This is a genomic window from Clostridium sp. DL-VIII (genome assembly GCF_000230835.1).
In the GTDB taxonomy this organism is placed as follows: domain Bacteria; phylum Bacillota; class Clostridia; order Clostridiales; family Clostridiaceae; genus Clostridium.
This window is the reverse complement of sequence record NZ_CM001240.1, coordinates 2308719-2366389: the sequence shown is the minus strand read 5'-3', so window position 1 is coordinate 2366389 and position 57671 is coordinate 2308719. Positions and strand designations below refer to the sequence as shown.

Sequence of the window (57671 nt, the reverse complement as noted above, 5' to 3'; positions counted from 1 at the left end):
CTTCTTCCTTCAGCTTATGAGATAAGTCTCCACTAGCTATCACCACAATTTTTCTATTTAATTTCTCTGCCACATTCTTTATTTCCATACCAAATTTATATAAATTTATATCTCCTATCATAGAATAAGTAATATGGACTAACTTATAATCCGTATAATACTTATTTACAAAATATAAAGGAATCATAGTTCCATGGTCTAATTCATAATTAACATTATATCTATTTAATAATTTTGTATCTACAAGTACTGACGGAATTCCTTCTAGATGGCATGCTGTCCCAAGCTGCATATTAAATTCCTTATCTATTGCAATATCCATTTTTATATTAGTACACCTAAATTGACTTAAATCTCCAGAGATTCTTTCTTCATCAGATACAGCTATAGCATCACTGAACATTGTAGCATGGGGAGTTATAACTATTATAGTCTCCGGTTTAATATCCGCTATTTCTCTTCCTATTTCATTACATGCTAAAGTTGTTTTCTCAATTTTTTTCTCTTCGCCTCTCCCTATATCAGGTATTATTATTGGTGGATGCGGCATTAAATAAAATCCTGCTATATTTTCCATTCTCTCACCTCTAAAAAACTTAATTCATTAAGGCACAATCAAAAAAATAACAGATCAGTATGCTTGCATATTTGGTCTATCATTTTCTTTCATGTGCCTAAATACATGATAAAACCAATATAATACTATAGTATTATGCTGATGCATATCATTCTAAATCTTTAGCTTTTTCATTGCTTTTAACTTTCTCTAAATAATCTTTTTGATTCACTATATTTTCTTCAAAATTTTCCACAGCATGTTTAGTGAAATTTCCTACACTCATTATATGCTTAAACTTATCTCCTTCATTATTTTGGTTCATAATTAATTCCTCCTCATAAAATACATATTCGTAAAACAAAATCCATTAATCATATTGAATGACTACATATGAATATGCCTAACTATAATTATCGCTTTCAATAATAGTATTACAATATTAAATAATTTTATAATTTATTATTGTTTTCTATTTCTATCTGCTTAAGAATTTTTTCTACAATTCTTAAAGCTTCGAATTTTATTTTTAAATAAACCACAAACATATTTGAATCCTTAAACGGAAATACTAAATTGATTCCACAAATAATAATTTAAACTATTATTAAAATTTTATTAATATTGAAGAAGTGTTTTTCTATAATTAAACATTTTTATCATGCCTAATGTGGGAGCAAACTATAACTATAAAGGAAGGCTTAATATGAAGAAAACTTTAAAACAGAATGATATTAACAAACTCACCCTAAGTGGTATCATCATCGCTCTTGGTGTAGTTTATGGTGATATAGGTACTTCACCTCTTTATGTAATGAGCTCAATTCTCCAGGGTAATGGCGGTCTAAAAAACATATCTGAAAGCTTTATTCTTGGAGTCTTATCTCTTATATTCTGGACTATTACTGCATTAACCACAATAAAATATGTTGCTATAACTTTAAATGCAGATAATAAAGGCGAAGGAGGTATTTTTTCTCTCTTTACCTTAGTTCGTCATCGCGCAAAATGGCTTATTATCCCCGCTATGATCGGCGGTTCTACACTTCTAGCTGATGGAATGTTAACCCCAGCCGTAACTGTAACTTCTGCTATTGAAGGGTTGGATTTGATCCCCAGCTTTAAAACTACTTTAGGTTCTAATGAAAATAGCATCATTATAATTGTAATAGTAATTATAAGTATTCTTTTTTTCATTCAACACTTTGGAACTGATATAATTGGAAAACTGTTTGGTCCTGTTATGCTTATTTGGTTCTTGTGCTTAGCATTATTTGGAATTATAGGACTTTTTCATGATTGGACTTTATTACGTGCCCTTTCCCCATATTACGGATTCAAAATTCTCTTTAGCAAGGAAAATAGACAAGGATTTTTTATTCTCGGGAGTATATTTTTATCAACAACAGGTGCAGAGGCTCTTTACTCTGATCTTGGGCATGTTGGAAAAAATAATATCTATGGTTCTTGGCCTTTTGTTAAAGTATGCTTATTATTAAATTATTTTGGTCAAGGTTCCTGGATACTATCAGCTAGGAAAAGAACTGAATTTCTTAACGCAGATAATTTGAATCCTTTTTTTCAATTAATTCCACATTATTTTTTGCTCTTCGGCATAATAATTTCTACCCTTGCAGCAATTATTGCTTCACAGGCCTTAATTTCGGGTTCTTTTACTCTTGTTTCTGAAGCAATTAAATTAAATTTATTTCCTAGATTGCATACTATGTATCCATCTAAGTCTAAGGGACAGCTTTATATGCCTTCTGTTAACAAGATATTATGGATTGTCTGCATTGGAATAGTTCTTTATTTTAAAAGCTCTACACGAATGGAAGCAGCTTATGGACTTTCAATTACTGTTACAATGATCATGACAACCATTCTTTTATTTAATTATTTATTAAAGAAAAAGGTTCCTTTTCTCTTTGCATTATCTATACTTATCATATTTGGTATAATTGAAACCTCGTTCTTCTTAGCCAACATTGTCAAATTCATGCATGGTGGATTTATAGCAGCCTTAATAGCTTTAGCCATTCTATCTATTATGTATATTTGGATTAAAGGTTATTATATTAAAATTAGTTTATTAGAATATGTGCCAATTGAAGATTATAAAGAACAGTTACATATGTTACGTCAGGATAACGATCGTCCCAAATATACAACAAACCTTGTATGTTTAACTAGTAGCAGCAAACCTAAAGAAATTGAAAGAAAAATATTGTATTCCATCTTAGATAGAAAGCCTAAAAAAGCTGATGTTTACTGGTTTGTTAATATTATCGTTACTGATGAACCCTACATTGCGGAATATTCCGTAGATACTTTTGGAACATCATATATCGTCAAAGTCCAAATAAAACTTGGTTTTCGGGTAGAACAAAAACTAAATGTTTTTTTACGTCAAATTTCAGTGGAGTTAGTTGAAAGTGGAGAAGTACAAATTCAATCCAGAAACTATACTACAATCCCTGAACGAAAGCTTGGAGATTTTCGTTTCCTTCTAATTCAAGAACGGCTTTCATACGGATCAAAATTAAACTTTTGGGATGAATATATACTTAAAGCTAAATTATTTATAAAGAGATATACAGTTACCCCTGAAAGATGGTTTGGACTTGAAACTAGTGAAGTTGATGTTGAAAATGTTCCTTTTTTTGTAGGAATAGATGATAGCATAAAATTAAAAAGGACCTCAAAATAATAAATGTTTTTGACTGGTTATTTACATATAAATATTTAGATAATAGGAGCCATACATAGTAAAATGAAGAATCCTTCTGTGTATGGTTCCTATTCTCAGAAATTCTATAATAATTCCTCTTATCTTCATGATAAAGACAATTTGACTTGTTTTTCTAAAAGTTATATCATAGATATTATTTTAGAAGTAACTTATGATATAACTTTTAAGTCGCTCCCATCGATTTTATAACTATAGAAATTATTACTAAATAAAGTTTTAAAAATCACAAAAATTCGTAAAATAATCAAAATTCATAATACTATGTATATAGAAAAGGAAGATTTTAAAATGAGATTAAATATAAAACAAAATACTGTTCAAAAACTTTCCTTAGCAGGTATTACTGTTGCACTCGGCGTAGTTTATGGCGATATTGGAACTTCACCACTATATGTAATGAAATCAGTTATTGATAGTAATGGTGGCTTACCAAATATATCTGAAAACTTTATATTAGGAGTCTTATCTCTAGTTTTTTGGACAATCACTATTTTAACTTCAATAAAATATGTTTCAATCACATTAAATGCAGATAATAAAGGTGAAGGAGGAATCTTTTCTCTTTTTACCTTAGTACGAAATCAAGGAAAATGGCTTCTTATTCCAGCGATGCTTGGTGGATCAGCATTGCTTGCTGATGGTATGTTAACTCCAGCTGTAACTGTTACATCAGCAATTGAAGGATTAAATCTTATTCCAAGTTTTAATCACATTTTTGGAAATAACCAAAATGATGTTGTCGTAATTGTAATAGCAATCATAAGTGCTTTATTCTTTATTCAACATTTTGGAACTGATTTTATTGGTAAATTGTTTGGTCCAGTTATGCTTATTTGGTTTACCTCATTAGCCATATTCGGAATACTAGGGCTTTCTCATGATTGGACATTGCTACGTGCACTTTCTCCATATTATGGAATCAAAATACTTTTAAGTCCTGAGAATAAAGCAGGCTTCTTTATTCTCGGTAGTGTATTCTTAGCAACAACAGGTGCTGAAGCTCTTTATTCAGATCTTGGACATGTTGGTAAGAAAAATATTTATGGTTCCTGGCCTTTTGTTAAAATATGCTTATTGTTAAATTATTTTGGACAAGGTGCTTGGCTTTTATGGGCTAAAAAGAACCCTGAGATTATGAGAATTGAAGACTTAAATCCATTTTTTCAAATGATTCCAAGAAGCTTTTTGATTTATGGTATAATAATTTCTACACTTGCAGCAATTATAGCATCTCAGGCATTAATTTCAGGATCATTTACACTTGTGTCTGAAGCAATTAAATTGAATTTATTTCCTAGATTACATACTATGTATCCATCAAAATCTAAAGGACAACTCTATTTACCTGCAGTTAATAAATTTTTATGGATTGTTTGTATTGGTATAGTTCTTTATTTTAAAAGCTCTGCACATATGGAAGCTGCTTATGGCTTAGCAATTACAGTAACAATGCTTATGACAACTATTCTCTTATTCAATTATTTACTAAAGAAGAAAACTCCACTTATTATCGCACTTTTTGTACTTATCTTCTTCGGTATGCTTGAATTTTCATTCTTCATAGCAAATGTAGTTAAATTTATGCATGGTGGATTTATAACCGTTTTAATTGCTTTCGTTATTTTATCTATAATGTATATCTGGATTAAAGGATATCACATAAAAATGCGTTTAATTGAAAATGTTCCAATTAAAAATTATAAAAAAACATTAAATCAACTACGTCAAGATACTGACCGCCCTAAATATACAACAAATCTTGTATATTTAACCAGCTGTCATAAAGAAAGTCAGATTGAAAGAAAAACAATGTATTCTATCTTAGATAAGAGGCCTAAAAGAGCTGATGTTTACTGGTTTGTTAACATTGTAGTTACTGATGAACCTTATGGAGCAGAATATACTGTAGACACATTTGGAACTTCTTATTTAGTCAAGGTCCAAATAAAACTCGGCTTCAGAGTTGAACAAAAATTAAATGTTTTTTTACGTCAAATTTCAACCGAATTAGTTGAGAGTGGAGAAATACAAATTCAGTCTAGAAATTATACTACTATGCCTGATAGAAAAGTTGGTGATTTCCGTTTTACCATAATTCAAGAGCATCTTTCTTATGAGTCAAGCTTAAATCTCTGGGATGAGTTAATACTTAAAGCTAAACTTTTTATAAAAAGATATACAGTTTCTCCAGCAAAATGGTTTGGACTCGAGACTAGCGATGTAGATATTGAAAATGTACCTTTATTTGTAGGTAAACATAATTATGTAATTTTAAAAAGAATAGAAAAATAATTTCTAACTATAAAAATGACTGGCCACAATCATGTGACCAGTCATTTTTATATTTTACTAATTTTCATTGGAATTAATTCTATTCTTAATAGTCATATAATCTATTCCATTTTTATAGGCATTTACAAAGTAATTATTAATTTTCCTATATGCCTTGATATTAGATAAACTATATCATTCAGATATTAATCATTGTTGATTATTCATAATATTAAAGTATTCTACGCGCTGCGTAAAAACTGAATACTGGACCTACTTTAACTACATCACCTGTTTGAGGCGCATGAATCATTTGTCCATTTCCAACATAGATACCAACATGGCCTGTATGTGGAAATACTAAGTCTCCCGGTTGTAACTGATCCTCACTTACAGGTTGTCCAACATTTATTTGTGTATATGTTGTTCTTGTTATATCTATTCCTGCAGCATGCTCATAAACATATTGTGTGAATCCTGAGCAATCAAATGTACTTGGTCCTGTTGCACCCCATACATAAGACGCGCCTAAATGTTTATATGCTTCATTTAAAATTGCCTGAGCCTTTCCTGCTGATGGTGCTGCCACCGATGAACTAGACTTTTGAGCCGTTGATTTTTGGCTATTTGATTTTGCGCTATTTAATTTTGCAGCAGCAGCTGCTTGTGCGGCTGCCTGTGCTTCTTCACTCTTCTTCTTAGCAGCTGCTGTTTTTCCTTTTTGTATTTCATCATTGATTTCTTTAGTAACAATTGGACTCTTAATTTGACTATTCCTCATACTAGTCAATTGGTCAACTGCTGCCTGAATATCTGCTGATGAACTATTAGAATTATCTATTACATCAAATTGATACTTTACCGCATCTCTTTCTAATTGCGATAAATATTGAGAATCAAATTTATCCTTTTCTTCTTTAGCCTGAGTTGCTAATTCCTGTTCAGATTTCTTCTTTTCTGTTAATTGATTTAAATTATCCTGCACTTCATCATTAAGTTTATTTATCTGAGCTTTCTTATCGTCTAAAGATTTTACCTTTTCATTTAGTTCATTTCTCTTATTATCTATATTTTCTATGTATGACTTGTCCTTTCCAACTAGAGTTGTAATAGCTTGCACTCTTGTAAAAAGGTCACTTGTTGAATCAGAGTTAAGTACAAAATTCAAATAGTTAAATTCTAAATTACCTGAATTATACATTCCTTTAAGTCTTTGCCCTAAAGCTAAATCCAAATCATTAATATCTTTCTTACACTGTTCAATATCCTTTTTAGTGTTTTCAGTAGATATATTGATATTCTGTATTTCTGTTTTATTTTTATCAACAGTTGCTTGAAGCGTTTCCATTTGCGCGTCTAAGTCATAAATTTGATTTTCAATATCCTTAATCTTATTTTCGATTTCAGCATATTTTTGCCTTGATGCATCTAACTGTTCATTGCTCGGTGCTGCAAATACTGGTACAGAACTAACCATTACAGCTACTAACATAAGTGCTAAAATTCTACTTTTCATATTTTTTCGGTTTTTGCAAACCTTTCCCCCTTTATCTTCCCCTAATATAACATAATTATAGCACTTTTACTAAATACCAACAATCCTCATATATGTTAAGCTCCTATATTTTTACACCTATATTTATAAAATTCATCCATTCTTTTCAATTTCCCTGCAAATGATAAAAGAGACATATTTAAATAAATAAATAAGCACCTGTAAACTTACAGATGCTATTTTTAAATAAATTACTTATGTACTAATACTCTATCATTTTCCTTATTAGGAGATTCAAAGCTTGCTGGAGTTGGGCTTGGTGACTTATGTGAAGGTCCAGGTGTAGACAAATCAAAATAAAGCTTAGAATCGTTTGTAACACCAAAATCTTTATTTGAACCGGTATTTTGCACTTTATTTAACGCTTCTCTAAATAATGCATTATGTGCTTCTTCTCTATTAAGTAGAAAATCGATTGTTGCTCTTACTTCTTTATCTTGAATTTGGCGGTATAAATATTCATATACAACCTTAGCTCTCTGCTCCGAAGCTATATTTGATAACAAATCTGCAACTAAATCACCAGTAACAGTCACATAATTAGCTGTCCATGGTTCTCCTGATGAATTAATTAATACAGGTGATAATCCTGCTAATACATGAGTTTCAATTTCACCATTTTCGACTTTTCTGTTATCAACTTCATGTCCATTTAACAAATTAATTGTTTGCGCTACCATTTCCATATGGCTAAGTTCTTCTGCACCAATATCTAGAAATAAGTCCTTTATTTCGGGATCCTTTACTCTAAAACTTTGAGAAATATATTGCATTGCTGCCTTAAGCTCTCCATTGCCTCCACCTAATTGCTCCTGCATTAATACAGCATACTGTGGATTTATTCTTTCTACTTTTACATCTCTTAATAATTGTTTTTTATGTTCAAACATAAATAGCACCTCCCTAAATAATATAATTTCTACTTTTGTAGTATTTGATTCTTTATGATTAATATTCATATAAAATAAAAATCCTCAACAATGATAATTAACATTGTGAGGATATATTCTTGTAGTACATTTTTAATATTTAATTTTTTAAACTTAAATAAGATCACTAAACCAGAAATTACTGATAAGTTTAATCTTGCTCTATGAAATTGCAGAAAAACGCATATTGTTTATATAATTCTTTTTTATACCATTCTGTTTTTATTATACTTAAATATGCATCTATAACTTTTTTAACTTGATTTTCTTTTGTGACCTGCAATATTAACGCCAAAATAAAAAACAATATAATCCCTAATATTGACATATACCTAGCTGTTTCAGACAGTTTAAAGACACATAATATTATTGCACCAATAACCCCTACAAATATTGATGCATAAGTAGTATTATCTATATGCCTCTTAGTTCTCACTATATTTTCCTTTAATTTATCAACTGAATTTACATCTTTTAAAAACAAATCAAGCTTGTCCTTATAAAATTCCATAAACCTTGATAATATTAAATTATATACTTCAACATTTTTCACTTCTTGAATCCTCATGCACATCACTAATGGATATGGATATTCAGTTATGCTGTCATACACATATTCATCTCTCTTTTCTAAACTAGGAATCTTCACATTTAATTCTTTCTTCTCATTAACCACTAATTCATAATTATCATTTATTAAGCTTATAAAATCATCTTTAATTATTTCTAGTGCCTTTTCCATTGAATTATTTCCTGTGTTCATCCTACTTAGCAAATCTAAAATGGTCATAAATTCCTTCCCCCTAAAATTATGAATATATTAACTAAATTTATATTAAGTATACTCACATTATAGCACATCTTTTCTTATTCAGTCATATTCTGACTAAAAATCCATTACGTAATTATAGAGCCTTCTAATACCCCTATAGCTAAGGTCATTCCATTATGCTTTATCTTACTTATAATAACCTTAGCTCCTGCAAGCTCCACACATGGCTCACAAACTCCTGTCACTCCAAGAGTCTTAAATACAAATTCACTTTTATCGTAATTATCCTCTACAGTTTTTATCTTTTCTCTATTGAAAGTTTTAAAAGGGCAGTTTAATTTTTGTGCTAATTTAACAATTCCTTCTTCATTTGCTTTTATATCTATTGAAGCTATCGCTGCAACCGCCTTTACATCTAAATTAAAGTCAATTAAACTACTACAAATAAATTTATTTAATTCGTTATACGGTGTACCTTTTTTACAGCCAATTCCAAGTACCAAATCTCTTTTTATAAGTCTTAATACCTTAGAATAATTCACCTCTTTAGCTGAAATGTCTTGTAAATTATGAGTTATCCAGATACAATCCTCTCTTAACTTTTCTACTTTTTCATACCCATCATTAAACTTAACACAGTTATAATCATCTTTTACTCCAATTACATTTTTATCAACAAGTAATGATGATATATATTTCGCTTTTTTCAAATCTTCTATTATCAAATTATTTTCTTTTGCTATTATATCTGGTGCAGTTAAACCAATATTATCACTTGCTGTAGTTATAATTGGCATAGAATTTAGAATTTCACTTACTTTAAGAGTAAGTTCATTCCCTCCACCAATATGACCGCTTAAAATATTTATCGCATACTTCCCAGATAAATCTACTACAACAACCCCTGGGTCCTCAGCCTTCCCCTTCAAAAAAGGTGCAATTGCTCTTACTGCAATTCCTGTTGAGGATATGAAAATAATTCCTTCTGAATTACTCATAGCTTCCTTTGTAACATTACTTAACTTAAAATCCTCGCCATATATATACGTGTTCTTCCTATTATCATCTGTTTTATTCTTAATCTCTGATTCAAAGTTACTGCTGTGCCTTAGTAAATCATTATTTTTCTCTTTTATATAAAGTCTTGCATTTAAGTTTTCTTGAAGCTTTAATGCTATTTTCTTTCCACTTGGAGACGGGCAAATTATGCTTATATTAAAAGCTTTTTCTTCATTCATTATCTGAAGTCTCAGCTTCCCTAAACATATGTGAAAAACTCTTATCATATAGCAAACTTTTCTCAAATTCACTATCAATAAAATCTCCAACCAATATTTGAGCACACTTTGTAATATTATTTTCTTTAACCTTATCCGCTATATCATCTAGATGACCCATTATTATTCTTTCATCAGGCCATGTTGCTCTCTCAACTACGGCTATAGGCACATTCTTCTTATATCCATTTTTTAATTTTTCAACAACCTTGTCGATCATTGATATAGATAAGAAAATCGCCATTGATGCTCCAATAGACGCTAATTTTTCAAGATCTTCATTGGATGGGACAGGCGTTCTGCCTTCAACCCTTGTTAAAATAACAGTTTGAGATACTCCCGGCAAAGTAAATTCTCTATTTATTGCAGCTGCTGCTCCTGTAAATGAACTAACACCTGGCACAACTTCATAAGGTATGCTTACTCTGTCAAGCTCAACCATCTGCTCCCTTATAGCTCCATAAATTGATGGATCTCCTGTATGTAACCTGACAACTAATTTTCCCATTTGCTCTTCCATTGTCATTATTTCCATTACATCTTCTAATGTCATATTTGCAGAATTATAAATTTGCGCATCTGGCCTACAGTATTCTAAATGCTCCTTAGATACCAATGAACCTGCATAAACTACAACATCTGCTCTTTCTAATAAATCACGTCCTCTAACAGTTATTAAGTCCACTGCTCCAGGACCTGCACCTATAAAATAAATCATTTTTCCAACTCCCCTTCTTCTTTCAGTTTACAATGCACAGTTTACAGTTATTGATGAAATTGCTCCGCAATTTCTAAAATATATTTTAAAGAATCTCCAAAAGATTTTCCCGTAAACTGTTAATTGAGCATTGTTTTAGTCTCTGTTTGCTATAATTAACGACATATAGTCTCTAAGTTTCAGTATTTCCTCCCTGTCCGTTAGAACAGTTTCCCCTTCTCTTCCTACTCTGCTTGCATAAACATAATCAAAGCCCTTTTCTTCTAAAATGTCCAGTACTTCTTCTTCATGCTTATATACTTTCATTATTACAACATATTTTTCATCTGTTATTTCTTTCACTTTTGCAGCCGGCATAACTACTAAGCGTTCATTTCCAACTACTAAAGTCCTGTTTACTAAACTTGCTGCTGCGCAAAAAGATGTTATCCCCGGAATTGTCTGAACTTCAAAACCACAATCTCTAACATGCTTCAACATATGACTATATGTGCTATAAACATAAGGATCTCCAATTGTTAAGAATGCAACATTTTTTCCTTCTCTAAGCCTTGCTTCTATAAATTCATAGGCTTCTAATGCTTTTATTACTCTATCTTTTTTTCCCATTGGAAAATGTTTTATAACTACTTCTGTACCTGATTTTATATATTCCTTAGCTGTCTCAAGTGCAATACTTTCTCCATCTTCTTCTGCTGAAGGTGCAACCACAACCTGACACTTTTCAAGTGCTTTAACCGCTTTCACTGTTAGAAGTTCTGCATCTCCAGGTCCTACACCTATCCCATATAATATCGCCATTAATTTAATTCCTCTCTTCCTAAGTAACCATTCTATGTCTATTTATATTTTATTAAATAATTATTAGTTACCGTTACTCAAATCATATAAATTACAGTTATGTTTCTAAGCATTGTACTTTAATTTCTTATACATTGAATTATATATATTGGATTATGCGCAATCATCATCAAAGTATTTTCACGATTTTTACTTATATTAACTAGTGAAACTTCAAACTTATAATTTAAGTTCTTTATGACTTCAATTGCTCTATATGCATTATCCAAAGTGATAAAATTCATAACTATCGTCCCACTCTTTTTTAAAACAGCATTTGCTTTAAGTAATATCTCCTCCAAATGCCCTCCATTTCCACCAATGAATATGGAATCAAATTTCAAGTCTTCGTAAATTAATGAATCTAATACTTTCTCTGCTTCACTTTTCATAATCTTGATATTATTACATTGAAACTTTTCAACGTTACTCTGCGTGACTTTATAAGCCTCTTCATCTTTTTCTATTGCAAGAACTTTACCATTTTTTGCGACTTTAGCCGCTTGAACCGTAATGCTCCCAGTCCCACTCCCTACATCTAGAACTAAAGAATCATCTCTTATGTTCAATTTTGCAATTGAAAGTATTCTTACCTCTTCTTTTGTCATTGGACATTTCCCTCTAATAAATTCTTCATCCTTTATAAAAGACATGAAGCCACCTCCTTTAATTTACAAACTTATAAACTAACTTTCTCTACCCTCTATTAACAATGAAAATACTTAATGCACTATAATCTTTATTTAAAAATTCTATTGGATTCCCTTCATTTATTCTCTCATCCTCATAGGATAAATTTTCTCCAATAATAACTTTACATTTTACTTCTGCCTCAGATAAAATTTTGCATAATACAGTCGGGTTATTTTCTTTATCTGTAAGCCAAATACTTAATTTATGCTTTTTAACAATATTTAAAAACTCTTGTTTTCTTCCATGAAGACTTCCTAAATATGCCTCATTCCATGGCATATTCAATTTGCAGGTTAAATATTGAAAAGAGCTTATTCCCGGTATTACCTCAATTTTAGAATGATATTTTCCTTTTATATAATTAGTTATTCCATAAAAAGTTGGATCTCCTGATGCAACAATTGAAACACTATTATATTTTTCACTAAATATAACCTCATCAATATCACTTAATTTACTTATGTATAATTTATCATTATTTATAAATTCTAAAGAATCTATTGCTCTTTTGAACCCTATTATAATATCAGATTCATTCATTATTTCAAGTGCCTTAGGCATAATATAATCTTTATGTCCAGGTCCAAGACCTACAATATAAACCATTTTTACACTATCCCTCCTGATTTCCAAAGAAGGACTGGATTTACTGCTCCATAATACATAACCGCTTCAACCTTCAGTTGACCATAAACATATTCACTCATTTTTTGAACTATTTTATTACCGATATTTTCATAAAGCTTATCATATCCTTTTCCAAGCATCTTTACTGCCCCCTCACAGGTCTTCTCTTCCAGTACCTTTTGAACAAGGGAAATATCATATCCAAGAAGGGCAAGCTCTAGGGCAATTACTTCAAGCCTTACTCCATTTACCTTACTATGAGTATTAAAACATCCGTAGGCTATTTTGGTCATCTTTCCTATATGTCCAACCATAACGATGGATTTAACATTAGCTAAAACACAACTTTCTAATGCATATCCTATAAAATTTGAACAGCTGACAATTTCTTCTTCTTTAAAACCAAGGCTCCTACAATAATTATCGCCTAAATTTCCAAAAGTTAATACCAGTCTTTCATTATTTAATGCTTTTTGCTTAATTTCTAAATTTATTGATGCTTTAAGGGCTTCTTCTGACATTGGGTATACTATTCCTGTTGTACCAAGAATCGAAATTCCTCCTTCAATGCCAAGTCTTGGATTAAAAGTTTTTTTAGCTACTTCTGCTCCCTGTGGTACTGAAATTGTAACTTCAACTCTCTCTCCTTCTGGCAAAACCTTCATAACTTCCTCTTTTATCATGACCCTTGGCACTGGATTAATCGCAGGTTCTCCCTTTGGTATAAATAGTCCATCTTTGGTCACAATCCCAACCCCTATTCCTCCTTTAAGAATAACCGCATCTTCTTCCATCTCATAATCAATCTTTCTAACCTTTGCCTTTATATCAATTCCATGAGTATTGTCTGGATCATCTCCGCCATCTTTAACAATAGTACATTCCACATAGTCATCTTTTTTTACTATATCTTTTATAGGCATTTGTATATTGATTCCTTTTGAAGACATAATTTCAATTTCTTTCAGCATATCCGCCTTATTAAATAATATCATAGCTGCAGCCTTCGCAGCCCCTGCACTGCAAGAACCTGTTGTATATCCGCATCTCAATCTCTGTCCGTTAGTTTCAACATACATTTCAAACATAGAGACCACCCCCACTAATTATCTTTCAACTACCATATACATTAAAGCATTAATTATCGCTGCCGCAACAGTACTTCCGCCTTTTCTTCCTTTGACTCTTATGTATGGAATATTAAGTTCATCCATATTTTCTTTGCTTTCTGCAGCTCCAACAAATCCTACTGGAACTGCTATTATTAATTTTGGATTTGCTTTTCCTTCTTTAATTAATTCCTTTAATCTGAAAAGTGCAGTTGGTGCATTGCCAAAAACAAAAATGTCAACATCATCACTACATGCTTTTTCAACTGCTGCCATACTTCTAGTTATGTTCTTTTCCTTAGCTTCCTTATGTACGACTTCTTCATTAACATAGCAAATTACTTCACTATTTGTTTTATCTAAAGCCATTTTATTAATTCCGTTTAAAGCCATATTGGTATCAGTATAGATTTTAGCACCTTTTCTAAAAATATTTTTTGCAGTTTCAATTGCAGTCTCACTTATTTCCACCAAATCTTTATATTCAAAATCAGCCGTAGTATGAATGGTTCTCTTAACGATAAGTAATTCTTCATCTGTAAATGAATGAGGTCCCATTTCCTTACCTATAATCTCAAAACTCTTTTCTTCAATGCCCATAGGATTTTTTAAATAATCCATAAAATGCCCTCCCTACATGCAAATTTTATATAGTTGTAATAAAAATATTTTTTTACTGCTTTACTATCTTAATCCAGAGATTATCTCCTTAAATAATTCTTTATTTCCCAGGAAATTTATATGAGCATATCCTGCTAATGTATTTTTCTTAAAATACCCACATTTCCATTTAATAATCTCTCCGTTATATAATGTCTTTTCTACTTCATATACGTTTTCCATATTTATGTCTACTTGTGATTTATGAAATTCATGAGCATTTACTTCAAGACTCATACTTTCATCTAATTCTCTATTAAAACATTTTTTATCTATTTTTATTTTACAATAACCAAAGTTCTGAAGCTTATTTGTCATAGTGCTTTCTCCATCAAAAAAACCTACCATTTGTGCTCCATCTATTGATCTTGTTAAATACATAAGACCGCCGCACTCTGCATAACATCTCAATCCATTTTCTAAAGCTTTTTTTATACTATTTCGCATAGAATAATTTTCTTCTAACTCCTTCTTAAATACTTCTGGATATCCTCCTCCTATATATAAGAAATCCAAGTCAGACGGTAAAGTTTTATCATTAATTGGACTAAAATAAATTACATCTCCAAAGTTTTCTAATAGCTCAAAGTTATCTTTATAATAAAAGCTAAATGCTTTATCTAATGCAACTCCAATTCTTAACCTTTTAATTGTCCTATTTTCTAAATTACTCTTACAGTTAAGTTTTCTGATTGGATTAACTAAATCTTCTCCTTTAAACTCTCCCATTTCATTTATAATAGCATCTACATCTACATACTTTTCAATTAATTCCTCGCATATATTCAATTTTTCATGAAGATTGAGTATTTCCATGCTCTGAACTAATCCTAAATGCCTGCTGCTAAGAGCTATATCCTTATTTTTAGGCATATATCCAAAAACTTTAACATTGCAATTTTCTTCTATTGCATACTTTAGCAAATTATAGTATTTATCACTGACAGAATTTAATACTATCCCTGCAATATTGGCATTTCTATAATTTTTAAAACCATTAATTTCAGCACATATGCTAGCACTTTGTCCCTTAGGCGACAATACTAGGATAATTGGCATATTTCCCAGAACTTTTGACACTTCATAAGTTGAAGCTTTTTCACTTACCCCGACTCCATCGTATAATCCCATTACGCCTTCAATTACACCCATCTCTCCATTTCCCTTGAGATAGCTCTCTATTATTCCATCCTCGCCCATTAGAAATGCATCAAGATTTCTTGAAGCTTTTCCTGTTACCTCTTTATGAAAAGCTGGATCTATGTAATCTGGACCAACCTTATAACCTTGAACATCTATATTTCTGCTTTTAAGTGCCTTCATAAGACCAAGAGTAAAAGTAGTTTTTCCTCCGCCACTACAATTTGATGATATTATTATGGATTTCATAATGTTTTCCTTTCTAAGCTTTTTTATTTATAAGCTTATATTAAAATTACAAAACTTTATAAAACTTCAATAAAACATTTTCTGGTAATCTAGTAGCATAACATACAAATATATTATCCATCATCCATTTATATTTTTCATCGTATGTTTCAAAAGTTGGTATTGTACGAAAATAATATACACTAGGATCAACAAATTTTCCTGTCTTAACAGCTTCAACGTATTCAGGTGGAACTGTACGCATTCCATTGTTTTCAATATAAATTGCTGCACCATCTTCTAATTTAATTGCATATCTTGCTGAAAGTTCACACTTTCCATCTGGTCTAATAATTTGGCTATCGATGCCTCCAGGTAGAACTTCTCCATTAAATCCTTCACCTTTTACTTCACCAGATAATATTGGTATAAGCTGACGTCTTCCGACAACATCATCTTGACCTACTAGAATAGGTTTATCTACTACTATTGATATACTAAATACCTCTTCACTTTCCATTTCTTTTATATTTACATTCTCCATTGTAATTAACACCCCTTTTCATTTATAATTTCTTTGTTCTTCCTGCATTTAAATATCTTCCTTCAATTGAATCATAAATCCTATTTATATATAATCCGTCGAATTTATCTATTTCACCAAGGCCATGCATATGAAGTTTAACCTCAATTCCTTCCTTTTGAAGTATGCTCTTTAATGAATCATCTTCATCCGATGCCATATCATTTTTAGCATGATCCCCTGCAACAAGTAAAAGCGGAACTAGCTTAGTTTTTGTTATCCCCTTACTTTTTAACTTTTTTAATACATTCTTTACTGTTGGATAACCTTCTACAGTTGCTACAAATACATTTTCATAATCTTCATCAATTAAAACAGTTTGAAGCATTCCATAAACTGCATTAGAAGGATGCTCCGTACCATGTCCAAATAATATTACACTTTCTTCGCCCTCTAATACCTCTTTGATGCTCTCAATAAACAAAGAATAATCCTCTGGAAGTCCGTTCATTCCCTGATAGAAAAATATAGGTCGTCCAAGCCTAATAGTTTGAAAATTATCTTTTACCTTTTCAACAATACCTTTTATATAATCAAATTCTTCACCTGGAATTATATGTAATGGTTGAACTATAACTTCTTCAAATCCCTTACTTTTAAGTTCGTATAAAGCTTCTTCTGGCGTTAATATATCTAAATTATCTCTTTCCTTTAACTTTTTTATTATAAAATGAGCCGTAAATGCTCTAAAGACTTCATATTCCTTAAACTCATTTCTAATTTTATCTTCTATTTTTTCAATTGACTTTTTAAGTGCATCCAAATGACTAGTTCCGAAACTAACCACTAAAATAGCTTTTTTCATTGCTGCATTCCTCCATAACTATTTTTATAACCAATTACGTAATTTCATAATCTTATTATAAAATTTCCAAAATAAAAAAACCTCATTACCGTTTTGATAAAGAGATTCACATAACAAACTATAAGAATTTGCAATTTTTAAAGCAGCATTCTAACATTTGTCATTTCCTCTCCCTCCGAAAGGCAGACTAAAATTACTTTTAGGCAGGTCTCCTGACTTTGGCCTCATCCCAAAGCACATGTAAGAAAATAACAACTTCAAAATGCTATTGTATATTTTTATAAGACAAGGAATTACAATCACTTCATAATTAGTCTATCAGACAGCTATCAAGATTATGAATACCTGAAAATATAATACTATATTGATCTGTTGTTATAAATAAAATGTGCTAAAATCTTTTCCTTCCCAAGAATACTATAGCTTCTCAGTGGATACTCTAAGATTGGTCTTCCATTACAGTAGCGGGGGCTGTAGTAGATTTTCACCACTTTCCCTTTTAATCATACAAGTATAACTTATACAAACCTAAAACTATTTATATCATGCTATAAATTATATAAGAGTATAGTACTTTATTCAACATAAAAAAGGTTTATCACTAATTTTATTTGCAATAAACCCATTACTCAGCTGAAAATTATATTTATATATTCTGCAATTAGCTAGAATAAATTTCAATTTGCCTTCTAGCTATACTAGCTTTTTCATTCAATTTTACCAGTTTGTTTGATTAATTGATTTGTGTAAACTGCTGCTCCTGTTACCAGTACTCCCTGAACTATGGAATCTACACTAAAACCCATAATTCCAATTGTCCCTGCAATTCCGAGTATTAGCAATATAACAGGAATATATTTATCTTTTATCTTTTCAGTATTTTTTATTATCATTCCTATTATGTATAGAGCAGGAATCAAAACTAGAGCATGCTGTGTTATATATTTGGTAAAATCCATTTATTTTCCCCCTTTAAAAAATATAATAAAAAGTGAAAGTTCAAGTAGAGCCCTAACAAAATTATTTTAAAAGCGATATTTATAAATCAATACGGCTTTTTCCATGCAATTACTTTTTAGCTGCTTAAACTTTCACATGTACAAATTAATCTAGTTTGTTTACTTAAATTTAATCAATAATTCTTTTATTTTTCTTAATTACTAGTTCATATGAACTTTTTACCATTTATTCTTTGTTTTAATATATTATATGCTTTATGTAAAGTTTTGTTTCTAGAATTTATGCATTAAATTAAAATTTATTTTCATAAATAAATTTATGTATAATTTTCTTCATGGCATTTACACTATTCTATTAGTTATACAATTTTCATGGTTTATAGCTAAAATTCAAAATACAATTTACATTCGCCATTATTGCTGTATAATTTAAAATGAAAAGCTAAATATAATATAACTTAAAGAAGGAGAAAAATTATGTCTGTATATATGATTACATATTTTATAAGCGATACTCACGGACATAGCCATGATCACGATGAAAACTGTGGCTGCAATGAAGAACATTCTCATGAACATGTTCATGGAGATGTTAATATAGTAGGTAAAATAAAATCCTTAGGTACGTGGGCTCAATTCCTGCCAGAAGGCTTTTTTGTAAAAACTGATTCTTCTGCTGAAGAAATATTTACAGAAGTTAGCTCAGTAGCCAATAAAGGAGATATTATTTTTGTAACAAAAGTAGATGCTAAGACTTCAGCATGTGCAAATCCTGCTGTTTTAGAATGGCTTGAAGATTAATCTTCATTAAGACAAAAAGAGAGCAAAACACTTTGTATGCTCTCTTTTTTATTGATGCAAAATCAAAAAATAACAATTCAATTTGCTAACATATTAGAATGGTTATTTTATTTCATGTGCCTAATATTTATAATTTATATAACTTTCTAACATTGAACCATTTCATTTATCTTATCCATTTTAGCATCTGCTAAATTGTGCTTATTACTGCTGTACCACTTATAAGTTTTTCTTAATCCCTCTTCCAATGAGATAGTTGGATTGTGTAAATCATCGTTAATCAATCTTTCTGTATTTAACAAATAAGTTACATCTCTAAAAGGAAAGTACGTTCTAGTATTTACTTTAATTTTCTGAGTATCTATTTTCTTTATTATTGGATCTATCTTTAAAACTTTACCACACATTAATATTAATTCTTCAAAAGAAACAATATCTGAATTCGTAACATTATAAATCCTGCAGATTTTTTCATTAAACATCACACTCTCAAAAACCTTAACCAAATCTTCAATATGTATAAATTGAGTTACAGTATTATTTCCATAAGGCATTGGGATAACCTTGCTTTCTTTAATTCTATCAAAAAAGTATGCTTCTCTATATAAATTATTATTTTCCCCATATATATAAGTTGGTCTAAATATAATATATGGAATTTTACTAGTTACTATAAAATCCTCTGCCTCTTTCTTATCAGTACCATAATTTCCCCAATTAGGATTATCTCCTCTTTCAAAAGATTCATTAGCAAAATCATTAGTTTCTGTATATACTGCTCCTGAAGAGCAGAAAATATATTTTTTCAAACTGCTTCTATCAATTGAAGCTAGTAAAATCTCTACATCCTCTTTTTTATATGCAGATATATCAAAAATAAATTCATATTGTCTCCCATTTAATACTTTTTGCAATTCATTTTTAGACTTTCTATCACAAATTAAATGATTTTTATATCCACCATAATCTATTGTTTTTAATCCTCTGGTTAGTATATCTACATCATACCCCTGATCAATAAGATATTTCGCTAGGCATCTGCTTACAAATGTGGTTCCGCCCATTATCAAAATAGATTTCATTAAATCATCTCCACAATCTTATTTCCATATAATGCATTCATATCGCCAAATAGCATATACTATTTATAAATTTCGCATCATATTGTATAACATAATTATAACCAACCTTCCAATTTAAAGCAATATTTGTAGTTATATATTATTTATTAAGTAAAAAAATAATATCCATTAAAACCAGCTGTTTCCAGTTAAATTTCAATGGATATCCCACAAAATATTAAAAAGGAGTCGTAATTTTATATGACTTTTTGGTCATACAAGAGGAGCGATGAGTATATTAATGTCAATATACACCTCTTTTAAATTACTAACTATATAATAGTTTAACAGATTTTCGCTGAAAAACAAGTGTGTTTTTTAAATATTTAGAAAATTATGATTTGTCCATTAAATACCCATGTAATATTTTATTAAGACTACAAAATATAATCATTTTGTAGTCTTAATAAAAATTCCGCTTCAATTCTAAATAACTAAATTGTTTGTTTCGCAGATACGACTGTTATTTCTAAAACTCTGCTTAAGAATGGGAATTTATCTTTCATCATTTCAAAGTCTGATCCAGACTCAACAAATTTTGCTGTTCCTTCAATCAAGAATCCTGTTCCCATATATTTGTAACCCATCACTTCTTTACTACCTAAGGTAACTTTAACTCTGTTATTTCCTTCTACATTTTTTTGTGTTCTTCTCATTCCTGCTGCTGGTATTAATAATCTACCATCTTCAGTTACATTAAGATATGAATGCCAAGTATTAACTACGTGAGCCTCTTCCTTGTTCCAAGATACAATTGCTACTACCCCTTCATGTGAAATAACTTCAAGTAATTTTTCGTTTATCATTTATATTCCTCCTCATATAATTCTACAAATTTATTTGTTTATCATTATAAAAAGTCCATTTCTAATAGTATTGACTTTCTACTAAGGTAATTATACAATCAAACTGTCTTTATAAAAAGTGCCAGTTTGTATTATTTTATAGGATACAGTTTACGAGGAGGTTTTTTACAAATGATTGTATTAGATATAAATTTAGAAGCCCCATTATATTTACAAATTTACAAGCAGTTAAAAGAACAAATAATTTCTGGTGAAATTTCAGAAGGACAAAAACTCCCTTCAACAAGAAAGTTATCAACTTCATTAAATGTTAGTAGAAATACCGTAGAAAATGCTTATATGCAGCTTTCCTCAGAGGGATATATAAAAAGTAAAGCTGGAAGCGGATTTATTGCTCAAAAATTAGACACTCCTACAATATTAAAGCAAGAAAAAATAGATATTAGAACATCTGATTTTTCTAAATCCAATATAATTGACAATAACATTAACCTTAGCGATTATAATCCTTACTCTGGTGACGGGTACGACTATAAATATAATTTTGAATATGGGAAATTAAGTTCTGAGGATTTTCCTTTGCGTATATGGAAGAGAGTTTCAAATAAATGCTTATCAACAGTAAATTCTGAAGATATGACATCATATAGTTCAAGCACAGGAGAAATTGACCTACAAAAAGAAATAATGAATTATTTAAAAGCCTCAAGAGGTGTCTCCTGTACTCCATCACAAATAATTATTTCATCAGGTTCAGAATATTGCCTTAGTCTATTATCCCAGCTTTTCAGAGGATCTTTTGATGAGATAGCTGTAGAAGACCCTGGCTATAGTGGTGCAAAAGACATTTTTATTAATAATGGTTACAAAGCTATTCCTATTAGTTTAGAGGATGACGGGATTAATGTTAATGAATTAGAGACTACGAAAGCAAGGATAGTCTACACAACACCATCTCATCAGTTTCCTACAGGGGTAGTAATACCAATTGCTAAAAGATTAAAACTGCTAGATTGGGCAAAGCGAAAAAATGGGATTATTATTGAAGATGATTATGATAGCGAGTTCAGATATAATTCCAAACCTATACCTTCAATGCAAAGTATTGACTCAAATGACTCCGTTATATATATAGGTACTTTTTCAAAATGCTTCTCTCCTAGTTTACGCATGAATTATATGGTTTTGCCTAAGCAATGGTTAGAAAGATATTATCGTCATTTTAAAATGTATCAAACTCCAGTGCCATTGATTCATCAAAAAATAATGCAGCAATTTATGCATCTGGGTCACTTTGAGAGACATTTACATAAAATATATCTTATAAATAAAAGAAAACATGATATTCTAATTCAAACAATTCAAAACTTAATGGGCCATAATGTTTCTATTTATGTTAAAAATGCTGGTTTACATATATTATTACAAGTGAATAATGGATTGACTGAAGAAGAGTTAATTAATAAAGCTAAAGATCATGGTGTTAAGGTATATCCTGTTTCTTTTTTCTGGATAAAAAAAGAGAATTATTCTAATAATATGGTTCTTCTTGGATTTGGTGGAATGCTCGAAAATGATATTATTGAAGGTATAAAACTTCTAAACAAAGCGTGGTTTACCAGCTAATAATGACATATTTAATGGCTTTTAAGCGTACTGGACCCCTCTAAAAATATGTATTATTGCAAAGAGAAAAATTTTATTCATAAAAATTGTTGACATATTGGGTAAAGGATAGTACAATAATACATGTTGTATGGCCCATTGGTCAAGCGGTTAAGACGCCACCCTCTCACGGTGAAATCATGGGTTCGATTCCCGTATGGGTCACCATTTTAGTAAACATCAGCATTTAGACTTCTAAATTGTTGGTGTTTTTTCTATTTTCCCACACCAGTTTTAGATAGATATTGATAGTACCTATTAGATCAATTTTTAATAGTATTGTATAAAATTCATTATTTAAATTTATAATTAATTTTTTCATTTTTGAAATAAAACCTCATCAAACTAATAAAAATTTCACGTTGAGTTTCTATATAATTTACAAAAAATAAAACGCAAGAATCAATTATTTGTTCTCACTTAGTCTCGACTTATTAATTTCTCTCAATTTATTACTTTTGTGAAAAAAGTGTAATTAAATATGTTTAGATTATATATATACTTATTTTGCTTACCTTTACTCTAATTTATTTAAACTTTAAATAAACTTAGAGTAGTAGTTTCTCAAAACTGTTGCCTGATTCATTTGTTCTTTGATTCCAGAAATAAGTGATTTAACGAATTTGTAATTTTGTTATTCATGTTTCATAAGACTTCTCCATCTCCTGAACAACACTATTTAATATAAATTCCAATTTCTGAATTTTTTCCTTTTCTTCATTACTAATAAGATCATTATGTTCTATAAAATATGTTTCATCATTAATCTTTACACACGATATATAAACTTCATCATAAGCCAAGTTGAATTTTTTAGTTGATTCACTAAATCTCTTAAAATCACTAGTACTCCAATTCATTTTTTTTCTATTGGTTTTAATATCTGTAAAATACCAAAGCATCCCCCCATAGCAATATACTTTTGATATTGAAGGAATTATTGACACTATAGAAACTGCTATAAAATCAACAACTCCCATCAAGTTGCTTTGCAGCATAATCTCATTAACTTTTGTTATATCAATGTATTGATTTTTAACAACATCTGCCACAGCCTCACTTTTGGGTTCTCGTCTCAGTATCTGTTCATAAAACTCTTGATATATCTCAGTGGTTTTATATTGTTTGATAGTATCAATACTAATATATTCTTTAACAAAATCTTCCGTATACCCATATGTAATAGTATCATTTGTTCTATAATATATTTCTTCGTCCATTAAAAGAATTGGAAATGGATCAACAGCCAATCTCATTACTGCAACAACACCAATGCAGAATTTTACATTACTAATAAAACTATTTTTAAGAGACTCAATTAATTTATCTTTGTGAATCGAATTTATTCGCGAAACATAAAAATATTGATAACCCTGCTTGTGTACATATTTATTAAGTGATTTACGTTGTCTGTCAATTTCATCAAAATACTTCTTCATCTTAATTTTCATATCTGAAAATGTCCTACCATGAGTAGTTAAGTACTTTTTCATTTTTCCATCCATAGGAAAATGTCTTTCCTTTTTCCAATCATCCAATTTTTCAATTCGTTTATCATCTTCTATATCAACCAAAAAAACCATAGTCGTAGATATTTCTAATGCTTGTCTTAATGAATAATACGCACAATCAAAATAGCCCATTTCAAAAATCGAAATAGCATTTTCTATTAGCTGTACTGATTCTTCAATAAATGTATTTGCAATATTAGCATCTACCCTTCCCGTCCAATTGTTTTTAATATTCCATAAATCTTGATACATTTTGCTTTTTTCTTCAATCTTGCATGGTATAATATTCTGCTTTTCTACAATCTCTTCAAAATCCATATACACTTATCCTCATATCATTATTTTTATTATTATATAATAATATATCATATGTTTTATATAATTCAATAATATGAAAATATCAATAAGTTTCAATGTATGGCAATATTAATTATTTTCCAATATTCCTGCTGTTTGTTCCATTTTTATTATCTAGTTATCTCTTTGAGAATTTGAATTCCCGACAAATCAATACTAACATGTAAATTTACTACTTACATGTTAGTTATACATATACTTAGATATGCATTAGAAAAATCTCTTCATTAAATTACGATGTAGAATTTTTTTAATTTTATATAAATTCAAATATTTATATTAGTATATTAACTTATCCAAATGCCATTTTCACCAACTCTCCAACCATCAGGAGTAACGCAATCACAATACATCCTCCCACTTTCATCAAAGGCATAACAAGCACTATCAATCCACTTCCACAAAACCTCATCCTTACTACCACTAACCATCTTGCAATTTTCATCTAGATAATACCAGACATTATTCTTTTCATCATGATACCAGGAATCATGTAATGCATATCCATTTTCATCAAAGATATACCAATCCCCATCAATCTTCTGCCATCCATCTTTTGAAGTGTAATAGCTTTTATTTTCTAAATTGTTGCAATACCACCAGCCGATATTATTACTATTCCATCCAAATATCCATTCCTTTTCTCTAGAATCATCAGCTCCGACCAATCCACTAACAATAGCTCTTGCAATTACTTCTGGATCATATACTTCTGCATCATCACTATCCGCAAATAAACACTCAATTAATATTGCTGGCATTACAGTTTCATTAAGAACAATTAGGTTTCTTGTTTTTATGCCTCTGTTAAGCAAATTTAAAGCACTTGATAATGCATTAACTACTTCTGCATATTGATTAGCAACTTCTGATTTTCCAGTAACTAATACTTCTGGACCACTACCTCTCCCTGCGTTAATATGAATTTCAACATATAACTCAATATTTGTTGTTTTAGCTATTTCATTAGCTTCATTTGCTCTTTCATAACAATCTTCGGAGTTATAACTATTACTCTTATCAATTCTAAGTAAATTAACTCCTTGACCTTTATCTTGCAAATATTGTGCTACTAAAGCCCCTATCTGTCTAGTGCAGTTGCTTTCATCTAATCTATCAACTACTCCACATCCAACATTTCCACTTGCAGTATGACCTACTGCTATTATAAAATTACTCATTTTTTATACACCTCCATATGAGATATATGTAATTTTGTCATATATACTAGATGTAGAGGTTATTTTTATCATGCCTGCTATAGTTTATTTTATAAATTAAGGAGGTCTATATGGATTATGATTATATTGAAAGCTTAGTTCACAAATGTAAAAATGGAGATATGATATCAAAAGAAAAATTAGCTAGTGAATTTAAACCTTTAGTAATTAATATTTCAAAGAGAACTTTTATAGATGGATACGATAGAAATGATATAAAAAACGAGTGCTATCAGTCCCTTTTTAAGTGTGTTTCTTTATATAATCTGGAGAAGCATAAATTTGTTGCTTATGCTACTAATGCAATAAAGAATAATATAAATGACTTAATTAAGCATGTTAGAACTAGAAGCTCCACTAATGGTAATGATGCCTTAAGTCTTTATGCTGATGTTGAAAAAAACTTACCTTCTCAGGATATGAGCCTAGAAGATTTATTTTGTGATAAATGTGACTCTGAAGATCTAAAGCTGGCCATAAATAATTTGACTGAAGAGGAAAAAGAACTCATTGATTTTATATTCTTTAAAAATAATACTATCCAAGATCATGCGTACTATAAAAATATGTGTTACTCTACTGCCTGCCTAAAAAAGAAAGTTACTTTCAATAAAATTTATGAATATATTTCTTTAAATTATTAAAATGTCAATGCTTAAAAACCAAGGTCACATAAACCTTGGTTTTTCTTTGCAATATATCTAATTTATATTTTTTACTCAAAGGAAAAGTTATTTATAACTTCTGTAGTCTTATCAATATAATCCTCAGCTACTTTATCAATTCCATCACAAATATATTTGAGAGAACATCCTTCGCATTTATTTAATATTCCATCGTTTATTAATGAACAGGATATTTCATCATTAAAAGTTGAAGTCCTAATGGCAAGAGCAATCTGCTTCTTGTCAAACACTTCTTTATCTTCTGAATTAATTTGAAGTGAGAATCCAAATCTTGCATTTGGTTCTTCGAACTTCCCCAGCGAGTGAATACGAGTTGGGTTTCATTTTTTATCTTTCATCATAGACATACACACTCCAATAATAATAATTTATTTGTAGCCTCAAAAAAATTTATCCGATGCTATTATGGATATATGTTTTAGACTCTAAAATAACATTAAAAATCAATAATATTTTTATATTAAAATCTTCTCAAGCCGCATTTTATAAGCATATTCTGAAGAATATTTATGGTGATATGGCTTAGAATATATATTCTTATATGGCAATATTCTTCAGAATAAATATGGTACAGAATATTTATGGTAAACCATATTAGAATACGTGCCATTTTTGCATATATCCTAAGTAAAAATACTAGTAAAGGGGAACTCGCATGCCTAGAAGAAAACAAGTTCAACCACCTAAAAATGATTTTGCTCCAGATGAAAATGAAGAAATAATAGGCTTTACCTCAGGACCAATTGCAGTTGGTAACTGTATATCATCTTTTTCTTTTGATGATGAAGCTGATGATATTAATGTAATTGATGCTGCTAAAAACTCTTCTGTCCTGAATAATACTTCTACCTTCTCTTCATCTGATACAAATAAAAGATCTATCTCTATAGCTGAAACTCAAATACCTAAGAATAATATTACACCTAAAAATTTAACTAAAACTTTTGATATATCTAATGATAAAATCATTTCAGATAACAGAAAGACTCCAGTTGCAAATGGCATGGCACCACCTATTAATGGTGAGTACCTTGATACCAAAAGAACCTACATGCTTAGGGCTTCTACTGTTAGAAAAATTAATGAATTAAAAAGCATACATCCTGATTTAAATACTTATGTAAGCACAATAGTTGATCTAGCTATAGCTAACTATTACAATTACATAGTTAATAAAGGAGGCTCTCAGCAATAACACTATAAAATCTTTATCTATAAATATTATTTAATCATTTATCTTCCCTTATTGTGACTTATTAATTTTCATCATATACCCTATATAGGAGGTGAGAGATTATGGATTTGAATGAATTAGTTAATTCAATAGTTAATAATGGTTTTGCAGTAGCTGTTGCGGCATATTTGTTAATCCGGTTAGAAAAACAAATTGACAACCTATCAACATCAATAAATAAATTAAATACCATAATATCTGCAAAACTTGGAGTAGCTATTGATACAGATAGTTCAGATGATGATTCTCATAAGGTTGCTTGAGAAAATGACGATAAACATTATTTTTTCAATGTTTATCGCCTTTAAATTTATTTCTGTTTTTAATTTAGTTACTTAAATTCTTAATATATTAAATATTAAAATTGAGTAGACAAATTGGAATTTGCAGGAATCTTGCTTCTTTAAAAAAGCTGCCACTCATTAAAGTAATTCCACAATTCTTCAGCATAGTTTGATTTTGCAATACATTTCGCCCTTTGTTCAATTTTATCTAGCACTTTTTCTATAAAGTACTCACTTCTCTCTTCGTTGTAATTGCTATACAAATCAACTTTTAACTTCTGGTCTAGATAGCTATTTTTAAGGAAATGTTTATCAGTGAAATCATTCCAATCTTTAAAGCAACTGAAATACTTACTGTACTTCATGTCAGATTCATCAAACCTAACTTCTGAATGCACCATTTCTAAAAAGCGATCCATATAATCACCAATTGGATTAATCGCTTTATTTAACGTTCCTTTTGTCGTTCGCCCAATTTCCATTGGAAGAAGCCAGAAATTCGCCAAGCAATGATATTTACTATGATAATTCCGTAAATATTCCGGCCATTCTTCCTTAGCCGTTCTTTGTACACGAGATTTTCCTGCTCCAGGAGTGATATTCGCAATGGTATTAAAGCTGTTCATTGTATCGCCAGCATATTCATTATTGCACAAAGAACCATTATGTTCTAAGAGTGGCTTGGAATTTAAAATATCTTTATATACAATCTCATAAAAGCCTATCGCAAAGTCAGACATATCCTCATCAGGCGTTGAACGATATTTTTGACCTGTCTTTATTTTATTATCTTCACGTGAAATTTTATCGTGTTTCTTATCACAATAAATTGGCATCAATAATACCTCATGTATTTGATCTTCTTTTTCCATAATAATTCTTCCTTTTCTATCCACTTGTTCGATAAATTACAATTTGTTGATTTCGGGTTATGCTCATAATTTTTCCAATATATCATAACTCAATGTACGAAATACTTGACAATACTTTTGAAATCCCTCCTGCCCAATAATATAAATATTAGGCATATAGTCCATTCTGGCTTTTGAATACATAATGCGTTCCAAGCCGTTATCTACAGCTGTATGATTACTTAAAGCTACATCTACTTTTTTATCCATTGCTTCACTGATAAAGTAATCCAATGACTTAAGATATTGTTTCACTTCATTTTTTGTCCATGGTGGTGTCGTACCTCCCCATAATGCTGCCATATGGATTTCTCCATCTTCTTTTACAGGAAATATGTAACTTAATCCTCCCGGAGTATGGCCAGGGGTACCGTAAACATATATTTTTTTATCTCCCAATGTTATGGTGTCTCCATCTTGAACATAAACATCAATTTTATAATCTTTCCACGTTTCTGGTCTACTAGGCTTCGTTGGATGCTCAGCCCAGAAAATATCATCTACTTTAGAAATATATGTGTAAGCATGATATTTTTCAACAAGCCATCTCCCACATCCTGTATGATCAACATGTCCATGAGTTAAAACCAGTTTTTTTATTGTATCTGGATTCCATCCCACGTCTTTAATGGCGTCTACTATTGCCTCAAAAGCTTCTTTTGCCGGCCAAATAGCATCTATCACTATAAGTCCCTCAGTTGTCTTTAATACAAAACAATTTGTTTGCTTTTGTGCAACAATTAGCAAATCGTCAAAAATCTTAGCATGAGTAAAAAATGACATATCCTCCATTGCTTTTATTGTTTCTTCTGTAATAACTGGTTTATTTAATCTATTCATTTAATATACACTCCTCTGTACAATATTAATTTCATAGCTGCACAGAGGATAATACATTCTTTGGATGCATACGTAAAAATGTCTTCATAACTTCACCTTCTCTATAAATTACTACTCTTCTATGTATTAGACAAATAATCTTTACTATATATATTATATCAATATTTACAATTTCTTAATATGTATCGCAGACTTTATTTTACATTTAATGTTTTCTGCTGCCACTTAACTCTAAATTTGCTTCTAAACTCCAAGTCCAGAAAGAAACAATACGCAAAACTTCAAAGCCTCGCCTTTAAGTCAAAAGTATGGAATAATCAAGCTTATTAAATAGACTTAAAGTATTTAGATAAGTATGTTGAAATCATTTATAACATGCATGAGATTTTTATCCTTAAAGCTTGTCTATTCCTTTGATTTTAACTCACTTCGGTCAAACAAAGGATGAAAAGTACAAGCTGAAAAATAAAAAGATATTAATTACTTTAAGCTGAATAAAATATATGCGAATCCAAAAACCTTCGTTTAGAAGTTCTATATCTCGTACATTGTCTATTGCTTAAAGTATATTAATATCTTCCTTTTTATAATTTTATTTAATTTGTTTTAATAATTAGTTTTTATAGCTATTCTTATTATCCGAATTTCTTTCATAGATAGACCAACCACTTCACTAATCAATTGATCACTTATATCACGTTTATGACTCTTTTAGATGTCTCTATTGCATTTTCCAGTTTACCATCTTTGAAATCTTCTTCAAATAAACTCTTACCTAATTCAATCATAATCTCTATGTCCTTAATTGCTATATTTTAGAGCTTTTCTTATTGCCTCAATTTCTTCATTTGATAACCCAGTCAAATCACTTATTATGCTATTATCCATTCCTTTTTTGATAGCATTTTTTACAATCTCAATAGTCTTTTTATTTTCTCCTTCAACTATTCCTTTTTCAATTCCCTTTTCCATGCCTTCTTCAATTAAGCTTCTACCTAGTTCAGTCATTTTTATCTCCTCCCTTAAGTGAGAATCAAAATCTATGATTTTGTGCTTTGAACTTATCCAGCGAGTGCATACGAGTCGGATTTCCTTTGCTTATCTTTACCTTCTAAAAATTTACTTGCAAAAGCATATAGGATTGACTCTATGTCATATCTGTAATCTTTATCTATATCTTTAACCACTCTAATTGCATTTATTATCTTATCACTTTTACTAAGCTTCCCACCCATTATTGGTGTAAATGTTTTTTAACTAGCGCCGGTGAAAAGACAACTTTAAGCATTTCTGCTGTTAAGCCTACTATTACTAAAGATGAAGTTACTGCTCTAATGGAAACTATAATCGCTAAAAACATCTTCAAAACTAATTCTGGAGATTTAATTAAAAAATCTGCCTCTCAATTAACTGAAAGACAAGTTACTAAGTTTGATGTGGCTTAGTTTTATGTAAAAAAATAGAAGCTTGCTTATAAGCTTCTATTTTTTTATATTAATAAATTATTTTTCTTCTTCATATTCAATAACTTCTCTTATTCCTTGAATTTTCTCTATTGTTAATCCAGTTATAGAGCTTATCATTTTATTATCAAGGCCATTTTTTATTGAATTTCTAACTATTTCTATAACTTTTTTGCTTTCTCATCTTTCCATTAATCTTTTACCTAATTCAGTCATACTAAGCTCCTCCTATACTTTTTCTAAATCTCTGCCTTCTAAAAACTTATTTGCAAAGGCATATAAAATTGTTTCAATATCGTACTTATATTCCGTATCTACGTTCCTAACTATTTTAATTGCATTTAATATTCTATCTGCCTTACCTGATTTTCCACCCATTATAGCCTAATAATTAATATATTTAAACTTGTTCTTCTTTTAATTTATTTTATTCACAAATGTTATTAGCTTAAGTTTTTCACTAATTTACTTTATTAATCTGAATTTGTTTTTGTATTTGAATCATTAATCCATATTTTAATTCATGAGCTGGAATTGGAACTATTTTATTAGTCTTTTTATGCTGCATAATAATATGATCTCCGCTTTGTCTAACTTGCTTGTAGTCATGTTTTTCTGCTAATTCAATCATATCTTTATAATTAAAAATCTTTAAATAATCTGTTTTTTGTTTTTATTAAGTTGTTCTATTAGATTGTGTTCTTCTTCAATTTCCTTATTTAATTTCTTTTCAGCTATTTCAAATATAACAAGAAAATACTGGTATTAGCGTATAATAAACTATTAAAAAAATTAACTATATCTTACTATTTCTTTAGTGTTTTCTTACCTTTCATATAAACAAGCACATCTATGAATTCTACAATATTCTTATCACTTCTACGAATATATATACCTCTTACTATATTTCCTTACAACTACTTCATAAATTATAGGTTAAGGTTAATATAATCGATAAGAGGTTGTCTGGAATACCTATCGATGCAGTATTTAATGGTAAATTATACGATTATCAGCATACTGCTGTAGAGGCTATTTTAAAACATGATAATGGTATTCTTTGGGCTTCTACTGCTTTTGGAAAAACAATTGTTGCTGCTAATATCATTTCTGCTAGAAATGTAAGCACATTGATAATTGTTAATAGCATTCAATTAATTGAACAATGGGAAGAAAAATTAAAAATTTTCTTAAAAATAGATAAAGATAACATTGGTAGATTAGGCGGTGGAAAGAAAAAGGTAAGTAATATAATTGATATAGCTACTATGCAGACTTTAAATAAAATTGATAATCTTGATAACATATTAAATAATTATGGTCAAATTATTATAGATGAATGCCACCATATAGCTGCCTTTACTCTTGAAAAAATTATGAAAGCTGCAAAATCTAAATATGTTTTAGGATTGACGGCTACTCCTAACAGAAAAGATAAATACGATAAAATTATAACAATGCAGTGTGGTCCAATAGTACATAAAGCTGTTAGCAAAATTATAAATGAGAAAAAAGTTGCACATATGCTTATTCCAAGAATTAATGAAATGCAATCTGATAAAGATTTATCTAAATTAAAATTAACAGAATTATATAATGAAATTATTAATGATAAATCCAGAAATCAATTAATTATAAATGATATTATTAAAGTATTTGAACTTGGCTCTACTCCTCTTATTCTAACTGAAAGAATTGAGCACCTTAATATTTTATCAAACATGCTTAGTGAACATATTGATAAAATTATAATATTAAAAGGAGGAATGAAAACTAAGCAAAGAAAATCAGCTCTAGATATGATAAAATCTTTTTCCAAAGATGAAAGATTTATACTAATTGCAACTGGTAAACTTATTGGTGAAGGTTTTGATGAATCACGTTTAGATACTCTATTTCTAACAATGCCAATCTCCTGGAAAGGTGTACTTGAGCAATATGCAGGAAGATTGCAAAGAATGTATGAAGGCAAAAATATAGTGAAAATATATGATTATATAGATAATAATGTTCCCATTCTAGTAAAAATGTATAATAAAAGACTTAAGGGCTATAAAAATCTTGATTATAATATAAATGAAAATACTGGAGTTCAATATGAATTTGATTATGTATAAAGCTATTAATATACTTTTACATATAAAGTTTTTAATAATTGATTTTTCTAGTTTCAATTATTATATTCTCATATAATAATTGATCACCTAAGCTTATTTGTCCTGGGTGATCCTTATTATCTAACCATTTAGATGCTGCTACTTCTAAGCTCTGCTAGTTTTCACATTGATTGCAAACTTCTATATCCTTCATAAATATATTTGATTTCTTCTTATAATTTTTCATTTAACGTCTCAATATATCCAACTAATAGATCAACATTGGTATAAGGATTGCTTTGTATTACGTCCTTAATATTATTCAGATTAATATCTAATATATTTCTTCCCAAGTCTTCATGATAATTCCTTAACTTCCCACAATTAATAAGTGCACTTGATGTTTGATCATGAATTATTGAATATATTGATTTATTCTTTTCATATTCCTTAAGCGGCGTATCCTTTTCAATTCGTTCTTTTACAGCATCATAATTTTTAAAATTAGCAGTAGTATATTTGTAATGCAACAAGTACCATATTTCAAAACATGGATTTGATAATCCAAGATTTATTTTGACCTTGCTTCTTTTCTTGTAATTTTCAACTTTTGTATAGGCTCTTTGAATTTCCTGAGTTCTACTTTCAATCGGATCAGGATTATTATAGTTTAAATCCACATCCATCAAGCACCATACTCTATCTCCATCTTCTTCATTTATATCATATTTATTATCTATATATTCAATAGCCTTATCCACTAAATTAGATGGATCAGTCTTCCTTGATTTGTTCTTTCCAGCAGAATTTTTATCAACTGGCTTAACATCTACATTTACATATTTCTGATTAAATTGTTTAAAATAATTAATTTCTGTATCCTTTCCTTCAGATACAATCAATACAAGAGGTTTAACTTTTCTTTTTCTTCTTTTTTCTCTAGAAACTTCTCCTATATTTCTTTTTATTCCCATATGTTGCCTCCACCCAAATGTGGTATTGCTCCATATTTTCCTTGTAAATATCCTTTTTCAATTGCTGCATCCTTTCTCACTCTAAAATCATCTAATGAGTATAAATCTGTACTTTTATCTTCTTTCTTTTCTGTAAACCAAATTTGATCTCTTCTAAAAATATCCTGATCAAGCAAGTTAGTATCATGAGTTGAGAAAATTAATTGTGCATTATTTTTATTGTATTCTGGGTCATGGAATAATTCCACTAAAAATTTTGTTAAATGAGAATGCAATCTTACATCTAATTCATCTACAACTAATGTGGAACCATTATCTAAAATATCTATAAAAATCCCTAGTAAGCCAAATAATTTTTGTGTACCATCTGATTCATCCTCTAAATCAAATTCTACAAGCTCATTGCTATTATTCATTTTATGAAATACACTTACACTTGTAAGCTTTTCATTATCTTTCAATATTTTTTCTTTTGCTTCTTCATTTAAAAACTTTAATAATGGTACATCTTTAGGATCAATATCAATTTCATTAATTTTTATGTCTTCAATTCCTTCGATGACCTTCTTTAAAGTATTTTTAATTCGTATATTTATAGAACTATTTTTTAAAATTTTATTAACTGTAAATCCTGCAGTGTTACTTCTAGGATCTATTATTCTTAAATTATTTCTTAACCAATGAAATGGTTCTTGAGCTTTTTCATATTCCCATACACTTAATGTTGAAATAAACAGTTTATTATCAGAATGGAATTTATCTTTTATTTGAGTTTGCCTTTCTTTATCATTCTTAAATGTATATTCATCAGTATTTTCTCTTTCAAAAATTACAGTTTGTCTTCCATTGGGATAACTATATAAATATTCATCAACAACCTTAGTTTCAGTAACTGAAAAACCATAAGCATATTTTATACCTTTAGTTTTGAAAATTATATCAAAACTACTTGGTTTATTTATATATTCTCTTTCAAGTTTAAAAGGATCTACTGGTATCTTTTTTCCCTTTTGCATATCATTAGAAGTTGCTAAAAGATACGTTATAAAATTAAAAGCTTCTAGCACATTTGTTTTTCCTGAACCATTTGCACCATATATCGCAGATGTTTTTAAAATATTAACTTCTTTTCCTAAAGCATCAACTTCCTTGATTAAATTATTCTCATGACTTTTATCTTTTGATGCTAACATACTAAAAGAAACCTTATCTTTAATTGAACGAAAATTCTCTATATCTAATTGTATTAACATAATTTATGCCTCCATCTATACTAATCTTATCTTATATTATGATCTATACTTAAAATTATATACTAGTTATTGTGATATTTCCACAAATATTAAAAATAAAATTTACTTCTCTATCATTTTACTATGGACAAATAAATTTATTGGTGATATATTCATATTATAATAAAAAGTCACTATTCAGTATTTAAACTTCAATTTGTGAGATTTTTTCTCAATAATAGCACTTAAAGCCTCAACTTTATGTTTTTTAAATTATCGCTCGCATTTCATATCACTATTAATTTCATTACATTATTTCTTATAGTTTTATTTCAATGTTACTTTCTTTGGTTTCTGTAATACTAATATATTAATTTGAGGAGGACTTATTATGGCAAAAACAGTTATATCTGCATTTAATGAATTTTTAAAGGATAAGGTGAATTTAGATTCTGATGTATCCAAAACAGCAAGAACTAGTAGAGATTGGCTAATTGATCAAATACACACTTTTACAACTAAAGATGATGAATTTCCTTCGTTTTATCCGGAAAAAGATATTTTCTTTGGCTCTTTTGCCAGGAAAACTAAAAAACGTGAATTAGATGATATAGACATTATGATTTGTTTAAATGCTCAGTGTAGTACCTACTATGAATATTCTGATCACATTGAAATCACAGTTTCAGATTCAGCTACAAATCTAAAAAAACTTTGCAACGACGATACTAATATTTTAAATTCAAAAAAAGTCATAAATAAATTTATAGCTAATTTGAAAAATATAGGCCAATATAGAAAATCTGAAATTCACCGTAACCAGCAAGCTGCTACACTAAATTTAATTTCTTACGATTGGAATTTTGATATAGTACCCTGCTTTTTTACTACCGAAGATTCTCTTGGAAAAACTTATTATATAATCCCAGATGGAAACGGTAATTGGATGAAAACAGACCCTAGGATAGATCGAAAAAAAGTATCGGATATAAATCAAAATCATAATGGAAATGTTCTTAATGTTATACGAATTATAAAGTATTGGAATAAAAGACCTACCATGCCATCAATGCAATCATATTTGTTAGAAAATATGATCCTTAACTACTATAATACAGCAGCTTCTTGTAGTGAATTTGTTGATATTGAAGTTCCCAATATTTTATCATATATCTCTAATGCTGTGTATAATCCAGTAAATGACCCAAAAGGAATTCAAGGCAACTTAAATACCCTATCATATGATGAGATAAAAAAAATAAGTGATAGAGCATCTTCTGATTATCTAAAAGCCATTGATGCAATAAATTATGAAAATAATAAAGATGATGAGTCTTCAATAAATAAATGGGCAGAAATTTTTGGAGGTGATTTTCCTGAATACGATGGAGAATAGAATTATAAATAATGAAATTATTAATAAAGAAAATTTACCAGAAAACTTAGACAAATTATATGCTCAAAGACAAATATATTCAGATGCAAAGGTTATTTTTGGTATCCAAATAGTTGTAACAGTTGTATTTACTATAGTATTATCATTAGTATCTAATTTTTTTGCTGATTTCATTACTACCTATCTAAGCTTATCAAAAGAGTTATTTAAATCAATTATCTTTATAATTAGCGCTTTAATAACCATATTAGATTTAATAGTAATAACACCTTATCTAAATAACCAAAGAATACTAGCCGCCAGTATTCAAGATTCATTTGATTGTGATGTGCTATCCATTTCAAATAATCCAATAAAAATATCAAAACCTGATGTTGAAACTATAGGCAAATATTCTCTTAAATTTATAAAAAAAAGAAATGAAAAAGATAAATCAAATATGATAAATTGGTACTATAGTACTAATTTAGACACTATAAAATTACCATTTGCATCTATCATGTGTCAAAGAACAAACTGTTGGTGGGATAATTATTTAAGACAAAGCTTTGTTAAGTTTATAATATCAATTTCAACTTTTGTATTCTTATTAGTTACAATAATAAGTCTATTCAAGGAATTATCTATTCCATCTTTTTTATTAAATGCATTTTCACCTTTTTTCTGCTTATTAACATTTACAATTAAACAATACAAGGATAATTGTAAATCCATAAACAATAGCAATAAACTTAAAACTTGTTGTGATAATATTTGGGCAGATATACTTAACAAAACTAAAAAAGAAGATGAACTTAAAGATCTATCAAGAAAATTACAAGATGAAATATTTCAGAGTAGAAGCACTAATCCACTAATATTTGATTGGTATTATAAAAGATCTAGAAATAAACAAGAATACGATACTAATTATACTCTTGAAATAATGATTAAAAATTATAATTCAAGTACTAACAAAAATCGAGTTATCTAAATCTTAGTTTAGACTTTTCTATCAAAAGTTAATATAAAATTTTTTAATGATATATAATAATTTTTCCCTTTCAATTTTATATTAAAGAGAGTCCTTTAGCCCGAAAATACTACACTAACGCCATCTAAATTTTACACCATTTTTACACCATAGTTCTATTTAGATATGTCCACTTATATTTTCTCAAAAATATGGACATTAGTATTTTCAAGGCTTATAGCCACTTATAGATATTTAAATTTTCCTTTTCATTGAATCATGGGTTCGATTCCCGTATGGGTCACCATTTTAGTAAACATCAGCATTTAGAATTCTAAATTGTTGGTGTTTTTTCTATTTTCCCACACAAGTTTGGGATAGATATTGAAAACACTATTTACTCAGAATTTAATAGTATTCTATATAATTTGTCATTTTGATTTATAATTAAATTTTTCAGCAAAATATTTTTTTATTATACTTGAACTTAAAAATACTTTTATAAAATAAAAAAGCAAGAGTAATTTATTTGATTCCTGCTTTACATTATTTATAGTGAATTATTTAATTAACGATTCGACTCCGGCCAGCGGAATCATTAATTTTAGTGAATCGTCATATTACTTGGTTTATATACCTTGTAGTATGGCTTTTTTTATGTGTTTCCCACTTCTGCAGCAAATCCTATATTTACCGAAGATTAATTCTCTAAGCCCTGTAATCATCCATTTACAGCATTTTGTAATATTCTAGTTATAAATCCATTTTATCTTAATATTTTCCTTCTGGACATTAAATAATATTAGCTATAATTGTAATCACAGCTGACATTAATTGTTAAAATATATTAATTATAACTTTATCAATAAATTTCTTATGACATGAAATTAAATATTTTTTAATTACTATTTGCATAAAGTTTATTATTATTTCTGATAAAAATAATAAATGAAGAAAACTATTAAGTAAAAAAACATTTTTCAAATCTTTTAGGCTGTTGATTTTATTTTAATGTTCTAAATAAACCATAAGCGAGTTCTGTATTGGAAATATCTTGTACCAAATCATATTTTATTTTATGATACTTTGAAACCTTGATGTTTAGGTACTTGTGAGTGCTTTTTATGTTTTACCATAACTTTCCATAACTTATTGTATTTTTTCTCTTAAGGGAAAATTGAGGCAAGTGTTTTACACATAATTTCAAGGTAATATACTAAGCATTATCCATTTTTCCCTTAAATGAGAAACTTTAATGGAAACTTCATTATAATATGATCATAAGTTAATTATTATTTTTATGCCAAAACTCTTAACTCTTCTATAATTGGTTTAGAAAAATGCCAAACGAATTACTTATATAAGGGAATGTTTAAGTTATATTATTAATTTCAAAAGTCCTGATGTTTAGTTGCTTTTAAGCATCATTATAATTTATTTTAACTTGCTGCATCTTCTCCCTTAAGGGAAGATTTATTGGAAGAATTACTTCCATATAGTTCTGAGTAAATCTATTTGGCATTCTTTAAATACTAAAACTTTTAAAGCTTAGATAAATGATAAAAAAACATTGTCCCCCTTATGTTGAATAATAACTTCAACATAAGGGGAACTAATTGTTTATATTAATTTATAAATTAATATATTTTATTATAGCCAATAAGTCACCCATTTTAATATTTATTCTCATCGGCTTTATTCAGTCGGCTCGTCGGTAATCGTCGTACTTTTATTAACGATATAACTGTTAGTTCAACAAGTATCTTGTGCTACTGCTTGCTCCTTCTTTTCTTATCTTTCCCTTTTTAATTAAACTATTAAATAAAGCAACATTCTTATCTTTACCAAAACCTAAATGATCTCTACCCTGTTGATTATTTATAGATCCATTTTTTTGATATAATCTATAATCTTAATCTCGTCTTCATTTAAACTTCTTTCATCAACCATTTTTGATGCAAAGCCATAACTATAATCATTATTTAAATAATATACTTTTCCTCTTCCATAACCATCTACTATTAATGTTTCTTTTTCAACTAAATCATGTAATATTCCAGTTATATCATATGAATGCTTATCCATCATTATATACTTTTTAATGATTCTAAGCATTCTTCTGGTAACATAGATATCATCCACAATTTCAAAGAAACTTGAATTAAATTAGTTTCCTCCTTTAATTCAGGTGTTCTCCAACTTTGTTCATTCCATGCTGCTAAAATTTTAGGGAATCCAGATCCTGCTCCCTCACCTAATCCTATTAAAGAAAACATCTTTTGAATTCTAGGATTTCTACTTTTAGAATTTCCACCTTTAAATATACTTTCTAAATCTATCTTTAAACTTCCTGGATTAGTAAATTCCAAACTATCCTTAGCTTTTATAATCTTTAAAGTTCCCTTTTTATAAGGAAACTCGACTCGTATTCACTCCCTGAGTAAGTTCGAAGAACCAAATACAAGATTTGGATTCTCACTTAAAATCAGCATGAATTATTTGATTTACAAATGCTTCCCTTATTGCTTCATTTATGGAGTATTTCTCCCCCTATGTATTTAATATGGCAATTCCTCACATGAGAGGCTTTCTAATATATTTTCATGTTCTACATCTATTTGTTTATCATATTCTTCCCTGGATTTTTCTAAAGCTTCATTTCTTTCAGCTTCATAATCCATAAAACTACCATCCTCAATTCTTGCTCTAAATGACTTCCAAAATTCATAATCATCCTCAGTAATACTAAATATTCCTTTTCTTCTTATGTTCTTGTTATAACTTAATTTCAAGCCATAAAGACTTAAAGGAGCACCATCATACTCAATAATTATCGAGCCATCCTTTAACTTGTAAGCTGTTTCAGAAAATCTAAAATCTTCATTTTCACTTAAATACCTGTACTCTGCTATTAATGTTTTTGATTCATATTTTCTCTTTTCCACTTTTATGACCTCCTTTTCTTTTTAGTTCCTCTCCTCCCATATTTTATTATGCCCACTTACAGATATTTTAGACATTATTTATGTATAAAAAAAGCACCTTTTTAGGCACTTTTACTATTTATAATTTATTCTCCAATGCATAGTTTCATATATCCTCTTATTGCCTTACTAACGTCTTTTCCATTCCTATGACAATATGCTTCAAAGTCTTCATATAACTTAATTTCACATTCCACATGAAGCTGCTTTGTGGGTGATTTTAATTTTTTAATCCTCTTAATATTTTCCATTATTATTCCACTCCTTCTCTGTGAAATAGTCTAGCCAATAATCAAAATTCTTATACTTAATCTTTTTTAAAAATATACAAATAAGTACAAGCAACTACGAATATTCGTTCGCAATTTAGGCAATAATTATAATATCAGCTTAAAAAAGGATTTTATATATATGAGATACTTTTCGTTTACTAAATGGCTTACTACTAAAGAAGTATTTAATTCATATGGCCACTATAAATCATGGCTTTCAATTTTATCAAAAGAAGATGCTAGAAAAACTGATTTATATTATCACGAGAAATACCAGTATTTTTTAGATTATGTGCAAACTGAATGGGATTAGCAGCATATTACCTGCTAGTTCCTGTTTACAAATCCATATATGAAAGGATTGAATCTAATGACATTTACAACATGGCTTATAAAAGAAAAAGGCTTTTCTTCACTGGAACAATACAATTCACTTGTAAATAAATTGCCTTACGAAAGCCGAAGAAAATTAATTCTATACTATAAGATAGAATATCAAAATTACCTTGATACAAGGCCAATACAGCTTGAAATTGAAATAAAATAATCCTAGAGCGGTCCTCTCTAGGATTATTTTATTTCTTTTAATATCTCCACAAAATGCAGAATTTACTGCCAAAATTATAGGACAAGCATATGTTGTTTTTGAGGCAAATACTTAAGATCCATAGAAAATAAATATTGTACAGTGGTGAGTTTCGAATCCCCTTTACAATATTTATTTTCTACTGGTATACTTGCTTTCCCAAAAAACATTATTTTAGATAAGCTCTATAATTAATACTGAAAATCAGACATTTCTTTATTGTAGTAAATACTAATATTTCAAAATTCTCTTTAGTAATAGAGCTTGTCTAAAATTTCCTTATTGGTATCTTTATATATCTTAAATCAGCATAGTTCCATAAAAATATAATGATCTATTATGGTGAATAGATCATTCTGAATACTAGTTATTTATTATTTAATTTAGCGGTAAATAATAAATTAACTACTTTATGTTTTTATATTACACGGCGATTATGTAAGTAATATGACATAATATAATTTTCTTTCTTATAATGAAAATCACAATAAGGTTCTCTTTTCCCTAATGTGAACTGTCGTGTAAGCACCGGACCTCCTAGTTGAACCATATCAAAATCATAGGCACACATTACCGGTATTATTTCTGATATTCCAATGTTTTTTAACAAATAACATATCACACAAGCAACAAAATATTGAGAAAAACTATTTATATCAGATCCGACCTCATAACGAAACTTTCATGTATAATAATTAGTTTTTGCCTCTTGTACTAATTTTTCCTGTGCTTCTTCAATGAACGTATTTATTTTTAAAATTATTAACTGCCGAAATTAATTTTACAGTTTGGTAATGCATTCTCCAATGCTTTCTTATCTGTATCACTTATTTTAACAGCAGTTAATTCAAGTTTCTGTAAGTTAGTTAATCCTTTTAATTTGCTTATATCACTTACATTAGTTCCAGTTAAATAAAGTTCTTTTAAATTACTTAAATTTTCAATTCCGCTTATATCTTCAATTTGTTCATCTGGCACAACAAGGGAAGTAATTTTTTCAACATCACTTTTATATAAATCTCCTGTAAGTTTATTTATTTTATATCTTACTCTTCGTTCTAATTTCTTATCTGAAAATGTTACTATCTGCTCATTACCATTTTCATTAACTTTTGTGCTTACATTATTTATATTTGCAGATGCATTTTGATTCACTGCTGATGATTGACCATTTAATATTATTTCACTTTCATTTACATCACATTTAAGTAATAATTGCTTTGTTCTTTCACTCTCTACATGAAATGTACTTTCACAAAGATGAAATGCACACCATCCTATGCTTGTTACACTACTAGGTATTGTTATATCTGTTGCACTATTACAATTCTCAAATGCACAAACTCCTATACTTGTTACACCATTAGGTATTATTATACTTGTTAAATTGACACACCCAGCAAATGCAAAATCCCCTATGCTTGTTACACCATTTGGAATTGTTATGCTTTCTAATTTACTATCCTCAAATACTTTTTCTCCTATACGTTTTACTTGAACACCATCAATTTCACTTGGTATAACTAATGAAGTAGTACTTTTATCATTGGTATATTTTACTATTGTTCTAGTTGATTTATCAAATTTAAGGTTTCCACTTGTTGTAAGTTCTGACCATACACCACTGGAATTTAGATAATACCCTTGAATCATTATATCTTTGGCCATATAGCCACTAGGATAGAAATAATACCATTTACCATCAATTTGTTTCCATCCAGTATACCAGGAATCTCCATCTGCATACCACCATCCATTACTATCTTGTCTCCATTCTGCACTTGCACCTATTGGATTTAATGCTAATACTGAAGTTGCTATTAATAAACTCCCTATTACTTTTATTAATTTCAATTTTCTCATCATTATTCCCCCTTATACTCATTTTTAACTTATTATATCATAATTACCATATTTTTTTAACTTAACACAAAACAAAATTGTATAAAATAAAATATCATACAGCGCTCTTGCTGAGGCATGGACCAAACCAGCATCTGCTAGAAAAGCTAATGCATCTTCTTCTACTGTCCATTCCTTCCCATGATACTGTTTTTCTAATTTATGATAGAGTTTCCTTACTTTAATAGAGCTTTCAACCACATCACTAAAATTCATATCTTTCATTATATTCATCTTCTTCATATAAAAATTTGTGTTTAATATGTTGTCATTTTAGCAGGTTCAATTGAGCAACAGTTTGTCATATTAAAAATAAACTAATAATATTTTTCATTTATTTAAAACAAAAGAATTTATAAATACTTAGAAATTTATACTATTTGTTAAGTACAACATCTTCCCCATTGGCCTGGACTCATGCAGCCAATACATCTTGCTTTACTAGTATCACCAGAAGCCCAGTGATTTACCAAATTCAGTTCAGAGATTAATGGCGTAGCTATAGCTAAATACTCAATTGATGTGTAATTTAATACCTGGCTTGTGTTATCAAAATCTTTAATTCCACCTATCAAAATAATCGGCACTTTTTTCTCTTGAGCGATTTCTTTTGCATAATCAGCAAAATAGAAAGAATCTGTATCCTTAAATATATGCCAGACTCCACTTATTTCAATAGCATCTACTCCTGCCTCTATTATTTGTTCACATGCTGATAACTTCTAAAGAATTAGCTGAAAACTTCAAAGTTTCAACACAAACTATTTACCGAGATGTTGATGTTCTTTTTTCCGTTGGCGTACCTGTATACATGGGCAAAAGGAATTAGAGAGTATCCTTGAAAAGATGTGTGCAATATTCAATAATTCTTCTGATTACAGCTTCATAGAAATTAACTATTTCACAAAAAACGAACGCCAATAACAAATTGGCCAACTTTATCAACCAATGTATTCCAATTAATAGGCACACCCCAGTGTCCAAATGCTAAACCTACATTACTATCGAAATCTTGTAGAGTATGTTCACCTTTATCTAGGTTAAACATATCATTATATTCATAGGTTATTTTACAGAGTTCCTCAAAGTCATTTTTCCTTAATATATAAATTTTTCGATAGTTAGATGGCGAGGTTTTTACACGCTTCTTAAACATTTTACTAAAAGTCTGATAATTACTAAAGCCACATTCCTCACCAATCTGAGAGATACTTTTTTTACTGGATAATATTAGAAATTTTGCCTTTTCAATTCTCTTGGTCATAATGTAATCTCTCATTGACATTCCAATATGGTTTTTAATAAAGTGAGATAAATATGTTACACTCAAATGCTCCTTAGAAGCAATATCAGCAATTATTATATCATTGGATAAATTCTCATTAATATAAGACATAATTCGATCCAACCTTTTCAAGTTCTCTTCTTTCATGGGATAACCGTTATTTTTATGTAAATTATGTGGATAGAACCGAATAATCGAAGCAAGCATATCATTTAGTAACCCAATAACTGCAATTTCATAGGCGTCTTTCTTATCTTTATATTCCAATACAATTCTGGCTGCGCAACTTCTGATGTATTCATAAACATTTCTGTTCACTTCTTTCTGCGAGTCTGGTGAAAATTCAATATAATGCTTAATATCTTCATAGTATCCTGAAATGAAATCTGGATTAATTTGGAAGACAATATGTAGATTATCTTCACTGATTACCTCTGAGCTATGGCCGCAATTGCTGTTGATAAGTAACATTTCTCCAGCTTCTAAATTTTTTCCTTCACCTTCGACAATTATATTTATAGTACCATTTAAGACCAGAATTATCTCAATAGCACTATGCCAGTGATCTCCATTAGAGTAAAGCCAATAATCCTCAGTTCGTTCCTTCCCTACAAGCAAAATTTTTAGTGGCATTGATTTCTTATATTGTATCTTTTCATACCACATATCATTAATCCTCCTATTATTGATATTAAAATGAACCAAGTAATACCGATTCACACTTGGCGTAATCGCTTTCACCAAAATAACTTCACGACATGTCTAAGAAACCATTCTTGTGATTTACTCAGCTGAAAGCATAATCATACTCGCTTTTTTCGGTTCAAAATGGAAATTAGTCTAATTTTGAATAATATAAACCATCAAATTGTTGTCTTTTCATGAAAAAGTATTAAACACTTATAACATGATTACTATATTGAGATTATATTAATATTAGCTAATTGTACCATATTATATATCAAAACAAAATATTTCTAACTCCAGAAAAACAATTTGCAAATTATTAAAGAATTGGATAAGTTATATTTCACCTAGTTGGTTTTACATCCGGAATTTTGCACCAAAATTATATCTCTTTATATAGTAACGAGCCATTAAGATAGGGCTATTCTGACCTCTCAGTCGAGTAAGCAATGAGAGGTTCACCAACAAGAGCAAGTAAACTTAAAAACGGAGAAATGCAATTACCCTTTCTCCGTTTCAATATATAAATTAAATCTGTAACATCTAACAGAAACAACAAACAGACTGTCCACTTTCTAACATTTAATAAGAGTCCTAACCTTCATCTCGTTTGTTCAAGTATCAAGATTGATAATTTCCTCCATTAAAAACTATTTTTATATCAAAGAGCTAATATTGTGATTAGTAGTGGTTATTCGCTTATATAACTGTAGTTTCTCTTAGTAATTTTTCTTCTTCATCCTTTGCTGGCATCTCCGGAATAGGCATAACGGTAAGCCCACTTAAAATAGCAAACGCTGAGAATAGCAGGAAGAATCCGACAAAACCAAATCTTTCAAGTATCAAAGGGGCAAAAAGAGGAACTAACGATTGTGGCAGAGTAGCAGCTATATTAATAAGTCCAAGATCCTTAGCACTATTTTCTTTACTTGGCAAGATTCTTGTATTTAATGCTAAATCTACCGCAAAGTAAATTCCCTGTCCAAAACCGGCGATAGCTACGCCTAACAAAAACCCTTCAAAGTTATTACTAAATGCCATAATAGCAAGACCTATTGCCACTACAAAGGCGGAAGAAAACACAAACAATCTCTGTTTTCTAAATTTATCGCTTAAGAATCCTCCCAATGCACTTGAAACTACTGCAAATATTGATGACACTAAAGTTTGTATCAACATTTTTTCTGTTATTTGCGCCTCTGTTAAATCATAGCGCTGAGCGAAAACTACTACATTATAAACCGTGTACGAATTTGCAGCCATTATGAAAAATCGAGTTATCCATGCCCACATAAAATTAGGGTATTTGCGTGGACTAGGGAAAATAGACATTAAACTAAATGAGTTCTTTTCACTTAGCGGTTTCTGATATACAACTTTCCCTTCTTTTATCAAAACACAACAGATAATTGTAAGAAGTAAGCTTATACCGGCTGTTAATGTGAATTTAACAACTAAAGAACTATTAGTAACAGCGTTTATTAATGCAATTGCCACAAACATTCCAAGCATCTGAGATAGGCTCACAATTCCTGATGCTTTGCCCCGCTTTCCTTCATCCACTTGGTCTGCAATTAAAGCAACTAAGGCAGCCATATTAAAATTAAGAAATGCCTGAGCAGCGCACCAGAACACAAGTACCATCCATACATTAGTAGCGTATGCAATCCCTATCAAACTAGCACTACCTAATAGATCACCAATAAGAATCCATGTCCTTCTGCGTCCAAATTTAAACGGAGTGCGGTCGCTTATAGCACCGCCAACAGGATTCCCTACTAGTGCAAACAACACTGCAATACTCGTCACTAATCCTATGTTCACCGTTACTTTATTCGGGTCAATTTGAGTAAGTTTATAGGCAAGGAGTAAATACAAAGGAGCAACTATCGCTATGACTACTCCCATTTGCCCAATTAAGATGGCAATTACAAGTCTGATATAAGGTGTTTGGATTTGTTTAGTTTCTGTATTCATAATAACTTCCTTTCCAAAATATTATTTATATACATTGCCAAAGAAACAAACTCCATATCATCATTTCTTCAACTTTTCCAGATATCACATCATTGAATATTCCCAAAATAACTATCCCAATACTTTTATTCAGATTTTTTATAGAGTTAATTTATACACCACAGCCTCAAATGGACGCAAACTGATATCATGGAGCGTATTCAACTTATGATCTGCATAATTTGAAATCACCATCTCTTGAGATTTGTATATATTGCCTTCCGGCCATGAAAACCTAGCCTCTTCCCCTGAAAAGTTTAGAACAACTAAAAATTGCTCTGCTTCATTTGTTCTAATATACGAGAAAACCTTTTCATTATCTTTATCCAGTAGTTCAAAATCTCCATATATCAAAGCCATGTTATTCTTACGAAGTTTTATCATATCTCGGTAGTAATTATAAATAGACCCTTCATCATTTTCAGCCTGAGAAACATTTATCTCCTTATAATTTGTGTTAACTTTTATCCATGGATCCCCCTGGGTGAAACCTGCATTTTCAGATGAATCCCATTGCATTGGAGTTCTGGAGTTGTCTCTGCTGAAAGTATGAATTCTTTTAAGTATTTCCTCCGGATTAACTCCATCACCAACTTCAGAATTATATAAATTTATTGAAGCCAAATCGCGGTAATCATCAATAGAATTAAATGATACATTAGTCATACCAATTTCTTCACCTTGATAGATATATGGTGTTCCCCTAAGTGTAAGTAAAAATGTAGCAAGCATCTTTGCTGATTCTACCCTGTATTCCTTATCATTCCCAAATCTTGATAAGGCTCTTGGCTGGTCATGGTTCATTAAAAATTGGCTGTTCCATCCAATACCATCAAGTAACTTATCCTTTTCATTAAAAATCTCTTTAAATTCAGACAATTTCCAATCTCGTTTCTTCATACCAGTAAAGCCTGACTCCGACTCCATATCTATAGTCACATGTTCCATTCGAAAAATCATATTTAATTCGTTACGATCTTCCCCGACAGTTTTAATTACTTCTTCACCTGCAGAGCCAAAACATTCACCGACTGTCATACAGTCATACTTACTTAAGACTTTTCGGTTCATTTCTTTCATATATTCATGAAAACGAGGTCCATTAGCTAAATCTCTAAATTGATCCATAAAATTGTTGGCATCTGGCATTTCCGGAGCCTTTGAAATCATATTGATAACATCCATTCTAAATCCATCAATACCAAATTCAAACCACCAAGTCATCATATCATAAATATCCTGGCGTACCTTTTCATTTTCCCAATTCAAATCAGGTTGTTTTTCGTCGAACAAGTGTAGGTAATACTCTTCAGTCTGTTCGTCATATTTCCAGGCTTTTCCTCCAAACGCGCTGCTCCAGTTATTAGGTTCCTTTCCTTCAATTGCAGGTTTCCAAATGTAATAATCCCTGTATAGATTGCCTTTTGATTTTCTTGATTCAACAAACCACTGATGCTCATCTGACGTATGGTTAACAACAAGATCCATAATCAATTTCAACCCTTTATTGTGAGCCTCATCTAACAGTTTTTTCATATCTGTCAAATTCCCGAACTCATCCATGATAGCTTGATAATCTGATATATCATATCCATTGTCACAGTTTGGTGACTTGTAAACTGGATTCAACCAGATTACATCAACTCCTAAACTTTTTATGTAGTCCAGTTTTGAGATAACACCTTTCAAATCTCCAATTCCATCCCCATTCGAATCATAGAAGCTTCTCGGATAAACCTGATAAACTACAGCCTCTTTCCACCATTTTCTTTTTAATTCTAACTTCTTCATGTAAACCCTCCTAAGGTACCAATATTTTGTAACAAATATATAATATCACCTGATACAGCTTGATAAAATACGTTTACTTGTTGAAGAGTATGTAACTTTTTGCTGTATTTTGATTCGATAATAATTTGATTTAATAAATCTGCTATTACACTGGTTCTACTAATATTTTTATGTTTTAGTGCTTAGTTGTAAATACACCAAATCACCAAAATATAATGAAGCAATAAAACGAGAGACATACTAAACGGCTGCATGCCATGCTTGCCAATATCGGTATTTCTTGGTACATCGCTATAGAGCAAGGTAAAGACATACACCCTTCTTCTGAAGTATTGGAAAGTTTAGCCGCTGCATTAAGATTATCCGATGATGAACGCCGATATCTTTTTTTATTAGCTAAATCAGATAAAATTGGAGAGCCAGAAGCTTATAAAGAAATTAGTATAGGATTAGAGGATACCATAATTGATAGAAATATTTTCTTAACTAATTCTGGCTCTTTAATTAAAAAATCCGGTGCTCAATTAACTCAAAGACAAACTACTAAGTTTGAAGTAGTTTAGTTTTAGGTAAAATTATAGAAGCTCGTCCTTAATTTATGGATGAGCTTCTACTTCTATTGCTCCACTTTATTTAAATAGGTTTACTTTATAATCTCTTATTCTTGGCCTAAAGCCTTTCTACAGTCTTTACAGACAAGCTTCTCTTCAAATTCATGAACTTTTGTATCACTTTCACAAAATATGCAACCTCTACATTGGTATCATTAGATACCTCAAAATCACACAATCCAATAAATGGAAAAGAATGATCTAATAGGGTGTATAGACCATTCTGAATACTGATTAATATTTATTCAATAAGGGGTTAATAATGTTTAACTACTTTATGTTTATATATTACATGTTTATTATGTTAGTAATATGGCACTTTATTATTTACTTTGTTTATTCTTAACATAAGAATGAAAACACCATATATTTTAATTTCATGATTGCCTCTTAATTATACTTAATAAAATTCTATAATCATCCCGTTATATTTCTATTACATCTTTAAGAATATTACGAATCAAAATTTTACTATACAGTAGCTTTATTATAGACTAAGACAAGTAATTCTTAGACTTGTCTTCTAAAAACATAACTTGATTTGGTATATGCCATCTTATTTTCATAAAATCTATGTGCATCAACTCTTTCGAAGCCAGAAGAAAGCGCTACTATCCCACATCCATTTTCCTTACCCCAAGTTTGTATATGTAATAAAAGTTTTTCTCCATATCCTTTTGACCTATTACTTTCATCGGTGATTAAGTCATAAACCCAGATATGTTTTCCATAATATAAGTTTGTAAGCTCGATCACACCTGTAAGTGCAACAATTTTCCCTTTTTCAAATAGGGCAAACATCTTATAGCCTTCCTTGTACATCTCTTTTATAAGTTGTAAATATTTTTTCTCATCTAAATCAGTTAGTAATTGTTTCATTACTAAAAAAGCATCTTTCCACTGCTCTTCTTCTGTTAATTCTTTAATTGTTATTAAGTCCTCGGTCATTTTTTATTCCTCCTATCTCAATAAATTGAGTATTTTCTTTATTATGATCTAGTTTAGGTTTTCAACAATATTTTCTTTTAAGTGCATGACACAGCTGCTCCTACTACCCTAATTAAGTTAAAAATATTAAAAATGAATAGCATAAAAGAGCACTTTTTTAGTTCTTTCACTAATATAAAGTACTCTTTTCAAAAATCAAGTTATCTTATAACTATAATGTTTGCTTAGCAGATGCAACAGTTATTTCTAATACTCTACTTAAAAAAGGAAATTTATTCTTCACCATATCAAAGTCTGGACCCTCTACAAGGAATTTTGCAGTTCCTTCTATTAAAAATCCTGTTCCTGGATTTTGATGTCCCATAACCTCTTTGCTACCTAAAGTAACTTTAACTTTACTATTTGCTTCTATGTTTTTTTGAGTTCTTCTCATGCCTCCTGCAGGTATTAATATCCTACCATCTTCAGTAACACTAAGAAATGAATGCCAAGTATTAACTACATGCGCCTCATTGTTACTACAAGATACTATAGCTACTACACCTTCATGTGATATAACTTCAAGCAATTTTTCATTTAACATTTAAATTCCTCCTCTGTAATTCTACAAATTTAATTATTTTAATATTTTAAAAAGTCTTAATTTGTGCACATTGACTTTTCTATAAAACAATTATACAATCAATGTGTACTCATCAAAAGTGCCAATTTATTTTATTTTATAGGATACAGTTCATAAGGGGAGTGTTTAAAAAAATGATTGTTCTAGATAACGATTCAAGAGTTCCACTATATTTGCAAATTTATGAGCAGTTATAAAGAAGAGATAATTTCAGGACAGCTTTTGGAAGGCAGTAAGCTATATTCAACACGAACGCTTGCAACAACATTAAATGTCAGTAGAAATACAGTAGAAAGTGCTTATCTACAACTTTCTTCTGAAGGATATGTCACAAGTAAAGCAAACAGCGGATTCATAGTTGAAAAACTAGATAGTATGCTAATCACTAAGTTAAAGATAGAGAACTCTGTCAATATTGAAAAATATATAAAAACTACTTTACCTAAGATGAATTCTGATAATAATTATAAGTATAATTTCAAATATGGAAAGTTAAATGCTTCTGATTTTCCTTTGCGCTTATGGAGAAGGATATCAAATAAATGCTTGGCCTCTATAAATGCTGAAGTTATGACATCCTATACTAGCAGTAAAGGCGAAAAAGAATTACGAATAGAAATAATGAATTATTTAAATAAATCAAGGGGTGTCTCATGTACCTCAGAACAGATTATTATTACTTCAGGCTTTGAGCAGTGTTTAAGTTTACTATGCCAAATGTTCAGAAACAATTTTTCTAAAGTAGCTTTAGAAGATCCTGGCTACATTGGTGCAAGAAAGATATTTAACAATAACGGATATGATGTTGTTCCAATTAGCTTAGACAAGGATGGAATAAATATTACTGAATTAGAAAATAGCTCCACAAAGATAGTATATGTAACCCCCTCACATCAATTTCCGACTGGATCAGTGATGCCAATTCAAAAAAGATTACAATTATTAGATTGGGCAAGAAGAGAAAATGGAATTATAATTGAAGATGATTATGATAGTGAACTTCGTTACAATTCAAGGCCAATACCTTCAATACAAGGTATTGATTCAAAAGGCTGTGTTATATATATTGGTACTTTTTCAAAGTCTTTCTCCCCAAGCTTGCGATTGAATTATATGGTATTACCTCAATCATTACTAGAAATATATGATAATTTTTTTAGTAGCTACCAAACCTCAGTTCCAATAGTTGAGCAAAAAATAATTCAACAGTTTATGCATTTAGGACATTGGGATAGTCATCTGCGTAAAATATCTCTTCTAAATAAAAGAAGACATGATATGTTAATCCACTCTATCCATAAATTTATGGGAGACAATGTTATTATTCATGGTAAAAATGCAGGTTTGCATATCTTGATAGAATTAAACAATGGATTATCTGAAGAAGAGATAATAAAAAAGGCTAAAGAATATGGTGTTATAGTTTCTCCTGTATCTACATATTGGTTACGAAAGGATAAATATTCTAATAATATGGTTTTTCTTGGTTTTGGTGGAATGACTGAGAGTGAGATTGCTGAAGGTATTAATTTACTTAGTAAGGCATGGTTTAGTAAGTAAATCCTACTAAAAAATCAAAATAGACATTATAAGAGCTGTCGCATTAGCGGATTAAACTCCATTAGCGATAGCTCATTTTTTAGCTTGCATAAAATATTTCCTAAATCAGATATTAGGCTGATTATTAAATCTTTAAAAATAAGCACACTTTATATATTTCATATTTATCATTTCATTTCACATCTGTTTTAGTTCTTTGGCTATTTAAAAATAAATAATTTTCAACTAACCACACAACATTATCTCTGCTTGTAACATGAATATCTGCATCCTTTTTTGCTGCTTCATCTCTTTGTTTTGGAGTTACTAAGATTATTGATATCCTTAATTCTTTTAGGTGATCCCATTTGTCTACTTCTGTGGACCAAGTATCTTCTGCAACTCTCTTTGGAGCTATAACTAAAACTTTATTTGTATCACCTAAGAATAATAAATTATCTATTGCAGTTAATGAACTAACCGTTTTGCCCATTCCCATATCTAGAAATAAACCTGCTGGATTATGATCTATAACATGATTGATCGCGTATTTTTGATAATCCCAAAGTTTAAAATCCATATTATCACCTTCTTTCTTTGAACTTCATAAGCTTAAATATATATCTCCAAAAAAAAATATTGACTATGATAAATTATCGTGATAAAATAAAAAATTAGCAAAAAAATTCTAAATGTGATATACTAAATATATTATTCAATTTAGGAGGAGATTTTTTGTTTGATATTGGAAATAAAGTGGTTTATCCAACCCAAGGAATAGGAATAATAAGTAACATTGAAAAAAGAGAATTTAAAGGTGAAAAGCAAGATTATTATAAAATAAAAATTTTTAATAATACTATGACATTAAGTTTACCAGTTAGTAGAGCTGGTGTATCAAACCTCAGATTAATAAGTGATTCAGAGGCTATAGATATAGGATTAGAAAGTATTAATAATGCTATGTCAGAGACGAACGACTATACGGAATATACATCAAAAGAGCGAATGGCTGCTAATTCAAAAAGGATAAAATCAGGATCACTGAGAAGTACTCTAGAGATTATATATGATCTAACTCAAGTTAAAATAAATAGTAAATTAAATGCAACAGAAAAGCAGGTTTTAAAAAATGCGAAAGATTCTGTAATAAAAGAAATTTCTTATGCAAAAGAATTATCAATAGAAGATTCAACTAATTTATTAAAGAATGCAATAAAATATTAATTAATTATAATAAGGTGATTTTGTATAACATCAGCATAAAATCACTTTGCCTTTTCTTTCTATTTACATATTCAGCATTACTTCCTTAATAAACAAATCTACTTTTTCAACTGTATCTATACATTCAACTTGAAATCCAAGTTTTCTAAGCTCTCTAGCCCTATATTCTTGAATTTTTCTAGCTTTTTTGCCTAGTGTATTAAGTTCTACAAATATTACTTTTCCACCAGGTAAGAGCACCATACTCTATCGCCATCTTCTTTATTTATATCATATTTATTGTCTATATATTCAATAGCCTTATCAACTAAATTAGATGGATCAGTCTTCCTTGATTTGTTCTTTCCTGCAGAATTTTTATCAACTGGCTTAACATCAATATTTACATATTTCTGATTAAATTGTTTAAAATAATTAATCTCTGTATCTTTACCTTAAGATACAATCAATACAAGAGGTTTAACTTTTCTTTTTCTTCTTTTTTCTCTAGATGATATAGATATTATGATTTGTTTACATGGTCAAGGAAGCACCTACTATGAACACTCAGATCGTATTGAAATCACTGTTCCCGATTCAGCTACAAATCTAAAAAAGCTTTGTAATGACGATACTAATATTTTAAATTCAAGAAAAGTCATAAATAAATTTATAGTGAATTTGTTGATATTGAAATTCCAAATGTTTTGTCACATATCTCTAGTGCTGTATATAATCCAGTATATGACCCCAAAGGGATTCAAGGCATTTAAATACTCTGGCTTTTGATGATAAAATAAAAATAAGCTCTAGAGCATCTCTAGATTATTCGACGGCTATTGATGCAAGAAATTATGAAAATAATAAAAATGAAGCATTTATATGCAACAGCTAAATCCTATATTTTTCTTTAAAGTAACCTGTTTTTACATGTATATCGGCTTAACTCAAATATTGCGAGAGTTTGAAAATTTATATAATGGGCAGTGCGCAAATATTATATGCGGGCTGCTTTTTTGTTTTTCAATTTTCTCCATCAATAAATTATCACAATTTTTTTAAAAGTATTGACAGATAGTTAAGTACTTGATAATATATAAACAAGTACTTGATAATTAATCAGTTGATAAAAAACAAAATATAATGTTATTGGAGGATAAGGTAATGAATAGCAAAATTAATTTAATGGAACAGTTTTCCCGAGTGACGATGCTTTTTCACAGATTTTCGCATCACATTAGAAATGAAAATGAAGCATTTACGGACCCGAACAGAGGGCAAGGACGCATTTTAGCGTTGCTTAAAGCACAGCCAAAAATTAGCCAGAAAGAAATTTCGAATCATCTAGATATGAGTAATCAGGCATTAAGTCAGCTGCTTACCAAGCTTGAAAAATCCGGGTATATAAGTCGGACACAATCAGAGACAGACAGGAGGGTTATGAACATAGAACTTACCAAGATGGGTGAAGACGCTGCAAAGCAAGCGGAACAAAGCAAACAGAACTCAGATCAAATTTTTAATTGCCTCAGTGAGGTTGAGAAAAATAATTTGAGTGAATACTTATCAAAAATTTCTGCAGAGCTTGAAAAACAAATGGGTGAAAACGGTGGGCTTGATGACCTATGGGAGGCTTTTCGTGATGCTATGGGACCAAACGGCGAAGTACCTCCGAAGATGCTTGAAATGATGGAACAACATTTTAAAAAGCAGCACCGTAAATAATTTTAACCAATTAAAATCATCGGCAATACTTAATTTTGCATACAATAGCAGGATTAAGTAAAAATAATAATGCAGTAAATTTATAATCTATTTTATTAGTCAGTAAGAAATAAATATTGGAGGTATATTATGATTGCAACAGAAAAAGGAAATATGATGATTAGCCCAAAGCAGCCTGGTACAGTGCTTAAAATGCGCGCGAAGGCTGGAAAAGGAGATGCTCTATTTGAACTTACCAATAAACTACATTACAATGGTGACCCAGATGGTCCAGTAGACTGGATACTTTGCCAAGATGACAAGGATTCAGACATTTTGTGGGCATTCGAGTTTTACAAAGATGCGGATTCATTCATTCGCCATTTCACTAATCCAGCTATCGAAGATGGTCACGATCAAGTTTTGGAACTTTTGGCCGAAATGCCTATGAGAGTCGAAGTTCACGCAGCATTCTCTAGTTTCCAAGCTAAATAATAATATTGTACCCATTTGTCCATGTCATAAAATCAAATAACTCTGTCAGCTGATTATAGTAATAAATTAGAGTTTTTGGTGAGATATGCTGAACCACACGTAAACTAAAACTATAGTAATTACGAAAAGGAGTTGTTATTTATGTCAGAACAATCAACATCACTAACGAATATGAACCCTGATATCGAGCAATATAAAAGTGACCTACGAGCACGCTTTGCGAAAGAGAATCAAACAGCCCAAAAAGGACAAATTGTTTTCGTCGGGTCTTCCACTATGGAAATGTTCCCAATTGAAAAAATGCAGCAAAATCTTGGCTTGGACAAACTGATTTATAATCGAGGGATTCGTGCAACGACGACAGCGGAGCTGCTGATGACGATGGATGTCTGTATTTTCGATTTGGCGCCGAGCAAAATTTTTATTAATATTGGTTCAAATGATGCGGGCTTCGGCGTTCCAGAAGACACTTTTCTCTCAAATTATGACGAAATTTTGCGGCAAATCAAGGAAGAATTGCCCGAGACACAGGTATTTGTGATGGCTTATTATCCGGTCAATCCGGTGGCAGATTTCGGTGAGTCAGAAGCCGAGCACGAGGCATTTTTTTCGAAGCGAAACAATGAAATACTTGAATTAGCAAGCAGTAAAGTGGCGCTGCTTGCGCAAAAGTATCACTATAAATTTATCAATGTCAATGATGGCTTAGCCGATGCTGACGGAAATTTGCGGAAAGAGCTCACATTTGATGGGGGGCACATGTATCCCGCAGGGTATGAAATTGTGCTTAGGAATATGAAAAAGTATTTATAAGCAAATGCATATAAAGTAAGCAGAAATAAATTAATGGAGGATTTTATTATGAACGAAACATTGTCAGTAATTAAAAGCAGACGTAGTATTAAGAGTTTTAAGCCAGAGCAAATCAAGGACACTGAACTTGAAGCTATTTTGGAAGCCGGAACATATGCACCTTCAGCCTCGAATCAACAGTCATGGC

At 29.8% G+C, this 57671-nt stretch carries 61 protein-coding genes, 1 tRNA gene, 3 pseudogenes and 1 riboswitch (2 of these 66 cut by a window edge); of the genes and pseudogenes, 22 read left to right on the top strand and 43 right to left on the bottom strand.

All coding sequences use genetic code 11. The features are described from left to right. Together amrA and CDLVIII_RS31220 are read right to left on the bottom strand one after the other, a co-directional pair. Positions 1-577 carry the start of an AmmeMemoRadiSam system protein A gene (gene amrA / locus CDLVIII_RS10800; RefSeq protein ID WP_009169489.1) on the bottom strand. It extends 839 nt beyond the left edge of the window, so 577 of the gene's 1416 nt are visible here — the first part of the coding sequence; its start codon is at positions 575-577; its stop codon lies off the left edge, out of view. Between the two features lie 148 nt (positions 578-725). After that, positions 726-881 (bottom strand): hypothetical protein, encoded by a 156-nt coding sequence (locus tag CDLVIII_RS31220; RefSeq protein ID WP_009169488.1) that lies wholly within the window; start codon positions 879-881, stop codon positions 726-728. Positions 882-1262: 381 nt separating this feature from the next. Between CDLVIII_RS31220 and CDLVIII_RS10795 the strand changes: the two genes are divergently transcribed. Together CDLVIII_RS10795 and CDLVIII_RS10790 are read left to right on the top strand one after the other, a co-directional pair. Next, a complete protein-coding gene (locus CDLVIII_RS10795; protein ID WP_009169486.1) occupies positions 1263-3266 on the top strand; it encodes a KUP/HAK/KT family potassium transporter in 2004 nt (667 codons plus the stop codon). A 330-nt stretch (positions 3267-3596) separates the two neighbouring features. After that, a complete protein-coding gene (locus CDLVIII_RS10790; protein ID WP_009169484.1) occupies positions 3597-5600 on the top strand; it encodes a KUP/HAK/KT family potassium transporter in 2004 nt (667 codons plus the stop codon). A 211-nt stretch (positions 5601-5811) separates the two neighbouring features. Here CDLVIII_RS10790 and CDLVIII_RS10785 read toward each other — a convergent pair whose 3' ends face one another. The 14 genes from CDLVIII_RS10785 to CDLVIII_RS10720 all read right to left on the bottom strand — a co-directional run bounded on the left by CDLVIII_RS10785 (position 5812) and on the right by CDLVIII_RS10720 (position 18474). After that, on the bottom strand, positions 5812-7095 hold the full coding sequence (locus CDLVIII_RS10785) for a C40 family peptidase (protein ID WP_009169483.1): 1284 nt from the start codon (positions 7093-7095) through the stop codon (positions 5812-5814). Positions 7096-7325: 230 nt separating this feature from the next. Continuing rightward, a complete protein-coding gene (locus tag CDLVIII_RS10780; RefSeq protein WP_035301733.1) occupies positions 7326-8024 on the bottom strand; it encodes a manganese catalase family protein in 699 nt (232 codons plus the stop codon). A 190-nt stretch (positions 8025-8214) separates the two neighbouring features. After that, positions 8215-8853, bottom strand: a complete 639-nt coding sequence (locus CDLVIII_RS10775; RefSeq protein ID WP_009169481.1) for a hypothetical protein — start codon at positions 8851-8853, stop codon at positions 8215-8217. Positions 8854-8960: 107 nt separating this feature from the next. Continuing rightward, positions 8961-10073, bottom strand: coding sequence for a cobalt-precorrin 5A hydrolase (gene cbiG / locus CDLVIII_RS10770; RefSeq protein WP_009169480.1), 1113 nt, complete (start codon positions 10071-10073; stop codon positions 8961-8963). Further along, positions 10066-10830, bottom strand: a complete 765-nt coding sequence (gene cobM, locus CDLVIII_RS10765; RefSeq protein WP_009169479.1) for a precorrin-4 C(11)-methyltransferase — start codon at positions 10828-10830, stop codon at positions 10066-10068. The genes cbiG and cobM overlap by 8 nt, the downstream gene beginning before the upstream one ends. Positions 10831-10965: 135 nt before the next feature. Then, on the bottom strand, positions 10966-11631 hold the full coding sequence (locus tag CDLVIII_RS10760) for a cobalt-factor II C(20)-methyltransferase (RefSeq protein WP_009169478.1): 666 nt from the start codon (positions 11629-11631) through the stop codon (positions 10966-10968). A gap of 119 nt (positions 11632-11750) precedes the next feature. Next, complete coding sequence (gene cbiT, locus CDLVIII_RS10755) at positions 11751-12323, bottom strand: precorrin-6Y C5,15-methyltransferase (decarboxylating) subunit CbiT (RefSeq protein ID WP_009169477.1); 573 nt, start codon at positions 12321-12323, stop codon at positions 11751-11753. Between the two features lie 43 nt (positions 12324-12366). Next, the gene (cbiE, locus tag CDLVIII_RS10750) at positions 12367-12969 is read right to left on the bottom strand and encodes a precorrin-6y C5,15-methyltransferase (decarboxylating) subunit CbiE (protein WP_009169476.1); all 603 of its coding nucleotides are present in this window, start codon (positions 12967-12969) and stop codon (positions 12367-12369) included. A 2-nt stretch (positions 12970-12971) separates the two neighbouring features. Then, positions 12972-14078 carry a cobalt-precorrin-5B (C(1))-methyltransferase CbiD gene (gene cbiD, locus CDLVIII_RS10745; protein WP_009169475.1) on the bottom strand — a complete coding sequence of 369 codons (1107 nt, stop codon included), beginning with the start codon at positions 14076-14078 and terminating at the stop codon, positions 12972-12974. A gap of 18 nt (positions 14079-14096) precedes the next feature. Beyond that, on the bottom strand, positions 14097-14720 hold the full coding sequence (locus CDLVIII_RS10740; RefSeq protein ID WP_009169474.1) for a precorrin-8X methylmutase: 624 nt from the start codon (positions 14718-14720) through the stop codon (positions 14097-14099). 63 nt (positions 14721-14783) lie between these two features. Continuing rightward, the gene (locus CDLVIII_RS10735) at positions 14784-16148 is read right to left on the bottom strand and encodes a cobyrinate a,c-diamide synthase (protein WP_009169473.1); all 1365 of its coding nucleotides are present in this window, start codon (positions 16146-16148) and stop codon (positions 14784-14786) included. 46 nt (positions 16149-16194) lie between these two features. Further along, positions 16195-16671: a DUF3237 domain-containing protein gene (locus CDLVIII_RS10730; protein ID WP_009169472.1), complete on the bottom strand. Its 477-nt coding sequence runs from the start codon at positions 16669-16671 to the stop codon at positions 16195-16197. Between the two features lie 22 nt (positions 16672-16693). Beyond that, entirely contained in the window at positions 16694-17515 is an 822-nt protein-coding gene (locus CDLVIII_RS10725; RefSeq protein ID WP_009169471.1) for a sirohydrochlorin cobaltochelatase, read from the bottom strand. A gap of 184 nt (positions 17516-17699) precedes the next feature. Beyond that, positions 17700-18062, bottom strand: a riboswitch (cobalamin riboswitch). Positions 18063-18222: 160 nt separating this feature from the next. Beyond that, positions 18223-18474, bottom strand: a complete 252-nt coding sequence (locus CDLVIII_RS10720; protein WP_009169470.1) for a phage holin family protein — start codon at positions 18472-18474, stop codon at positions 18223-18225. A 477-nt stretch (positions 18475-18951) separates the two neighbouring features. On the opposite strand from CDLVIII_RS10720, the gene CDLVIII_RS10715 reads away from it, so the two are divergent. After that, positions 18952-19275 carry a hypothetical protein gene (locus CDLVIII_RS10715; RefSeq protein ID WP_009169469.1) on the top strand — a complete coding sequence of 108 codons (324 nt, stop codon included), beginning with the start codon at positions 18952-18954 and terminating at the stop codon, positions 19273-19275. Between the two features lie 146 nt (positions 19276-19421). On the opposite strand, the gene CDLVIII_RS10710 is transcribed toward CDLVIII_RS10715, so the two are convergent. Both CDLVIII_RS10710 and CDLVIII_RS10705 read right to left on the bottom strand, forming a co-directional pair. Then, positions 19422-20357 (bottom strand): NAD-dependent epimerase/dehydratase family protein, encoded by a 936-nt coding sequence (locus tag CDLVIII_RS10710; protein ID WP_009169468.1) that lies wholly within the window; start codon positions 20355-20357, stop codon positions 19422-19424. 473 nt (positions 20358-20830) lie between these two features. Further along, positions 20831-21202 (bottom strand): pyridoxamine 5'-phosphate oxidase family protein, encoded by a 372-nt coding sequence (locus tag CDLVIII_RS10705; protein WP_009169467.1) that lies wholly within the window; start codon positions 21200-21202, stop codon positions 20831-20833. A gap of 171 nt (positions 21203-21373) precedes the next feature. On the opposite strand from CDLVIII_RS10705, the gene CDLVIII_RS10700 reads away from it, so the two are divergent. Both CDLVIII_RS10700 and CDLVIII_RS10695 read left to right on the top strand, forming a co-directional pair. Then, entirely contained in the window at positions 21374-22828 is a 1455-nt protein-coding gene (locus CDLVIII_RS10700) for a PLP-dependent aminotransferase family protein (RefSeq protein WP_009169466.1), read from the top strand. Positions 22829-22960: 132 nt separating this feature from the next. Further along, positions 22961-23035, top strand: a tRNA-Glu gene (locus tag CDLVIII_RS10695). A gap of 470 nt (positions 23036-23505) precedes the next feature. On the opposite strand, the gene CDLVIII_RS10690 is transcribed toward CDLVIII_RS10695, so the two are convergent. Further along, positions 23506-24696 (bottom strand): teicoplanin resistance protein VanZ, encoded by a 1191-nt coding sequence (locus tag CDLVIII_RS10690; RefSeq protein ID WP_009169465.1) that lies wholly within the window; start codon positions 24694-24696, stop codon positions 23506-23508. 326 nt (positions 24697-25022) lie between these two features. Then, positions 25023-25916 (bottom strand): N-acetylmuramoyl-L-alanine amidase, encoded by an 894-nt coding sequence (locus CDLVIII_RS10685; RefSeq protein WP_009169464.1) that lies wholly within the window; start codon positions 25914-25916, stop codon positions 25023-25025. A 110-nt stretch (positions 25917-26026) separates the two neighbouring features. Between CDLVIII_RS10685 and CDLVIII_RS10680 the strand changes: the two genes are divergently transcribed. Continuing rightward, positions 26027-26599: a sigma-70 family RNA polymerase sigma factor gene (locus tag CDLVIII_RS10680; RefSeq protein ID WP_009169463.1), complete on the top strand. Its 573-nt coding sequence runs from the start codon at positions 26027-26029 to the stop codon at positions 26597-26599. A gap of 71 nt (positions 26600-26670) precedes the next feature. Here the strand turns inward: CDLVIII_RS10680 and CDLVIII_RS10675 are convergent, their stop codons facing one another. Then, entirely contained in the window at positions 26671-26871 is a 201-nt protein-coding gene (locus CDLVIII_RS10675; protein ID WP_242835885.1) for a hypothetical protein, read from the bottom strand. A 425-nt stretch (positions 26872-27296) separates the two neighbouring features. Between CDLVIII_RS10675 and CDLVIII_RS10670 the strand changes: the two genes are divergently transcribed. Continuing rightward, complete coding sequence (locus CDLVIII_RS10670; RefSeq protein WP_009169462.1) at positions 27297-27836, top strand: hypothetical protein; 540 nt, start codon at positions 27297-27299, stop codon at positions 27834-27836. A gap of 101 nt (positions 27837-27937) precedes the next feature. Next, the gene (locus tag CDLVIII_RS10665) at positions 27938-28138 is read left to right on the top strand and encodes a YvrJ family protein (protein ID WP_009169461.1); all 201 of its coding nucleotides are present in this window, start codon (positions 27938-27940) and stop codon (positions 28136-28138) included. A 140-nt stretch (positions 28139-28278) separates the two neighbouring features. On the opposite strand, the gene CDLVIII_RS10660 is transcribed toward CDLVIII_RS10665, so the two are convergent. The 3 genes and pseudogenes from CDLVIII_RS10660 to CDLVIII_RS31945 form a co-directional block, all read right to left on the bottom strand. Then, complete coding sequence (locus tag CDLVIII_RS10660) at positions 28279-29031, bottom strand: hypothetical protein (RefSeq protein ID WP_009169460.1); 753 nt, start codon at positions 29029-29031, stop codon at positions 28279-28281. Between the two features lie 63 nt (positions 29032-29094). Continuing rightward, positions 29095-29910, bottom strand: coding sequence for an MBL fold metallo-hydrolase (locus CDLVIII_RS10655; RefSeq protein WP_009169459.1), 816 nt, complete (start codon positions 29908-29910; stop codon positions 29095-29097). A gap of 801 nt (positions 29911-30711) precedes the next feature. Next, positions 30712-31160, bottom strand: a pseudogene (locus CDLVIII_RS31945) (hypothetical protein); the annotation flags it as partial. Here CDLVIII_RS31945 and CDLVIII_RS10645 point away from each other — a divergent pair. Beyond that, positions 31119-31355, top strand: coding sequence for a DUF2922 domain-containing protein (locus tag CDLVIII_RS10645; RefSeq protein ID WP_050816252.1), 237 nt, complete (start codon positions 31119-31121; stop codon positions 31353-31355). The pseudogene CDLVIII_RS31945 and the gene CDLVIII_RS10645 sit on opposite strands and share 42 nt — an antisense overlap. A 246-nt stretch (positions 31356-31601) precedes the next feature. Here CDLVIII_RS10645 and CDLVIII_RS31940 read toward each other — a convergent pair whose 3' ends face one another. Further along, entirely contained in the window at positions 31602-31751 is a 150-nt protein-coding gene (locus tag CDLVIII_RS31940) for a hypothetical protein (protein ID WP_242835883.1), read from the bottom strand. An 82-nt stretch (positions 31752-31833) separates the two neighbouring features. Beyond that, positions 31834-32004, bottom strand: coding sequence for a type II toxin-antitoxin system HicA family toxin (locus CDLVIII_RS29830; RefSeq protein ID WP_009169458.1), 171 nt, complete (start codon positions 32002-32004; stop codon positions 31834-31836). 331 nt (positions 32005-32335) lie between these two features. Here CDLVIII_RS29830 and CDLVIII_RS10635 point away from each other — a divergent pair, with 331 nt between their 5' ends. Further along, complete coding sequence (locus CDLVIII_RS10635; RefSeq protein WP_009169457.1) at positions 32336-33490, top strand: DEAD/DEAH box helicase; 1155 nt, start codon at positions 32336-32338, stop codon at positions 33488-33490. A 212-nt stretch (positions 33491-33702) separates the two neighbouring features. Here the strand turns inward: CDLVIII_RS10635 and CDLVIII_RS10630 are convergent, their stop codons facing one another. Continuing rightward, entirely contained in the window at positions 33703-34443 is a 741-nt protein-coding gene (locus CDLVIII_RS10630) for an RloB family protein (protein ID WP_009169456.1), read from the bottom strand. Further along, positions 34434-35696 carry an ATP-binding protein gene (locus CDLVIII_RS10625; RefSeq protein ID WP_009169455.1) on the bottom strand — a complete coding sequence of 421 codons (1263 nt, stop codon included), beginning with the start codon at positions 35694-35696 and terminating at the stop codon, positions 34434-34436. The genes CDLVIII_RS10630 and CDLVIII_RS10625 overlap by 10 nt, the downstream gene beginning before the upstream one ends. A 370-nt stretch (positions 35697-36066) precedes the next feature. On the opposite strand from CDLVIII_RS10625, the gene CDLVIII_RS10620 reads away from it, so the two are divergent. Both CDLVIII_RS10620 and CDLVIII_RS10615 read left to right on the top strand, forming a co-directional pair. After that, positions 36067-37071 carry a hypothetical protein gene (locus tag CDLVIII_RS10620; RefSeq protein ID WP_009169454.1) on the top strand — a complete coding sequence of 335 codons (1005 nt, stop codon included), beginning with the start codon at positions 36067-36069 and terminating at the stop codon, positions 37069-37071. Beyond that, a complete protein-coding gene (locus CDLVIII_RS10615) occupies positions 37061-38044 on the top strand; it encodes an S-4TM family putative pore-forming effector (RefSeq protein WP_009169453.1) in 984 nt (327 codons plus the stop codon). The genes CDLVIII_RS10620 and CDLVIII_RS10615 overlap by 11 nt, the downstream gene beginning before the upstream one ends. Positions 38045-39901: 1857 nt before the next feature. Here the strand turns inward: CDLVIII_RS10615 and CDLVIII_RS10610 are convergent. The 4 genes from CDLVIII_RS10610 to CDLVIII_RS31210 all read right to left on the bottom strand — a co-directional run bounded on the left by CDLVIII_RS10610 (position 39902) and on the right by CDLVIII_RS31210 (position 41258). Next, positions 39902-40111 (bottom strand): hypothetical protein, encoded by a 210-nt coding sequence (locus tag CDLVIII_RS10610; protein ID WP_144005368.1) that lies wholly within the window; start codon positions 40109-40111, stop codon positions 39902-39904. Further along, positions 40111-40392, bottom strand: a complete 282-nt coding sequence (locus CDLVIII_RS10605) for an ATP-binding protein (protein ID WP_035301729.1) — start codon at positions 40390-40392, stop codon at positions 40111-40113. Before CDLVIII_RS10605 ends, CDLVIII_RS10610 begins: the two co-directional genes overlap by 1 nt. 189 nt (positions 40393-40581) lie before the next feature. Next, complete coding sequence (locus tag CDLVIII_RS10600) at positions 40582-40968, bottom strand: hypothetical protein (RefSeq protein WP_009169452.1); 387 nt, start codon at positions 40966-40968, stop codon at positions 40582-40584. A 125-nt stretch (positions 40969-41093) separates the two neighbouring features. Beyond that, complete coding sequence (locus CDLVIII_RS31210) at positions 41094-41258, bottom strand: hypothetical protein (RefSeq protein WP_009169451.1); 165 nt, start codon at positions 41256-41258, stop codon at positions 41094-41096. 160 nt (positions 41259-41418) lie between these two features. Here CDLVIII_RS31210 and CDLVIII_RS31205 point away from each other — a divergent pair, with 160 nt between their 5' ends. Both CDLVIII_RS31205 and CDLVIII_RS31200 read left to right on the top strand, forming a co-directional pair. Continuing rightward, a complete protein-coding gene (locus CDLVIII_RS31205; RefSeq protein WP_009169450.1) occupies positions 41419-41592 on the top strand; it encodes a hypothetical protein in 174 nt (57 codons plus the stop codon). A gap of 57 nt (positions 41593-41649) precedes the next feature. Next, entirely contained in the window at positions 41650-41826 is a 177-nt protein-coding gene (locus CDLVIII_RS31200; RefSeq protein ID WP_009169449.1) for a hypothetical protein, read from the top strand. A gap of 801 nt (positions 41827-42627) precedes the next feature. On the opposite strand, the gene CDLVIII_RS10595 is transcribed toward CDLVIII_RS31200, so the two are convergent. From CDLVIII_RS10595 to CDLVIII_RS10570, 6 genes are all read right to left on the bottom strand, one after another. Further along, positions 42628-43728: a leucine-rich repeat protein gene (locus CDLVIII_RS10595; RefSeq protein WP_009169448.1), complete on the bottom strand. Its 1101-nt coding sequence runs from the start codon at positions 43726-43728 to the stop codon at positions 42628-42630. 24 nt (positions 43729-43752) lie between these two features. Then, positions 43753-44010, bottom strand: coding sequence for a hypothetical protein (locus CDLVIII_RS31935; RefSeq protein ID WP_242835882.1), 258 nt, complete (start codon positions 44008-44010; stop codon positions 43753-43755). Positions 44011-44150: 140 nt separating this feature from the next. Next, entirely contained in the window at positions 44151-44342 is a 192-nt protein-coding gene (locus CDLVIII_RS10585; protein ID WP_186005554.1) for a hypothetical protein, read from the bottom strand. A 326-nt stretch (positions 44343-44668) separates the two neighbouring features. Further along, complete coding sequence (locus tag CDLVIII_RS10580; protein WP_009169446.1) at positions 44669-45718, bottom strand: AraC family transcriptional regulator; 1050 nt, start codon at positions 45716-45718, stop codon at positions 44669-44671. Positions 45719-46438: 720 nt separating this feature from the next. Then, entirely contained in the window at positions 46439-47716 is a 1278-nt protein-coding gene (locus tag CDLVIII_RS10575; protein WP_009169445.1) for an MFS transporter, read from the bottom strand. Positions 47717-47854: 138 nt separating this feature from the next. After that, positions 47855-49546 carry an alpha-glucosidase gene (locus CDLVIII_RS10570; RefSeq protein WP_009169444.1) on the bottom strand — a complete coding sequence of 564 codons (1692 nt, stop codon included), beginning with the start codon at positions 49544-49546 and terminating at the stop codon, positions 47855-47857. 257 nt (positions 49547-49803) lie between these two features. Here CDLVIII_RS10570 and CDLVIII_RS31930 point away from each other — a divergent pair. After that, positions 49804-49872, top strand: a pseudogene (locus CDLVIII_RS31930) (hypothetical protein); the annotation flags it as partial. A 6-nt stretch (positions 49873-49878) separates the two neighbouring features. Next, a complete protein-coding gene (locus CDLVIII_RS30425) occupies positions 49879-50109 on the top strand; it encodes a DUF2922 domain-containing protein (RefSeq protein ID WP_242835978.1) in 231 nt (76 codons plus the stop codon). Positions 50110-50667: 558 nt separating this feature from the next. Here the strand turns inward: CDLVIII_RS30425 and CDLVIII_RS10560 are convergent. After that, complete coding sequence (locus CDLVIII_RS10560) at positions 50668-51105, bottom strand: GNAT family N-acetyltransferase (RefSeq protein ID WP_009169443.1); 438 nt, start codon at positions 51103-51105, stop codon at positions 50668-50670. Positions 51106-51316: 211 nt separating this feature from the next. Then, a complete protein-coding gene (locus CDLVIII_RS10555; protein ID WP_009169442.1) occupies positions 51317-51688 on the bottom strand; it encodes a pyridoxamine 5'-phosphate oxidase family protein in 372 nt (123 codons plus the stop codon). A gap of 173 nt (positions 51689-51861) precedes the next feature. Here CDLVIII_RS10555 and CDLVIII_RS10550 point away from each other — a divergent pair. Beyond that, positions 51862-53287, top strand: a pseudogene (locus tag CDLVIII_RS10550) (PLP-dependent aminotransferase family protein). A 172-nt stretch (positions 53288-53459) separates the two neighbouring features. On the opposite strand, the gene CDLVIII_RS10545 reads toward CDLVIII_RS10550, so the two are convergent. Then, positions 53460-53846, bottom strand: a complete 387-nt coding sequence (locus CDLVIII_RS10545; protein WP_009169440.1) for an SNF2-related protein — start codon at positions 53844-53846, stop codon at positions 53460-53462. A gap of 155 nt (positions 53847-54001) precedes the next feature. Here CDLVIII_RS10545 and CDLVIII_RS10540 point away from each other — a divergent pair, with 155 nt between their 5' ends. After that, positions 54002-54493 carry a CarD family transcriptional regulator gene (locus CDLVIII_RS10540; protein WP_009169439.1) on the top strand — a complete coding sequence of 164 codons (492 nt, stop codon included), beginning with the start codon at positions 54002-54004 and terminating at the stop codon, positions 54491-54493. 63 nt (positions 54494-54556) lie between these two features. Here the strand turns inward: CDLVIII_RS10540 and CDLVIII_RS30420 are convergent, their stop codons facing one another. After that, on the bottom strand, positions 54557-54736 hold the full coding sequence (locus CDLVIII_RS30420; protein ID WP_085959795.1) for a nuclease: 180 nt from the start codon (positions 54734-54736) through the stop codon (positions 54557-54559). Then, the gene (locus CDLVIII_RS31925; protein ID WP_242835976.1) at positions 54709-54873 is read right to left on the bottom strand and encodes a hypothetical protein; all 165 of its coding nucleotides are present in this window, start codon (positions 54871-54873) and stop codon (positions 54709-54711) included. Before CDLVIII_RS31925 ends, CDLVIII_RS30420 begins: the two co-directional genes overlap by 28 nt. Positions 54874-55636: 763 nt before the next feature. Here CDLVIII_RS31925 and CDLVIII_RS10530 point away from each other — a divergent pair. From CDLVIII_RS10530 to CDLVIII_RS10515, 4 genes are all read left to right on the top strand, one after another. Further along, entirely contained in the window at positions 55637-56197 is a 561-nt protein-coding gene (locus tag CDLVIII_RS10530) for a MarR family transcriptional regulator (RefSeq protein ID WP_009169438.1), read from the top strand. Positions 56198-56326: 129 nt separating this feature from the next. Further along, entirely contained in the window at positions 56327-56671 is a 345-nt protein-coding gene (locus CDLVIII_RS10525) for a hypothetical protein (protein WP_009169437.1), read from the top strand. 141 nt (positions 56672-56812) lie between these two features. Continuing rightward, complete coding sequence (locus CDLVIII_RS10520) at positions 56813-57484, top strand: GDSL-type esterase/lipase family protein (RefSeq protein WP_009169436.1); 672 nt, start codon at positions 56813-56815, stop codon at positions 57482-57484. 48 nt (positions 57485-57532) lie between these two features. Continuing rightward, positions 57533-57671, top strand: the beginning of a protein-coding gene (locus CDLVIII_RS10515) for a nitroreductase family protein (RefSeq protein ID WP_009169435.1). Its footprint extends 458 nt past the window's final position; 139 of the gene's 597 nt are visible here — the first part of the coding sequence; it begins with the start codon at positions 57533-57535; its stop codon lies off the right edge, out of view.

What these genes read in the sequence shown, in the direction of transcription:
- CDLVIII_RS10630 (WP_009169456.1), bottom strand. Translation starts at nt 34,443, where the DNA reads ATGGGAATAAAAAGAAATATAGGAGAAGTTTCTAGAGAAAAAAGAAGA.
- CDLVIII_RS31205 (WP_009169450.1), top strand. Translation starts at nt 41,419, where the DNA reads ATGAGATACTTTTCGTTTACTAAATGGCTTACTACTAAAGAAGTATTT.
- CDLVIII_RS10715 (WP_009169469.1), top strand. Translation starts at nt 18,952, where the DNA reads ATGTCTGTATATATGATTACATATTTTATAAGCGATACTCACGGACAT.
- CDLVIII_RS10620 (WP_009169454.1), top strand. Translation starts at nt 36,067, where the DNA reads ATGGCAAAAACAGTTATATCTGCATTTAATGAATTTTTAAAGGATAAG.
- CDLVIII_RS10545 (WP_009169440.1), bottom strand. Translation starts at nt 53,846, where the DNA reads ATGGATTTTAAACTTTGGGATTATCAAAAATACGCGATCAATCATGTT.
- CDLVIII_RS10685 (WP_009169464.1), bottom strand. Translation starts at nt 25,916, where the DNA reads ATGAGTAATTTTATAATAGCAGTAGGTCATACTGCAAGTGGAAATGTT.
- CDLVIII_RS10780 (WP_035301733.1), bottom strand. Translation starts at nt 8,024, where the DNA reads ATGTTTGAACATAAAAAACAATTATTAAGAGATGTAAAAGTAGAAAGA.
- CDLVIII_RS10725 (WP_009169471.1), bottom strand. Translation starts at nt 17,515, where the DNA reads ATGAAAAAAGCTATTTTAGTGGTTAGTTTCGGAACTAGTCATTTGGAT.
- CDLVIII_RS10785 (WP_009169483.1), bottom strand. Translation starts at nt 7,095, where the DNA reads ATGAAAAGTAGAATTTTAGCACTTATGTTAGTAGCTGTAATGGTTAGT.
- cbiD (WP_009169475.1), bottom strand. Translation starts at nt 14,078, where the DNA reads ATGTTTGAAATGTATGTTGAAACTAACGGACAGAGATTGAGATGCGGA.
- CDLVIII_RS10580 (WP_009169446.1), bottom strand. Translation starts at nt 45,718, where the DNA reads ATGTGGTATGAAAAGATACAATATAAGAAATCAATGCCACTAAAAATT.
- CDLVIII_RS10615 (WP_009169453.1), top strand. Translation starts at nt 37,061, where the DNA reads ATGGAGAATAGAATTATAAATAATGAAATTATTAATAAAGAAAATTTA.
- CDLVIII_RS10790 (WP_009169484.1), top strand. Translation starts at nt 3,597, where the DNA reads ATGAGATTAAATATAAAACAAAATACTGTTCAAAAACTTTCCTTAGCA.
- CDLVIII_RS10690 (WP_009169465.1), bottom strand. Translation starts at nt 24,696, where the DNA reads ATGGATTTTGAAGAGATTGTAGAAAAGCAGAATATTATACCATGCAAG.
- CDLVIII_RS10560 (WP_009169443.1), bottom strand. Translation starts at nt 51,105, where the DNA reads ATGACCGAGGACTTAATAACAATTAAAGAATTAACAGAAGAAGAGCAG.
- CDLVIII_RS10795 (WP_009169486.1), top strand. Translation starts at nt 1,263, where the DNA reads ATGAAGAAAACTTTAAAACAGAATGATATTAACAAACTCACCCTAAGT.
- CDLVIII_RS10625 (WP_009169455.1), bottom strand. Translation starts at nt 35,696, where the DNA reads ATGTTAATACAATTAGATATAGAGAATTTTCGTTCAATTAAAGATAAG.
- CDLVIII_RS10610 (WP_144005368.1), bottom strand. Translation starts at nt 40,111, where the DNA reads ATGATGGATAAGCATTCATATGATATAACTGGAATATTACATGATTTA.
- CDLVIII_RS10555 (WP_009169442.1), bottom strand. Translation starts at nt 51,688, where the DNA reads ATGTTAAATGAAAAATTGCTTGAAGTTATATCACATGAAGGTGTAGTA.
- CDLVIII_RS10735 (WP_009169473.1), bottom strand. Translation starts at nt 16,148, where the DNA reads ATGAAATCCATAATAATATCATCAAATTGTAGTGGCGGAGGAAAAACT.
- CDLVIII_RS10700 (WP_009169466.1), top strand. Translation starts at nt 21,374, where the DNA reads ATGATTGTATTAGATATAAATTTAGAAGCCCCATTATATTTACAAATT.
- CDLVIII_RS31200 (WP_009169449.1), top strand. Translation starts at nt 41,650, where the DNA reads ATGACATTTACAACATGGCTTATAAAAGAAAAAGGCTTTTCTTCACTG.
- CDLVIII_RS10655 (WP_009169459.1), bottom strand. Translation starts at nt 29,910, where the DNA reads ATGAATAGATTAAATAAACCAGTTATTACAGAAGAAACAATAAAAGCA.
- CDLVIII_RS10665 (WP_009169461.1), top strand. Translation starts at nt 27,938, where the DNA reads ATGGATTTGAATGAATTAGTTAATTCAATAGTTAATAATGGTTTTGCA.
- CDLVIII_RS10520 (WP_009169436.1), top strand. Translation starts at nt 56,813, where the DNA reads ATGTCAGAACAATCAACATCACTAACGAATATGAACCCTGATATCGAG.
- CDLVIII_RS29830 (WP_009169458.1), bottom strand. Translation starts at nt 32,004, where the DNA reads ATGATTGAATTAGCAGAAAAACATGACTACAAGCAAGTTAGACAAAGC.
- CDLVIII_RS10740 (WP_009169474.1), bottom strand. Translation starts at nt 14,720, where the DNA reads ATGGATTATTTAAAAAATCCTATGGGCATTGAAGAAAAGAGTTTTGAG.
- CDLVIII_RS10575 (WP_009169445.1), bottom strand. Translation starts at nt 47,716, where the DNA reads ATGAATACAGAAACTAAACAAATCCAAACACCTTATATCAGACTTGTA.
- CDLVIII_RS10760 (WP_009169478.1), bottom strand. Translation starts at nt 11,631, where the DNA reads ATGGCGATATTATATGGGATAGGTGTAGGACCTGGAGATGCAGAACTT.
- cbiE (WP_009169476.1), bottom strand. Translation starts at nt 12,969, where the DNA reads ATGGTTTATATTGTAGGTCTTGGACCTGGACATAAAGATTATATTATG.
- CDLVIII_RS10705 (WP_009169467.1), bottom strand. Translation starts at nt 21,202, where the DNA reads ATGATAAACGAAAAATTACTTGAAGTTATTTCACATGAAGGGGTAGTA.
- CDLVIII_RS31935 (WP_242835882.1), bottom strand. Translation starts at nt 44,010, where the DNA reads ATGAAGAAGATGAATATAATGAAAGATATGAATTTTAGTGATGTGGTT.
- CDLVIII_RS30420 (WP_085959795.1), bottom strand. Translation starts at nt 54,736, where the DNA reads ATGGTGCTCTTACCTGGTGGAAAAGTAATATTTGTAGAACTTAATACA.
- CDLVIII_RS31940 (WP_242835883.1), bottom strand. Translation starts at nt 31,751, where the DNA reads ATGGGTGGAAAATCAGGTAAGGCAGATAGAATATTAAATGCAATTAAA.
- CDLVIII_RS10775 (WP_009169481.1), bottom strand. Translation starts at nt 8,853, where the DNA reads ATGACCATTTTAGATTTGCTAAGTAGGATGAACACAGGAAATAATTCA.
- CDLVIII_RS31220 (WP_009169488.1), bottom strand. Translation starts at nt 881, where the DNA reads ATGAACCAAAATAATGAAGGAGATAAGTTTAAGCATATAATGAGTGTA.
- CDLVIII_RS10730 (WP_009169472.1), bottom strand. Translation starts at nt 16,671, where the DNA reads ATGGAGAATGTAAATATAAAAGAAATGGAAAGTGAAGAGGTATTTAGT.
- CDLVIII_RS10530 (WP_009169438.1), top strand. Translation starts at nt 55,637, where the DNA reads ATGAATAGCAAAATTAATTTAATGGAACAGTTTTCCCGAGTGACGATG.
- CDLVIII_RS31210 (WP_009169451.1), bottom strand. Translation starts at nt 41,258, where the DNA reads ATGGAAAATATTAAGAGGATTAAAAAATTAAAATCACCCACAAAGCAG.
- CDLVIII_RS10720 (WP_009169470.1), bottom strand. Translation starts at nt 18,474, where the DNA reads ATGGATTTTACCAAATATATAACACAGCATGCTCTAGTTTTGATTCCT.
- CDLVIII_RS10710 (WP_009169468.1), bottom strand. Translation starts at nt 20,357, where the DNA reads ATGAAATCTATTTTGATAATGGGCGGAACCACATTTGTAAGCAGATGC.
- CDLVIII_RS10570 (WP_009169444.1), bottom strand. Translation starts at nt 49,546, where the DNA reads ATGAAGAAGTTAGAATTAAAAAGAAAATGGTGGAAAGAGGCTGTAGTT.
- cbiG (WP_009169480.1), bottom strand. Translation starts at nt 10,073, where the DNA reads ATGAATGAAGAAAAAGCTTTTAATATAAGCATAATTTGCCCGTCTCCA.
- CDLVIII_RS10525 (WP_009169437.1), top strand. Translation starts at nt 56,327, where the DNA reads ATGATTGCAACAGAAAAAGGAAATATGATGATTAGCCCAAAGCAGCCT.
- CDLVIII_RS10680 (WP_009169463.1), top strand. Translation starts at nt 26,027, where the DNA reads ATGGATTATGATTATATTGAAAGCTTAGTTCACAAATGTAAAAATGGA.
- cobM (WP_009169479.1), bottom strand. Translation starts at nt 10,830, where the DNA reads ATGATTTATTTTATAGGTGCAGGTCCTGGAGCAGTGGACTTAATAACT.
- CDLVIII_RS10595 (WP_009169448.1), bottom strand. Translation starts at nt 43,728, where the DNA reads ATGAGAAAATTGAAATTAATAAAAGTAATAGGGAGTTTATTAATAGCA.
- cbiT (WP_009169477.1), bottom strand. Translation starts at nt 12,323, where the DNA reads ATGTCTTTTATAAAGGATGAAGAATTTATTAGAGGGAAATGTCCAATG.
- CDLVIII_RS10660 (WP_009169460.1), bottom strand. Translation starts at nt 29,031, where the DNA reads ATGGAAAAAGAAGATCAAATACATGAGGTATTATTGATGCCAATTTAT.
- CDLVIII_RS10670 (WP_009169462.1), top strand. Translation starts at nt 27,297, where the DNA reads ATGCCTAGAAGAAAACAAGTTCAACCACCTAAAAATGATTTTGCTCCA.